We start from the raw sequence: 56,619 nt of genomic DNA, 5'->3' as shown, positions 1-56,619 counted from the left end.
GATGATCTCGGCAAGCGGGTCGAGGCCCCCCGCGTCGACCAGGACCGGAAGGTCCGTCGCCAGCAACGCCGTCAGCAGGGTACGGACCGCGGGTCCCGGCGCCAGGCCTGGGCCGATCGCCCAGGCCTGGACCCGGCCGGCGGCCAGCATCGTGTCGGCGTCACCGGCCTCGATGACGGTCACGACGGCCTCGGGATGCGCCATCCGCACGAAATCGCCGGCCCTGCTCACGACCGCGCCGACGGCCTCGCCCGCGACCTTCTCGGCGTGCCCCGCGGTCACTACCCGCAGGTACCCGGCGCCACCACGCAGCGCGCCGCCGACCGCGAGCACCGCGGCGCCCGGATAGGCGTCGCTGCCGGCGACGAGGCCGAGGACCCCGCGACTGTACTTGGACGCCGTCGGGCTGGGAACGGGCAATGCCGCGGCGACGTCGGCGTCGTCGAGAGCGCACAGGTCGGGTTCAGGCAGGTCCAGTCCGATGTCGACCAGCTCGACGGGGCCGGTGTGGGCGGCACCGGGCATGAGCCACAGGCCGCGTTTGCGGGTACCGAAGGTGACGGTACTGCTCGCCCGGACCGCCGGCCCCGCGACGGCCCCGGTGTCCGCGTCCACCCCGCTGGGGACGTCGACCGCCACCGTCCGTTCGGGGGGTGCCAGAACGGCGAGCCGGGCGTACGGCTCGCGCAGCCCGCCCCGGCCCCCGATGCCGAGCAACCCGTCCAGCACCAGATCGGCGGCGGCGAACAGGATACGCAGCCGCTCATCGTCGATCGGCTGCCCCGCACCCGCCGGACCGCCCGCGCCCACCACCGGACCCGGATGGTGCAGTCGGCCACCGGCCGCAAGCAGGGCTGCGGTGCCTTCCGGGTGGGTGCGGCCGGGTGCCACCGCATCAATCCGCGCCCCTCGGGCGGCCAGCCGCGCTCCGGCCCAGAGGGCGTCACCACCGTTGTCGCCACCGCCGGCGAGCACGACGACGCGGGCACCGTAGACCCGCCCGAGGCGTCGTGCGGCRTGCGCGACGAGCCCGTGCACCGCCCGCTGCATCAGAGCGCCGGGGGGCAGCGAGGCGAGCAGCGGCGCCTCGGCACCTCGAACCTGTTCGACCGTATGGGCATTGCGCATGCCGACATGCTGCCCCGCTCCGATCCGCGGGCGCCCGACAGGCCGGCACGGACCCACCGGACCCACCGGACCCGACCGTGCTCAGGTCTCGGCGACGACCATCRCCACGGCCACGCCGCCGTCGTGGGTGAGCGAGAGGTGCCAGGACGCGATGCCGAGCCGGGCCGCCGCGGCGGCCACCGTGCCGATGATCCGTAACGACGGTCGCCCCCCGGTACCGAGAACAACCTCGGTGTCGTGCCACTCGAGACCGGGGGGTGCGCCGAGAACCTTGGCGACCGCCTCCTTCGCCGCAAACCGGGCAGCCAACCGCTCAGGCCGGGCGAGGCCGCGTTCGGTCGCGGTGAACAGCCTCATCGCGATGCCCGGCGTGCGCGCCAGCGTCGCGGCGAACCGGTCGACATCCACCACGTCCACTCCGACGCCCACCACCGCCACCCGGAAAGGTTCCCACAAACGCGGTGTTGCGCCGCCGTCGGCACCGGGGTGGCCGGTGAGGTCCCCGCCAGCCGGTTCACGCCCATCTCGCCGAGGGCGCCCGCGCCCCGCTGATCAACGCTTCGTCGATCAGTGCGTCGCAGCCCGCCCTGGGGCCGATCCGCCGTTGCCGTCGTCCTTAGCTGTCGCCATCGGGAGCGGTGCGGCCCTTGTCCGCGCCGGTGCCCGTGGCGGCACCCTCCGGTCTCATCGGGGGCTCGACGTCGTCCCCGGCGAGGATCCGGTAGAGACCACGGCGGGTCTCGGCGAGCAGGGACCGCGCCGCGGCGATCTGCGCTTCGTCTCCGGCCTGGGCCACCTGGACGATGGCCGCACCGACGGCGAACGCCAGCGTTCGCAAACTGGTGAGATCGTCATCGACCGCCGCCGCAGCAGTCTCCCACGGCTTGCGCTCCCCTGCGCGTGCCTCGACGTGCGCCCGCCCGGCGTCGGTGAGATGGAAGACTCGCTTGCCCTCCGCCTCCTCCGCGCGCACGAGACCCTCGTCGGCCAGCAGTGACAGGACCGGGTAGACCGACCCCGGGCTCGGCCGCCAGATGCCACCGCTGCGCTCCGCAAGCTCGCGGATCATCTGGTAGCCGTGCATGGGCTCCTCGGCCAGCAGCGCGAGCAGCGCCTCCCGGACGTCGCCCCGCCCCACCTTCGGCCCACGGCCGCCGAAGCTGCCGGGGCCACCGAAGCCGGGGCCGCCGAAGCCCRGACCGAACCCCGGACCGGGAAAGCCGCCGAACGGCCAGCCCGGTCCGCCCCGGCGGCCTCTCGGCCCGCCTCCCGCGTGCCCACCGTGCTCACGATGCCCACCGTGCTCACGATGCCCACCGTGCTCACGATGCCCACCGTGGCCGCCACGGCCGACGCGACCGGCCCGACCGCTCTCGGGGTGGTCCTGCTCGCCGGCCACCGCCTCCGACCGGCCACCACACTGCCCCCAAGCGCTCATCGCCTCGAAGAAGTCCCGCAGCCGGGACGGSCCGAACCCGGCCTCGCATCCCCAGTGGCCCCATGGGCCCGGCATCACCTGTGAAACCATGATCATTCCCTTCGAATCGGCGCGACCGGAGCAATCCGCTCACGCTCCATCACGTAGGCTCACGATATATCGCGATGCAATCGATGACAAGACCTACTCGKCTAGGCATCCCCGAACCGCGCGAATTCCGTAGGATTGAGCAGTGATCATTTCGGGGTCCGGGGAGAACGGGCACGGCGGAGACGCCGTCACCCCGCTCGAGGCAGCCTTCGAGGAACGCGCCTGCGCACAGCACGCCGGCACCGACGTCTTCATGGAAGGGGTGAATCTGGCTCTTCTCGGTCGAGTCGAACAACTCCGTATCCGCCCCACCAACGCATCCGGCACGGTGGACGACGACGGTTCGTACGAGGTCCGCCTGGAGGCGGCCGACGACGGGCCACGGACGGGCTGTACCTGCACCGAGGGATCCACCGGCTCGTTCTGCCGGCACGCGGTCGCGGTCGCCCTCGTGGCCACCGGCTCGGCGGGGCTCGCCGAGGACGACGAGGGGGAGGACGGCACGATCCTCGGCGAGGAGACCCTCTTCACCGACGACCCGGTCCACGCCGCGATGCGCGTCTTCCTCAGCCGCGCCCCTCGCGCCGAACTTGTCGAGACCCTGCTCGACGCCGCCGACGACAACGACGCCGTCGCCGATGCGCTGTGGGAGGCGACGGTCGCCTGGCACGGCCGTCAGCACGGAGCGACGCCGTCCACCTGACCGGCAGGCCCCTGACCCGCAGGCCCGAGCCCCCGCAGCCCGATGCCAGGGGCCCCACACTGCGCCGAAGGCGCCGTCGACTACCCCAGGAAGCTCGCCGAAGGCGAGCTGACAGAAACCCCGAACGGCGCCCGATGCCAGGGGCCCCCACACTGCGCCGAAGGCGCCGTGTGGGGAAGGCGCCGTGTGGGGAAGGCGCCGTGTGGGGAAGGGCTTACTCGACTGTCACCGACTTCGCCAGGTTACGCGGCTGATCGACATCGAGGCCGCGCGCAAGCGCCAGCTCGCACGCGAAGACCTGCAGCGGTAGCGTCGTGACCAGGGGCGCGAACAGCGACGCGGTCGCGGGCACGCGGATGAGATGATCGGCGAACGGTTCGACGGCGGTGTCGCTCTCTTCCGCGATCACGATCGTGCGGGCGCCACGCGCCCGGACCTCCTGGATGTTGGAAACGATCTTTCMGTGCAGGTTGGCACGACCCCGCGGGGACGGCACAACGACGAACACCGGCAGGCCGGGCTCGATGAGCGCGATCGGCCCGTGCTTGAGCTCCCCCGCCGGGAACCCCTCGGCGTGCATGTAGGCGAGTTCCTTGAGCTTGAGGGCCCCTTCCRGGGCCACCGGGTACCCCACATGACGACCGAGGAATAGCACCGCCTTCGCGTCGGCCAGGGCGCGGGCGAGCTCCCGCACCGGCTCGACCGTTCCCAGCGTCCGTTCGATCAGCTCGGGCATGCGCTGGAGCCGCTCGACGTACGCGGCGACCTCGTCGCCGTAGAGCACGCCGCGCACCTGGGCCAAGAACAGGCCGACGAGAAGGCACGCGGCGACCTGCCCGAGGAAGGTCTTGGTGGACGCGACCCCCACCTCCGGGCCGCAGCGGGTGTACAGCACCGCATCGGACTCCCGAGGGATCGTAGAACCGTTGGTGTTGCAGATGGCCAGCACCCGCGCCTTCTGCTCGCGCGCGTGTTTGACCGCCATCAGCGTGTCCAGCGTCTCGCCGCTCTGGCTGATCGCGATGACGAGGGTGGACCGGTCGAGCACCGGGTCGCGGTAGCGAAACTCCGAAGCCATCTCGACCTCGCAGGGCAGCCTGGTCCAGTGCTCGATTGCGTACTTCGCGATGAGGCCGGCGTGGTAGGCGGTGCCGCAGGCGACGATGAAGACCTTGTCCACGTCCCGGAAATCCTGGCCAGACAGCCGCTCCTCGTCGAGCACGATCGCACCGTCGGCGGAAAGCCGACCGCGCAGCGTGTCTGCCAGGGCGGTCGGCTGCTCGCTGATCTCCTTGAGCATGAAGTACGGGTAGCCGCCCTTCTCGGCGGCGCTGGCATCCCAGTCGACGTGGTAGCGCCGACCCTCGATGATCTGGCCGCCGAAGTCGGTCACCGTCGCACCGTCCCGGCGGGCCTCGACCACCTGATCCTGCCCGATCTCCAGCGCCTCCCGGGTGTGGGCGATGAAGGCCGAGACGTCGCTGGCGAGGAAGGTCTCCCCCTGACCGAGCCCCACGACCAGCGGGCTGTTACGCCGGGCCCCGACAACCACCTCCGGGAAGTCGCGGTGCAGCACGACCAGGGTGAACGCGCCTTCCAGCCGCCGGCAGACCCGTCGCAGCGCGACGGTCAGCGGATGCGCGCCCCCGTCGTACCCGCGGTCGGCACCAGCACCAGCACCAGCACCGGTGCCGGTGCCGGTGCCGGTGCCGGCAAGCTCGACTTCGAGGAGATGGGCGACGACCTCCGTGTCGGTCCCACTGGCGAGCTCGTGGCCGACCGTCTCCAGCTCGACCCGCAACGCGGCGAAGTTCTCGATGATCCCGTTGTGGATGACGGCGATGGCGCCGGTGCAGTCGGTGTGCGGATGGGCATTCGCGTCGGTTGGTCCACCATGCGTGGCCCACCGGGTATGCCCCATGCCTGTGGTGCCGGGCATCGGCCTGGAATCCGGATTCTCGGCGAGCAGCTTCTCGAGGTTGGACAGCTTGCCGGCACGACGCGCCGTCCGCAGTGCCCCGGCGCCGACCACGGCGACACCCGACGAGTCGTAACCGCGGTACTCCAACCGCCGCAGACCGTTCAACGCGACATCCAGGGCCGCCTGGTCGCCGACGTAACCGATGATCCCGCACATGCGGCTCAGCGTACGCAGGTTCCCGGGGGTGAGAGCGTACCGGGGGAGGCTCGGGGCAAGGTGTCCGCTTGTGGCCGCGGCGGGACCGGTCAGCGGCGGGATCGGTCAGCGGCGGGATCGGTCAGCGGCGGGATCGGTCAGCGCGCCGGCGGCAACGCGGTGCGCACGACGGCGGCGAGCCGCTGTGCGACCGCCCGCGCGGCGGCGTCGGTGCCCGCCTCGACCATCACCCGCACGAGGGGTTCGGTGCCGGACGACCGCAGCAGCACCCGACCCTCGTCACCGAGTTCCGCCTTGGCCAGGGCGACGGCCCGCAGCAGTTCCTCATTGGTGTCCACCTGTGTCCGGTCGACGCCACGCACGTTCACCAACACCTGGGGCAGCCGGGTCATCGCCTTGGTGAGCTCGCCGAGCGGTTGTCCGGTCTCGGCGACCCGGCCCAGGATCCGCAACGCCGTCAACAACCCATCGCCGGTCGTCGCGTGGTCCAGGAACACCACGTGCCCGCTCTGCTCACCGCCGAGCACGTAGCCTCCGGCGCGCATCGTCTCCAGCACGTACCGATCTCCGACGGGTGTAGTGACGACGGTGATACCGGCCTCCCGCATCGCGTGGTGAAAGCCCAGATTCGACATCACGGTGACCACCACCGTGTCGTCGACCAGCTCACCCCGCTCGGCCAGCGCCAGAGCACACATCGCCAGGATCTGGTCGCCGTCGACGACCTCACCGGTCGCGTCCACGGCGAGGCAACGGTCCGCGTCGCCGTCATGGGCGATGCCGACGTCGGCGCCGTGCGCCACGACCGCGGCACGCAGGCTGTCGAGATGGGTGGCACCGCTGCCGTCGTTGATCGCTATCCCGTCGCCGTCGGCGTGCAGCGCGACGACGTCGGCTCCGGCCGCCCGCAGCACCCGAGGGGCCAAGGTGGAGGCGGCGCCCTGGGCACAGTCGACGACGACCCGCAGGCCGTCGAGCGGCACCGGCAGCGTGGCCAGCAGATGCGCCGCATACCGGTCGAGGAGAACCGGTTCGTCGCGGACCCGACCGACGTCGGCGCCGACGGGACGGCGGCTGGGAGGTAGGGCCATCCGCCGCTCGATGGCATCCTCGACCTCGTCGGGCAGTTTGAGGCCGCCGGCGGCGAACAGCTTGATGCCGTTGTCCGGCATCGGGTTATGGCTGGCGGAGAGCATGACGCCGAACATCGCGCCGCTGGCCGCGACGGCGTGAGCCACCGCGGGCGTGGGTGCCACCCCGATCCGGGCCACGTCGGCACCGGAGGCCGCGAGCCCGGCGACCACCGCGGCCTCCAGGAACTCCCCGGAGGGCCGCGTGTCCCGGCCGACGACCACTACCGGCTTACCGCGGCCGGAGGGCCCGCTGGTCCGGTTCGGCCCAGCGAGGACCTCGACCGCCGCGGAAGCCAGCGACAACGCCTGCTCCGCGGTCAGATCGATGTTGGCGACACCTCGGACGCCGTCGGTGCCAAAGAGCCTCACCATTGAGGTCTCCCTCGTCGAAGATCGTGGCGGAGACCGAGGGGGGCACCGGTGGCACCGATCCCCTCCGGGAGCACGCCTCCGGGGGCACGCCCGCGAAGGGGATCCAAGGTCAGCGCTTGCTGTACTGCGGAGCCTTGCGGGCCTTCTTGAGCCCGTACTTCTTACGCTCCTTGACCCGAGCGTCACGGGTCAGGAAGCCGGCCTTCTTCAGGGTAGGCCGGGACTCCTCCTCCGCCAGCGTCAACGCGCGGGCGAGGGCGAGCCGCAGCGCACCGGCCTGCCCGGAGACGCCGCCGCCGTGCAGCCGGGCGACGATGTCGTACGACTCCATCCGATCCAGTGCCTTGAGCGGCTCGTTGACGAGCTGCTGGTGCACCTTGTTCGGGAAATACTGCTCAAGCGTGCGCCCGTTGAGCGTCCACTGCCCGGTCCCCGGGAGCAGACGCACCCGGACGACCGCCTCCTTGCGCCGCCCGGTGGCGCGGGGATTGCCCTGTACGTCGGTCACGACAGCCACGTCGCGTTCCTTCCTCGGTTGATGCGTGGTTCCCGGGGCCGATACCGCCGGGCGGGAAGAGCCCGCCCGGCGACCGGCTCAGGAGGTCCGCGGCTACTGCGCGACCTGGATGATCTCGAACGGGGTGGGCTGCTGCGCCTGGTGCGGGTGAGTCGGACCCGCATAGACCTTCAGCTTGGTCCCCTGGGCTCGGCCGAGCTTGTTCTTCGGCAGCATGCCCTTGATCGCCTTCTCGACGATGATCTGCGGACGGGTGTCGAGCAGCTCCCCGTAGGAGGTGCTGCGCAGACCGCCCGGGAAGCCGGAGTGCCGGTGGTACTGGGCCTGCTCCCGCTTGTTSCCGCTCAGGGCGACCTTACCCGCGTTGATCACGACGACGAAGTCGCCGGTGTCGATATGCGGAGCGAAGTACGGCTTGTGCTTTCCACGCAGGAGCGTGGCGGCCTGGGTCGCCAGCCGACCGAGCACCACGTCGGTGGCATCGATGACGTGCCACACACGCTGGACATCCGCGGGCTTGGGCTGGTACGTGCGCACAGGTCTGCCTTCTCGTTCGGACGATCCCGCCAGGAGACTCCCAAGGGGCCTCTCGCGGATCTCGTCAAGAATGTGGAGCGCGCAGACGGGACGTGTCACGCGCAGCAGTCTTTGAGGTTACCAGGCGATCGGAGCGGTCCACCGGGGGGGCACGGAAGGCTGGAGTATCGGGAGTACGGGAGTACGGGAGAGCACCGGGAGTACGGACATGCAGTCGGTCCGGCCACCGACCATGGACACCTGACCGCGCTGAATCCCGCCGACAACCTGGCTATTCTCACCAGGATGACGGAGATGGGCAGCGGGCGATCTGACGGGCGCGAGGGGCCCGGGGCCCCCGGGCACGAGGGGCCGACCCCGCTGTCCGGAGGCGCCTGCCATGATCGGGCGTCTCCCGCGCCTGCCGAGGGCCGTCGGTCGGCCGGCGCGTCGAAGGGCGCGTCGGAGGGCGGCGGTCCGGCCTGCCGGGGAGGCACCACGKGCCCGACAGCGGCGACGATTCCCCGCCCGGGTGGCGCGCACCCCGACCTCGACGGCTGGACTCCCCCGGCCGACGATCCCCTGTTCGGGGGGTCCCGGACGTACTCGTTCTCGCCGAAGCCGACCTCCCTGCGGATCACGCCGCCCGACACCACGCCGCCCGACGTAACACCGTCCCCGACCACCACGAGCTTGAGCACGGGGCCAGCCGGGACCGGCGCCGCATCCGTGCCGCCGTCCGGTCCGACCCGCTATGAGCGCCCGGCATCCCGTCCACGGGACTCGGACACGCCGGCCTATCCGGGTGTCTCCCCACGCCCGGGTGTCTTCCCCGACACGGATGCCGTTACCGGCGGTCCCACCCTCATCGGTGAAACCGGCGAATCCCACCCACCCCCCGCGGCTGACAGCGGATTCGGCGACGGCGATCCGGTCGACGGCGATCCGATCAACGGGTCGGCACCGTCCGCCACCGCCGCATCGAGCGCCCGTGGCGCGTACCCGCCGAGGTGGGGGCGGAGCACTCAGGACCAGGCCGGGGACCGTGGGGTCCGCAGCGCTCGGCGGCTGCTGGCCGGCGTCGCCGGGGCCGTCCTCGTCCTCATCGCGGCGGTCGCGGTCGTGGCGGTGCGCAGCGGGGACAACGGGCGCAGCGGGGACAACGGGAACAAGACGCCCACCACCCGGCAGACGCTCCCACCGATCCCGGCAGGCTTCCTCGACAGCGCGACCCTCGACTCCGATCCGGTGACCGCCAACGAGTTCTTCTCCGACGAGCAGGTCGAGGCCGAAGGACGGAACTACCGACGGCTCGCCCGCAAACTGGACAACAGCTGCCCGGATCTCACTGGTGATCTGGTCACACAGCTCAAGGACCGGCGCTGCCGGCAGGTGGTGCGGACGCTGTTCCTCAGCACCCCGAGGGACGGCGAACGCCAGGTGTTGGCCGGCGTCACCGTCTTCGTCCTCGACAAGCTCGCCACCGCCAYCGCCACCGCGGACATCCTCAACCAGGGACGCGGTGGCATCGTGCCCCTCCCCGTCCCGGCCAACTCGATTCCGAACGCGCGGATCACCGGCCCGGGTGGGAACAACTCGTGGCGGGGCGCGATCACCCGCGGGCACTACCTCATCTACACGCAGGTCGCCTACACCGACGGCACCCAGGGTGCGGGGATCGATCCCGCGCTGCGGAACGCCCAGACCGATCTGAGCACGCTCGCGACCGAGCCCATCGGAGACCGAGCAGTACTCGGCCACGGTCCGCGCCACTGACTCACCGGCGACCACTGACTCACCGGCGACCACTGACTCACCGGCGACCGGGGCCCCCTCAACCGGACGGCGTGGGGGGAATCCGGACGGCCCGGGTGACCTCGGCCCGGGCGGCCAGCTCAGGATCGGGCGGGTAACGCACGTCCACCAGCGTCAGGCCGTGTGCCGGCGCCACGGTGACGGCGGGGTCCCGGACACCTCGGTGCAGCACCGCCGCGGGCCATTGGGGCGGCTTGCGGCCCTCCCCGACGGCGAGCAGGGCGCCGACCAGCGCCCGGACCATGGAGTGGCAGAAGGCGTCGGCCTCGACGTCGGCCACGACGACCCCCTCAGGCCGGCGGAGCACATCGAGGCGCAGCAGCGTACGGACGGTCGTCGCGCCTTCCCGGCGCCGGCAGAACGCGGCGAAGTCATGCTCGCCGACCAGGAACAGCGCCGCCGCCGCCATCGCGGGCACGTCGAGCGGACGAGGCCAGGCCAGGGTGTCGAAGCGCCGCAGGGGTTCGGCTCCATACGGAGCGTCGGTGATCCGATAGACGTAGCGGCGGGAGAGCGCGGAGAATCTGGCGTCGAAGCCGGGCGGTGCCGGGGCGAGCCCGATGATCCGCACGGCCCGGTCCAGGACACCGTTCAGCCGCCGCGCGAGGCCGCCGAGCGGCACGTCGTCCGGGAGATCAACGTGCGCTACCTGACCGACGGCGTGGACACCCGAATCGGTCCGTCCGGCGACGGTGAGCCGTACCGCCGGCAACCGCGCCACCCGCATGAGGGCGTCCTCCACATCGCCCTGCACGGTGCGTTGGCCGGGCTGGCGGGCCCATCCCGCGAACGGCGTCCCGTCATAAGAGAGGTCCAGCCGCAGCCGAACCAGCCCGTCGGTCATCATCATCACCGGCGGGCAGCCGCCTCGCGACCCGCGGGACGACGTCCCGCGGAAACTCCCGGATCGGACATCTGCCTCTCCCCCGTGCAAGCGACGACGCGGCGGTGCGGCGGCACTAAAACGAAAGCCCGCCGCCCATGATGGGCGGCGGGCCTGCGCGGATCTACTCCAGGACGCGAGATTCGGCCAAAGATTTCGGCCTTCGGCCCGGATCTCAGTTTGCGGAGTTCTGCTCCCCGGCGCCGGAGTCGTCCCCGATGCCGGAGTCGTCCGTCTGCGCGGTCGTCGGCTTGCCGGCGGCCCCTTCGGCGGGGGTCTCCGCCGGCTCCGCGGCCTCGACTGCCACAGCAGCCGCGGTTGGCGACTCCTGGGCCAGCTCCTCCGCAGCCTCCACGGTGGCACCGGTGGGCTTGCGACGAGCCTCGAAACGGGTGCCCCGCGCCCGCTCGGCCTCACTGACGGCCTGCTGGCCGACGGTCAGCGCCTCGACCAGCTCGATCCGGGCCAGCGGGGCGTTGTCACCCTTCCGGTTGCCGATCTTGACGATCCGGGTGTAGCCACCGTTCCGGTTCGCGTAGCGCGGACCGATCTCGGTGAACAGGGTGTGCACGACCGAGTTGTCGCGTACCTGGCGCATGACACGCCGGCGGGCGTGCAGGTCCCCCCGCTTGGCGAAGGTCACCAAACGCTCGGCGTACGGACGCAGCCGCTTGGCCTTCGCCTCGGTGGTGGTGATGCCGCCGTGCTCGAACAGCGCGGTGGCGAGGTTGGCCAGCAGCAGCCGCTCATGTGCGGGGCTGYCGCCGAGCCGGGCGCCCTTGGTTGGCGTGGGCATGATGAGTGCTCCTCGTTCCTTTCACTGTCCTGCTGGTCACCGGCCTAGCCAGGCTGCCCGCCCGAAGGACGCGGCTCTCGCCACCGGAGGGTCGCCGAGGGCCCCCGCCGGAAGCGGAGGCCCTCGTGGAGATCAGTACTGCTCGGTCTCGATGAACTCCGCGCCGTCGTCGGACGGGTCGGAGAACGACGGGCTGTACGCGTCGGTGCCGTAGGTGTCCACCGCCTGGCGCGGGTCGAACCCGGGCGGGGAGTCCTTGAGCTGCAGGCCCATCGCGCCCAGCTTCGTCTTGACCTCATCGATCGACTTCTGCCCGAAGTTACGGATGTCGAGCAGGTCGGCCTCGCTACGGGAGACCAGCTCGCCGATCGTGTGGATGCCCTCGCGCTTGAGGCAGTTGTAGGAGCGGACGGTCAGGTCCATCTCCTCGATGGGCAGCGCAAGGTCGGCCRCCAGCGCCGCGTCCGCGGCGGACGGGCCGATGTCGACGCCCTCCGCCTCGGCGTTGAGCTCCTGAGCCAGCCCGAACAGGCCGACCAGGGTCTTGCCGGCGCTGGCCATCGCGTCTCGCGGGGAGATCGACGGCTTGGTCTCGACGTCAACGATGAGCCGGTCGAAGTCGGTCCGCTGCTCGACGCGGGTCGCCTCGACCTTGTAGGTCACCTTCAGCACCGGCGAGTAGATCGAGTCGATCGGGATCCGCCCGATCTCCTGGCCGGCCTGCTTGTTCTGGGCCGCGCTGACATACCCGCGCCCCCGCTCGACGGTCAGCTCGATCTCAAGCTTGCCCTTGTCGTTCAGAGTGGCGAGYCGCAACTCGGGGTTGTGCACCTCGACGCCCGCCGGCGGGGCGATGTCCGCCGCCGTGACCTCGCCGGGGCCCTGCTTGCGCAGGTACATCACGGTCGGCTCGTCGTTGTCGGAGCTGACGACCAGTTCCTTGAGGTTCAGGATCAGGTCGGTCACGTCCTCCTTGACGCCGGGCACGGTGGAGAACTCGTGCAGCACGCCGTCGATGCGGATGCTGGTGACCGAGGCACCTGGGATGGAGGACAGCAGGGTCCGGCGCAACGAGTTACCGAGGGTGTAGCCGAAGCCCGGCTCCAGCGGCTCGATCACGAAGCGTGAACGGAACTCGGAGATCGGGTCTTCGATGAGGGTGGGACGCTGAGCGATCAGCATGAGAACGTCCTTCCGACCACGGCGACCGCCATATGACGCCGTGTGGTGCGGGCCCCCTGACGGGAGCCGGTGGGCGGAACATCGGTCCATTCCACCCACGGGTGGTGTCCGGGCGGAGGCCCGCCCGGACTCCAGTGTGCTCCGCCCCTGGCTGCGGGGACGACGCCGGTAGATTTTACTTGGAGTAAAGCTCGACGATCAGCTGTTCCTGCACCTGGGTATCGATCACCTGYCGCGCCGGCAGCGAGTGCACCAGGATCCGCAGCTGGCTCGGGATCACCTCCAGCCAGGCTGGAACGGCCCGACCCTGACCCGCGGTCTCCCGGGCCACGATGAACGGGGTGAGCTCCCGGGCCTTCGGCGCGATCTCGACGATGTCGTTCTCGCTGATCCGATAGCTGGGGATGTCGACCTTGCGGCCGTTCACCTGGACGTGGCCGTGCCGGACAGCCTGACGGGCGGCGTCCCGCGAGGGTGCGAAGCCACCCCGGTACACGACGTTGTCGAGCCGCGACTCAAGGATCTTCAGCAGCTCGTCACCGGTCTTGCCGGCCCGGCGATTCGCCTCGTCGTAGTAGCCCCGGAACTGCTTCTCCAGCACGCCGTAGATCCGGGCGCACTTCTGCTTCTCGCGCTTCTGCAGCAGGTACTCGGAGTCCTTGGTGCGGCCACGGCCGTGCTCGCCCGGCGGGTAGGGCCGGATCTCGATCGGGCACTTCGGGGTGTCGCACTTGCTGCCCTTGAGGAACAGCTTGGTCTTCTCGCGGCGGCAACGCTTGCAGTCCGCGCCGGTGTAACGGGCCATCTAATCCTTCTCTCTCGTTTCCTGGCGCGAACTCGAACACGACGCCACGACACCGGCCGGCGTGGAGCCCCGGCCACGGCCGCCTCGCCGCATGGTCACACCCTGCGCCGCTTGGGCGGGCGGCAACCGTTGTGYGGGGTCGGGGTGACGTCCTGGATCGCACCGACCTCGAGCCCCGCGGCCTGCAGGGAACGGATCGCGGTCTCCCGGCCGGAACCCGGGCCCTTCACGAAGACATCGACCTTGCGCATCCCGTGCTCCTGCGCCTTGCGGGCCGCGTTCTCGGCCGCCATCTGGGCGGCGAAGGGCGTGGACTTGCGGGAGCCCTTGAAGCCGACATGACCCGCCGAAGCCCAGGAGATCACGTTCCCGGACGGGTCGGTGATGGAGACGATCGTGTTGTTGAACGTGCTCTTGATGTGAGCGTGTCCGTGGGCGACGTTCTTCTTTTCCTTGCGCCGGACCTTCTTGGCGCCGGCTGCGMGCGTCTTGGGAGGCATATTCGCGTGTGGTCTCCGTGTACGAGGTCGTCGATCAGTGGTCGGCGGCAGACCCGAACGGTCCGCCGGGGACCCTGACTACTTCTTGCCAGCCTTCTTCTTGCCGGCGATGGCGCGGCGCGGGCCCTTGCGGGTGCGCGCGTTGGTGTGCGTGCGCTGGCCGTGGACGGGCAGGTTACGCCGGTGACGGAGCCCCTGGTAGCACCCGATCTCCATCTTGCGGCGGATGTCCTGCTTGATCTCCCGGTTGAGGTCACCCTCGACCCGGTAGTTCGCGTCGATCCAGTCGCGCAGCCTGACGATCTCTTCCTCGCTCAGATCACGAACACGCGTGTCCGGGTTGACCGCGGTGGCGGCGAGGGTGTCTCGGGAGCGGCTGCGGCCGATTCCGAAGATGTAGGTCAGAGCGATCTCAACCCGCTTCTCGCGGGGAAGGTCGACGCCGGAGAGGCGTGCCATGAACGGATGTTTCCTTCCTGCGGCCGGAGGTCTCGGGCGATGCCGTCCCGGCCGGCGCCGGGCCGGGCGGGCCCCGGCCTCCGACCGGGGGTGGGTCGTCCCGAAGAGGACGCCTGGCATCGCTTGGATGCGGTGGGCCGCATCTCGGCGGGCGGCACGTGCTGTGCCACCCGCCGGGACGAGGCGCACCCGTCAGGACATCAGCCCTGACGCTGCTTGTGACGAAGGTTGTCGCAGATGACCATGACTCGCCCGTGGCGACGGATCACCTTGCACTTGTCGCAGATCTTCTTGACGCTGGGCTTGACCTTCACGGCTGTTGCGGACCTCCTGCGCAGCCGCGGGCCGCGCGTGGCGATTGAGTGGAGCTACGGGCGAGTGAGAAAAGATCGACTACTTGTAGCGGTAGACGATGCGGCCGCGGGACAGGTCGTAGGGCGAGAGCTCGACCACGACGCGGTCCTCCGGCAGGATCCGGATGTAGTGCTGGCGCATCTTCCCGCTGATGTGGGCGAGAACACGATGACCGTTCTGGAGCTCCACCCGGAACATCGCGTTCGGGAGCGGCTCCACCACACGGCCTTCGATCTCGATGGCCCCGTCCTTCTTCGGCATGTCCTCCGCTGTCCTGACGTCGACTATGGGACGGCGGCTCGGCCGCGACCGGTCGGCCCCCCGAAATGTCCGGAAAAGCCCAGGTCAGAGGCTTGAACTACCCCGAGAGGAGCCCGAACCCACCAACCACACTGCCACCGACCGCAACTGCCATGGACAGGACTGCTATCGACACGGTGGAGCACACCGGCGTGAGAAGACCGCCAGCTAAAGAGTGTACGCTGCGACCCCCGTCAAGGGTCAACACGACCCCCGTCAAGGGCCGACGCGACCGACGCGACCTCAGCCGGTTCAGCCGGTTCAGGACGGGGCGTCAGCCGGCTGCCCGCAGACGACCCCGAGCTMGGCGAGTTTCGCCGCTCCGCCGTCCGGCGCCGTTAGCACCCACGGCCCACGGGGAGTGATTGCCACCGAGTGCTCGGTGTGGGCGGCGAGGCTGCCGTCGCGGGTCACGACGGTCCAGTCGTCGGGGAGCACGGCCGTGTCCGGCGACCCCATAGTGATCATAGGCTCGATGGCCAGCGCAAGGCCCTCGATCAGCCGGATGCCACGGCCAGGCCGGCCGTGGTTGAGCACGTGGGGGGGCTGGTGCATCTCGCTGCCGATGCCGTGGCCGCCGTAGTGGTCGACGATCCCGTAGCCATGTGGACGGACATGCCGCTCGACGGCGGCGCTGATGTCGGTGAGCTTTCCGCCGAGCTGGGCTGCGKCGAGGCCCGCCCACAGCGCGCCCTCGCACGTGTCGATCATCGCGAGAACCTCCGGGGCGACCTCACCGACCGGCACGGTGATCGCGGCGTCCCCGTGCCAGCCGTCCACGATCGCCCCGCAGTCRATCGAGATGATATCGCCCTCGCGCAGCACCCGCTTGCGGGTGGGGATGGCGTGCACTACCTCGTTGTTGACCGAGCTGCAGATCGAGGCCGGATACGGCGGCTGGGCATAGCCCTTGAAGGACGGGATACCGCCGTCGTCCCGGATCGTCTTCTCGGCAAGGGCGTCCAGCTCGGCCGTGGTGACCCCGGGGACGACCGCGYCACGCAGCCGCGCCAGCGTCTTCGCGACGAGCAGGCCAGCAACCCGCATCTTGGCAATCTCTGCCGCCGTCTTGATCTGGACGTGCTCTCGTCGCGCCACGCTCGTCGCCCCGGTCCGTGTTCGTGTTGTGTCCGTTTCCGATGCTAGCCGCCGACCCCGCAGGACGTGCTCCAACGATCTTCCGCGAAAAGCACGGGAGTCACGTTCGGCCTGGTCCGCGCCCGGACCAGGCCGACGGGTTCAGTCGCCGTAGTGCCGCAGGGCGTCGAGCGCGCGGTCGGTGACGTTATCCACCGGTCCGGTGGCGTCGATACCGATCAGGATGCCCTTTTCGGCGTAGTAGGCCACCAGCGGCGCCGTCTGGTCCGCGTAGACCTCGAGCCGATGGCGGACCGTCTCCGACCGATCGTCGTCGCGCTGGAACAGCTCGCCACCACACCGGTCACAGACGCCTTCGACCGACGGCGGGTCGAAGTCGATGTGCCAGATGTGACCGCAGTTCCGACAGGTGCGCCGACCGGACAGCCGGCGCACCACCTCGTCGTCGTCGACGACGAGCTCGAGCACCACGTCCAGACGGGTCCCCATGCCATCGAGCATCTGCCCGAGCACCTCGGCCTGCGGGACGTTACGAGGAAAACCATCGAGCAGGAATCCCTTGACCGCGTCGTCCTCGGCCAAGCGGTTGCGGACCATACCGATGGTGATCTCGTCCGGTACGAGATCACCGGCATCCATGAAGGTCTTGGCCTTGACGCCCAGTTCGGTTCCCTGTCGCACGTTCGCCCGGAAGATGTCCCCGGTGGAGATCTTAGGGATCGACCGCGCCTGGGCAATGAACGCGGCCTGGGTGCCCTTTCCGGCACCGGGCGGCCCGACCAGTACGAGGCGCACTACCGGAGGAAWCCTTCGTAATTGCGGAGCATGAGCTGGCTTTCGATCTGCTTCACGGTTTCCAGCCCAACCCCCACCATGATCAGGACCGACGTGCCCGCGAAGGGGAACGGCTGGTCCTTGGTCAGGTTCAACAGTGCCAACGGAAGGACCRTGATCACGCCAAGGAACAGCGATCCCGGGAGCGTGATCCGGTCGAGTACATGTTTGAGGTACTCCGCCGTCGGGTTCCCCGGCCTGATCCCGGGGATGAACCCACCATACTTCTTCATGTTGTCCGCGACCTCCGTTGGGTTGAAGGTGATCGCAACATAAAAATAGGTGAAGAAGATGATGAGTGCGAAGTATGTCACCAGATAGAGTGGATGGTCTCCCCTGGAGAGATATCTTTGCTCGAAGTCCTGGAAGCTCCGGTTGCTCCATACCTGCCCGGCGAGTTGAGGGAGCTGCAGCAGCGAGGACGCGAAGATGACGGGGATGATCCCGGCCTGGTTGACCTTGATCGGCAGGTAGGTCGACGTCCCGCCGTACATCCGCCGCCCGATCAGGCGTTTGGYGTACTGGACCGGGATGCGACGCTGAGACTGCTCGACGAACACGACGAACACGACGATCGCGAGACCGAGCAGGAGCACCAGGCTAAACACCACACCGCCGGCGACCTGGAGGATGCGTCCGCCCTCGGAGGGAAGCCTTGCCGCGATCGAGGTGAAGATCAGCAGCGACATGCCGTTACCGACCCCCCGGGTGGTGATCAACTCACCCATCCACATGATGACCGAGGTACCCGCCGTCATCGTGATGACAATCGTCGCGATCCGGAACAGGCTCGTGTCCGGGATGATGGCGGCCGAACAGCTGGGGAACAGCCGGCCGCTGCGGGCCAGCGCCACGATGCCGGTGGCCTGCAGAAGACCGAGGGCGATCGTCAGGTACCGGGTGTACTGCGTAAGCTTCTGCTCGCCCGAGCTGCCCTCCTTCTTCAGCTGCTCCAGCCGAGGGATCACCACAACGAGCAACTGAATGATGATACTCGATGTGATGTACGGCATGATGCCAAGCGCGAAGATGGACAGCTGCAGCAGAGCCCCACCACTGAACAGGTTGATCAGCGAGTAGACGTTGCTGCTGTCGGCACTCGCCGAGTCCAGGCAGGTGTTCACTGCGGACGTCGAGACACCCGGCGACGGCATGACGCTGCCGAACCGGAACAGCATCACGATACCGACGGTGAACAGCAGCTTCTTGCGCAGGTCAGGCGTGCGGAATGCCCGCGTGAAGGCGGTGAGCACGGCTCCTCCTGCTGGGATTGCGGACCGACGGGAAGTGGACATCCTGCCCGGTGCGGATCGCCTCCCCCGGCCGGTCGCCGAGGTCGGTTAGGCGACTGTAACAGGACACCCGGCCCACTCGTCCCGACATCACCATGGGTAAGCGATGGTGGACGGCAAGAGACGGCTGACGCCGAGGCGCACGGCCGTCTGGCGAGGGGTCCGGACGGGCGGGGCCGGGGTGGGAGCGGGGTGACATGGCCCACACCCCCACCCATGCTCTCAGCTCTGTGTGACGCTCCCGCCGGCAGCGGCGATCTTCTCCTTCGCGGAGGCCGAAAACGCGTCCGCGCTCACGTGCAGCGCGACGTTGATGTCACCGTTGCCCAGCACCTTCACCGGCGACTTGCCMCGCACCGCGCCCCTGGCCGCGAGGTCGGCCTTGGTGACCTCACCACCCTGCGGGAACAGTTCCGCGAGGGTGGYGACGTTCACGACCTGGTACTCGACGCGGAACCGGTTGCGGAAGCCCTTCAGCTTGGGCAGGCGCATGTGCAGGGGCATCTGGCCACCCTCGAACCGGGCGGGCACCTGCTTGCGGRCCTTCGAGCCCTTGGTGCCCCGTCCGGCGGTCTTGCCCTTGGAACCCTCACCGCGACCGACGCGGATCTTGGACTTATGGGCGCCGGGGGCTGGCCGGAGGTGGTGCACCTTCAGACCGCGGCCACGGACGACCGGCGCCGAGCCGGCCTCGGTGCCCACGCCGGTGGCGCCGGTGTCGTCACCGGCGTCGGTCTTCGTCAGTTCGGCCATGGCTAGGAGTCCACCTCCTCGACCCGGACAAGATGGGTCACAGTTCTAATCATCCCGCGAATCTCGGGACGATCATCACGGACGGTCGTCGCGTTGATCTTCCGCAGACCAAGGGTACGCAGCGTGGCCCGCTGGTTCGAGGTACCACCGATCCCCGACCGGATCTGCGTGATGCGCAGCTTGGCCATCAGACGCTGGCTCCCGCCGCACGGGCGCGCAGCATGGCCGGCGGAGCGACATCCTCCAGCGGCAGGCCGCGACGGGCGGCAATCTCCTCGGGACGCATCAGGCCACGCAGAGCGGCGACCGTCGCGTGCACGATGTTGATCGGATTCGATGAGCCGAGCGACTTCGAGAGCACGTCGTGCACACCGGCGCACTCCAGCACGGCACGGACCGGACCACCGGCGATGACCCCGGTACCGGGCGAGGCGGGCTTGAGCAGCACGACGCCGGCCGCCTCCTCGCCCTGCACCGGGTGCGGAATCGTCGAACCGATCCGGGGCACCTTGAAGAAGTGCTTCTTGGCTTCTTCGACGCCCTTGGCGATGGCGGCCGGAACCTCCTTGGCCTTGCCATAGCCGACGCCCACGGTCCCGTCCGCGTCACCGACCACAACGAGCGCCGTGAAGCTGAACCGGCGTCCGCCCTTGACAACCTTCGCCACGCGGTTGATCGCGACAACCCGCTCGACGTAGGCGTTCTTCTCCTGCGCCGGGCCGCTGCCCGACCGGTCCCGGCGTTCCCGACGGTCCGAGCCGCCGGAGCCGCCGCCGCGGCGCTGCTGGCCTGGCATCTACAACATCTCCCTGTTCTGGCTGTACTGGCGGTAAAGGCTGGACTGACTGTAAAGGCTGGGGGCAGTCATCAGAAGTCCAGCCCGTTCCCCCGCGCCGCGTCCGCGAGCGCGGCGATGCGGCCGGAGTAGGTCCGCCCGCCGCGGTCAAACACGACCGCGGCGATCCCGGCCGCCTTCGCGCGCTCGGCGACCAGGGCGCCGACCTTGCGGGCCTGCTCGGTCTTGTCCCCCTCGCCGCCGCGCAGCGACACGTCCAGGGTGGACGCCGACGCCAGCGTGTGGCCGGCGACGTCGTCGATGACCTGGGCGTAGATGTGCCGCGAGGACCGGGTGACGACGAGCCGTGGGCGAGACGGGGTGCCCGCCACCTTCTTGCGCACCCGGACGTGCCGACGGAGCTTCGCGGTCCGTCGACGCGAGCTGGCGCCGAGGCTCACTGCCATGATCTATCTCCTACTTCCCGGTCTTCCCGACCTTGCGGCGGACGACCTCGCCCTGGTAGCGCACGCCCTTGCCCTTGTACGGGTCAGGCTTGCGCAGCCCGCGGATCTTCGCGGAGACCTCACCGACCAGCTGCTTGTCGATCCCGTGGACCACGAAGCGGGTCGGGGTCTGCACCTCGAAGCGGATGCCCTCCGGGGCCTTGRCCGGCACCGGGTGGCTGTACCCGAGGGCGAACTCCAGGTCGGAGYCCTTGGCCTGGACACGGTAACCGACGCCGACGATCTCCAGGGTCTTCGAGTATCCGGCGGTGACGCCGGTGACCATGTTGGAGACCAGGGTGCGAGTCAGGCCGTGCAGCGACCGGGAGCGACGCTCATCGTCGGGCCGGGTCACGAGGAGCCGACCGTCCTCCGTGTTCACCACGATCGGCTCGGCCACGACGTGGCTCAGGGTCCCTTTGGGCCCCTTGACGGTGATGGTGGCTCCCTCGACGGTGATATCGACACCGCTGGGGACGGGAATGGGCAGGCGCCCGATCCGTGACATCGCTCGCCCTCCTTACCAGATGTAGGCGAGGACTTCCCCGCCCACGCCCCGCTTGCCCRCCTGCTTGTCGGTCAGCAAACCCGACGAGGTGGAGATGATGGCGACGCCCAGGCCCCCGAGGACCTTCGGGAGGTTCGTCGCCTTGGCATAGACCCGCAGACCCGGCTTGCTGATGCGCTTGATCCCGGCGATCGAGCGTTCCCGGTTGGGGCCGTACTTCAGATCGATGACCAGGGTGTGGCCGACGCCGCCAGCCGAGGTCGCGTCCTCGACGTGCCAGCCGGAGATGTATCCCTCCTGCTGGAGGATCTCGGCGATGTGCGTCTTGATCTTGCTGTGGGGCATCACCACGCGGTCGTGGTACGCCCGGCTGGCGTTACGGACACGCGTGAGCATGTCCGCAATCGGATCGGTCATCGTCATGGCTTGACGCCTTTCTCACGGCGGTTCCCGCCAGTGCCGAGGTCGTCCTCGGCCGCCGGGCCTACCGCGATCGGGTGGAGGTGCGGTGGTGGTGCGGTGGAACCGTGCTGCCGGTGCCGCCGTTCCGGCCCCGGTCCGGGGCGCGGTACCGGCCTACCAGGAGCTCTTGGTGACGCCGGGCAGCTCGCCGCGGTGCGCCATCTGCCGCAGGCATACCCGGCAGAGCCCGAAGCCCCGGTACACCGAGCGGGAGCGGCCGCAGCGCTGGCATCGGGTGTAACCCCGGACCGCGTACTTCGGCTTACGGTTCGACTTCTCGATCAGTGCTTTCTTGGCCATCTCTCTAGTTCTCCCGGAAGGGGAAGCCCAGCGCCCGCAGGAGCGCCCGGCCCTCGTCGTCGGTGGTCGCGGTGGTGACGACCGTGATGTCCATGCCCCGAACCCGATCGATCCGGTCGATGTCGATCTCGTGGAAGATCGACTGCTCGGTCACCCCGAAGGTGTAGTTGCCGGCACCGTCGAACTGCTTCGGCGACAGCCCGCGGAAGTCACGGATACGCGGCAGCGCGATGGTGACGAGGCGGTCGAGGAACTCCCACATCCGGTCACCACGCAACGTCACCTTGGCGCCGATCGGCATCCCTTCGCGCAGCTTGAACTGGGCGATGGACTTCTTCGCGCGCCGGACCGCGGGCTTCTGGCCGGTGATGGYCGCAAGATCCCGCACAGCGCCATCGATCAGCTTCGCGTCCCGGGCGGCGTCTCCGACCCCCATGTTGACGACGACCTTGACGACGCCGGGGATCTGCATGACGTTGCGGTAGGAGAACTGCTCCCGCAGCGCCGGGGCGATCTCGTCGCGGTACCGCTGCTTGAGCCGTGGGACCGGGCGAGCGCCAATAGGCCGGCCTTCGATGGTCCGGCCCTCGGTGGTCACAGTCATGGTCTAATCTCGTTTCCCAACTGCTCGACTGCTCGCTCGGCCTACAGCTCGGTACCGGTGCGCCGCGAGACACGCACCTTGGTRCCGTCGTCGTTGATGCGGTAACCGATCCGGGTCGGCTTCCCGTCAGACGGGTCGACGATCATCACGTTGCTCACGTGGATCGGCGCCTCCTGGGTGATGATGCCCCCGGACTGCGAGCCGCGTGTGCCCTGCTGGACGCGGGTGTGCCGGGTGATCCGGTTCGCGCCCTCGACGAGGACCTTGTTCTGCTCCGGATAGGCGCGGATGACCTTACCCTTGAGCCCACGGTCCTTGCCGGTGATGATCTGGACCGTGTCGCCTTTCTTGATCTTCAAAGTGGCCACGGTCACAGCACCTCCRGCGCCAGCGAGATGATCTTCATGAACTTCTTGTCACGCAGCTCCCGGCCGACCGGCCCGAAGATGCGGGTGCCCCGAGGGTCACCACCGTCCYGGATGAGCACCGCCGCGTTCTCGTCGAAGCGGATGTAGGAGCCGTCCGGCCGCCGGCGCTCCTTGGTGGTACGCACCACGACCGCCTTGACCACGTCGCCGCGCTTCACGCCGGCGCCGGGCAGGGCGTCCTTCACCGTGCCGACGATGATGTCGCCGATCCCCGCGTAACGACGCCCAGAGCCGCCGAGCACCCGGATGCAGAGAATCTCCCGCGCTCCGGTGTTGTCGGCGACCCGAAGTCGCGACTCCTGCTGAATCACTTTCCGCTCCTGATCACCCGGTACTACTGATCACCCGGTCCTGCCCGGCCCCGGCGTCCGGGCCAGAACTACTTCACTACTTCGCCTTCTCCAAGACCTGAACGATCCGCCACCGCTTGGTCGCCGACAACGGCCGCGTTTCCATCAGCAGGACGCGGTCGCCGACACCGGTGGTGCCGCTCTCGTCGTGCGCCTTGACCTTCTTGGTACGACGGATCGTCTTGCCGTACAGCGGGTGCTGCACCCGGTCCTCGACCGCGACCACGACGGTCTTGGTCATCTTGTCGCTGACCACGAGGCCCTCGCGGACCTTGYGGAATCCGCGGGCGGGAGCCGCCGCGTCCGTGCTCTGCGAAGCCTCCTGGGAGGCCGTCTCGTCTGTCACTGTCCYCACGCCCGTTCCGACTGCGTCGCGTCATCGTCCGCCGCGCCGGCCGCCACCGCCGGATCGTCGGTGATACCCAGCTCCCGTTCGCGCATGACGGTGTAGATCCGGGCGATGTCGCGCCGCACGGCCTGCAGCCGGCGGTTGTTCGACAGCTGCCCGGTCGCCGCCTGGAACCGGAGGTTGAACAGCTCCTCCTTGGCCTCCCGAAGCTTGTCGACGAGCTCCTCGCCCGACAGGCTCCGCAGCTCGTCCGCGGTAGCGATAGCCATTACGCACCACCTTCACGGACCACGAAACGGCACTTCATCGGCAGCTTGTGGATAGCCCGCCGCATCGCCTCGCGGGCCACCGGCTCCGCGACCCCGGACAGCTCGAACAGGACCCGGCCCGGCTTGACGTTCGCGACCCACCACTCGGGCGAGCCCTTACCAGAACCCATCCGGGTCTCGGCCGGCTTCTTGGTCAGCGGACGGTCCGGGTAGATGTTGATCCAGACCTTTCCACCACGACGGATGTGCCGGGTCATCGCGATACGGGCCGACTCGATCTGCCGGTTCGTCACGTAGKCCGACTMCAAGGCCTGGATCCCGTACTCACCGAACGTGACCCGGGTTCCGCCCTTGGCGGCACCGGTCCGCCCGGGGTGGTGCTGCTTGCGGTGCGCGACCTTCCGGGGAATCAGCATGTCTATTCCTCCGCCTTCTCCGGAGTGTTCGCCACGGCCGCCTCGGCCGGCGCACTCGCCGCCTCGGCCGGCGCACTCGCCGCCGCGGTGGCGGGCTCCGCGACGGGTGCCGTCGGCTCGGTCGCCGCGGCCTCGCCCGCCGGAGTCTCAGCCGGGGCGTTCCCGCCGCCACCACCACGGCCCCGGCGCTCGCCGCGGGCCGCCGCCCGGCCCGCTTCGGTCCCGCCCTGGGTCGTGCCGGACGAGCCGGAACGCGGCCCGCGGCGCGGGCGCTCCCGGCGGGTCTGGCGCTGCAGCGCCTCCTGCGCCTCACGCTCGGCCCGGCTCTGGACGATGTCGCCCTTGTAGATCCAGACCTTCACGCCGATGCGGCCGAAGTTCGTCCGAGCCTCATAGAAGCCGTAGTCGATGTCCGCGCGAAGGGTGTGCAACGGCACCCGACCCTCGCGGTAGAACTCCGACCGGCTCATCTCGGCGCCGCCGAGACGACCCGAGCACTGCACCCGGATCCCCTTCGCGCCGCCCTTCATCGCGGTCTGCATGGCCTTGCGCATCGCCCGGCGGAAGCTGACCCGGCTGGAGAGCTGCTCGGCCACCCCTTGGGCGACGAGTTGGGCGTCGACCTCGGGGTTCTTCACCTCGAGGATGTTGAGCTGCACCTGCTTGCCGGTGAGCTTTTCCAGGTCGCCACGGATGYGGTCGGCCTCGGCGCCACGGCGACCGATGACGATGCCCGGGCGCGCGGTGTGGATGTCCACCCGCAGCCGCCCCTGGGTCCGCTCGATGTCGACCCGGCTGATGCCGGCCCGCTCCATGCCCCGCGACATCATCTTACGGATCTTCACGTCCTCGCCGACGTACGCCTTGTACTGCTTGTCGGCGTACCAACGGGAGGTGAACTCCGAGGTGATGCCAAGCCGGAACCCGTGCGGGTTGACCTTCTGCCCCACTACCGGGCCCTCCTTGTCGTCTTCGCGCCCCGGCCGGCCGCGGAGACCGGCTCCCGGCTCTCCACCACGACGGTGATGTGGCTGGTGCGCTTGCGGATCCGGTAGGCCCGGCCCTGAGCTCGGGGCCGGATGCGCTTGAGCGTCGGCCCCTCGTCCACGTAGACCTCGCCGACCCACAGGGTGGCCGGATCGAGGCTGTGGTTGTTCTCGGCGTTCGCCGCAGCGCTGGCGACAACCTTGTACACGTCCTCGCTGGCCRCCTGCGGAGCGAACCGGAGGATGTCCAGCGCCTCGCCGACCGAGCGCCCGCGCACCAGGTCGACGACCCGGCGGGCCTTCGTCGGCGAGACCCGGACATAGCGGGCCGAGGCCTTCGCCCCGGGAAGACCGGCCCGGGTCAGGCCGTCAACGAGATCGTCAGCCACGGCGTGACCTCCGGTCCTCCTTGACGTGGCCACGGAAGGTCCGGGTCGGGGCGAACTCGCCGAGCTTGTGCCCGACCATGCCCTCGGTGATGAAGACCGGGACGTGCTTGCGGCCGTCGTGCACGGCGATCGTGTGCCCCAGCATGTCGGGGATCACGGTCGACCGGCGCGACCAGGTCTTGATGACGTGCTTGGTGCCCTTGGAGTTCTGCAGATCCACCTTCTTGAGCAGGTGGTCGTCGACGAACGGGCCCTTTTTCAGACTGCGTGGCATGGCTGTGTCTCCTCCTTCCTGCTCAGATCCGATGGGTACGGCTGGTCGGCGGCGCGCTGGTGGCCGACGCGGCCCGGGGCCTGGAGATCACCATTACCGCCGCCTGTTCTGCTTGCGACGACGCACAATGAGCGCGTCGGACGACTTGCGGGTCGCCCGGGTCCGCCCCTCCGGACGGCCCTTGGGATTGACGGGGTGACGACCGCCGGAGGTCTTACCCTCACCACCACCGTGCGGGTGGTCGACCGGGTTCATCGCGACACCGCGCACGGTGGGTCTGCGACCCTTCCAGCGCATCCGGCCGGCCTTACCCCAGTTGATGTTGCTCTGCTCCGCGTTGYCGACCTCGCCGACCGTCGCGCGGCAGCGCACATCCACGTTGCGGATCTCACCGGAGGGYATCCGCAGCTGAGCGTAGGGGCCGTCCTTCGCGACGAGCTGCACACTCGTGCCGGCGCTACGGGCGATCTTCGCACCACCGCCGGGACGCAGCTCGATGGCGTGCACCACCGTGCCGGTCGGGATGTTGCGCAGCGGCAGCGCGTTGCCGGGCTTGATGTCGGCGCCCACGCCGGAACTGACCGTGTCGCCCTGCCTGAGCTTGACCGGCGCGAGGATGTAGCGCTTCTCGCCGTCGAGGTAGTGCAGCAGCGCGATCCGGGCGGTGCGGTTGGGGTCGTACTCGATGTGCGCGACCTTGGCCGGCACCCCGTCCTTGTCCCGCCGGAAGTCGATGACCCGGTACGCCCGCTTGTGCCCGCCGCCCTGGTGCCRGGTGGTGATCCGGCCGTGGACGTTGCGCCCGCCCTTGGAGTGCAGCGGGCGGACCAGCGACTTCTCCGGGTGGTCACGAGTGATCTCGACGAAGTCGGCCACGCTCGCACCACGACGCCCCGGCGTCGTCGGCTTGTACCTACGAATACCCATGGCTTCCTACCGTCCTGGACCCACCGCCGCCGCGGAGCGCACGCGCTCAGGCACCGGGGCCTCCGAAGATCTCGATCGTGTCACCGGGAGCCAGRCTCACCAGGGCCCGCTTGGAGGCGGACCGGTGTCCCCAGCCGTGCTTGGTCCGCTTGCGCTTGCCCTGCCGGTTGATGGTGTTCACCCGCAGGACCCGCACATTGAAGATCTGCTGGACCGCGAGCTTGATCTGGGTCTTGTTCGCGTCCGGACGCACGATGAAGGTGTAGACGTTCTCGTCGAGCAGGCCGTAGCTCTTCTCGGAGACGACCGGCCGCAGGATCACGTCACGCGGGTCGGGAATCACTTGTTCTCCTCCGCCCCGGCCACACCTTCGGTGCCCGCGGCAGCCTCGGTCCCGGCGGTGGAGGTTGCCGGACGGGTGTCACGAGCAAGGAACGCGGCCAGCGCATCCTCGATGAAGACCACGTCGTCGCTCACCAGCACGTCATAGGTATTGAGCTGGCCCGGGTCGAGCAGGTGCACCGCCGCGACGTTGCGCAGGCTCTTCCAGGTCAGCTCGTCCGAACGGCTCGCCACCACCAGCACCCGGCGGGTGTCGGCGATCGTCCGCAGCGCGGTGACCGCGCTCTTCGTCGACGGCGTCTCGCCGGAGACCAGCGAGGACACCACGTGCACCCGGTTGTTGCGGGCCCGGTCGGACAGCGCGCCGCGCAGCGCGGCGGCCTTCATCTTCTTCGGGGTCCGCTGGTCGTATCTGCGCGGTGTGGGGCCGTGCACGGTGCCACCGCCGGTGAACTGCGGAGCCCGCAGCGATCCCTGCCGGGCCCGGCCGGTGCCCTTCTGCCGATACGGCTTGCGGCCACCGCCGCGGACCTCGCCGCGGGTCTTCGTGTCGTGCGTGCCCTGGCGGGCCGCCGCGAGCTGCGCCACCACGACCTGGTGGATCAGCGGGATGTTGAGCGGCACGTCGAACACGCCACCGGGCAGCTCGACGCTGCCGCCTTCGCCCCCGTTCGGCGCGTGCACCGCGACGGTGCGCGCGGTGACGCTCGGGTCGGATGTGGCCACCCGGCTCATGCCGAGACCTCCTCACCGGTACCGGCCAGCTCGGCCGCCGGGGCGATGGCCTCGGGCGCCGGGCGCTTGGCCGCGCTGCGCACGAGGACCAGACCACCATCCGGGCCGGGCACCGCACCCCTGACCAGCAGATAGCCACGCTCGGTGTCGACGGCGTGGATCGTCAGCCCCGAGGTCGTGGTGCGCACGTGACCCATCCGGCCGGCCATGCGCAGGCCCTTGAACACGCGACCGGGCGTGGCGCAGCCGCCGACCGACCCCGGCGAGCGGTGCTTGCGCTCGACGCCGTGCCCCGCGCCCAGACCCTTGAACCCGTGACGCTTCATGACACCGGCGAACCCCTTGCCCTTCGAGGTGCCGGTGACGTCAACGACGGTCCCGGCGGAGAACACCTCGCCGGTCAGCTCCTGGCCGGGCCGGTAGTTGCCGGCATCGGCGGTCCGCAGCTCGACGAGGTGGCGCCGGGGCGTCACCCCGCTGGTGGCGAAGTGGCCGCGGGCGGGTTTGTTGATCTTACGCGGGTCGACCTCGCCGTAACCGAGCTGAACGGCCGAGTAGCCGTCCGAGTCAGGCGTCTTGACCTGCGTGACGACGTTGGGTCCGGCCTTGATGACGGTGACCGGCACGACGCGGTTGTTCGCGTCCCATACCTGGGTCATCCCGAGCTTGGTGCCCAGGAGCCCTCTGTAGTTGCGGATGAGCATGACTGCGCCGGCCCCTCTTACAGCTTGATCTCGATATCGACGCCGGCGGGCAGGTCGAGGCGCATAAGCGAGTCGACCGTCTTGGGCGTCGGGTCAAGAATGTCGATCAGCCGCTTGTGCGTCCGCATCTCGAAGTGCTCGCGGCTGTCCTTGTACTTGTGCGGCGACCGGATGACGCAGTAGATGTTCTTCTCCGTCGGCAGCGGCACCGGTCCCGCGACCTGCGCGCCCGTCCGCGTCACCGTCTCGACGATCTTCCGCGCCGAGCTGTCGATGACCTCGTGGTCATAGGCCTTGAGCCGGATGCGGATCTTCTGTGCCGCCATGGTGGGCTTCGCCTGTCCTGTCTGTCTCGTCCGGCCGGTATCGCTACCGGGTCACCGCCCGTAGATCCTCACCGCCGGCCGCGCGGCGAGCCTGGCGCCCCGCCGCCGGCGGAARGAACCTGCCGGTTGTACCGCTGTCTCGTGCCGGTCCCGCTCGACGTGTCGACCGGGACCGGGCTGCGTCCCTTGCCGGCGGCCGGTTGTCCTCGGCAGCCGAGTCTCGCGAGAGCCCTGCCTGGTCAGGCAGCGCAGTGGGCGGTGGGTCCGTACACACGCCCGGACCCACCGCCCACGGCTACTACTTGAGAACCTTCGTAACCTGGCCCGCGCCGACGGTCCGGCCACCCTCGCGGATGGCGAAGCGCAGACCCTCCTCCATGGCGATCGGCTGGATCAGCTCGACCGTCATCTCGGTGTTGTCCCCCGGCATGACCATCKCCGTGCCCTCGGGGAGGGTCACGACGCCGGTCACGTCGGTGGTGCGGAAGTAAAACTGCGGGCGGTAGTTCTTGAAGAACGGCGTGTGCCGTCCGCCCTCATCCTTGTTGAGGATGTAGACGCGAGCCTCGAACACCGTGTGCGGGGTGATCGACTTCGGCTTGACGATGACCTGGCCGCGCTCGACGTCCTCCCGCTTGATACCGCGCAGGAGCAGACCGACGTTGTCGCCGGCACGCCCCTCGTCGAGCAGCTTGCGGAACATCTCGACACCGGTCACGGTGGTGGAGGTGGTCTCCGGCTTGATACCGACGATCTCCACGGTCTCGTTGACCTTGACGATTCCGCGCTCGACGCGACCGGTGACCACGGTGCCACGACCGGTGATCGTGAAGACGTCCTCGATCGGCATGAGGAACGGCCGGTCGATGTCACGCTGCGGCTCGGGGATCGACTCGTCGACCGCCGCCATGAGCTCGAGGAGCTTGGCGCCCCACTCCTTGTCGCCCTCCAGCGCCTTGAGCGCGGAGACCCGGACGACCGGAACGTCGTCGCCCGGGAACTCGTACGAGCTCAGCAGCTCCCGGACCTCCAGCTCGACGAGCTCGAGGATCTCCTCGTCGTCGACCATGTCGGCCTTGTTCAGGGCGACGACAATGTAGGGCACGCCGACCTGGCGGGCGAGGAGCACGTGCTCCTTCGTCTGCGGCATCGGGCCGTCGGTGGCGGACACGACCAGGATCGCGCCGTCCATCTGAGCGGCACCGGTGATCATGTTCTTGATGTAGTCAGCGTGTCCCGGGCAGTCGACGTGCGCATAGTGCCGGGTGTCGGTCTGGTACTCGACGTGGGCGATCGAGATCGTGATGCCGCGGGCCTTCTCCTCCGGCGCCTTGTCGATCTGGTCGAACGGCGTGAAGGGGTTGAGGTCTGGGTAGGCGTCGTGCAGGACCTTGGTGATCGCCGCGGTCAGGGTCGTCTTGCCGTGGTCGATGTGACCAATGGTGCCGATATTGACGTGCGGCTTCGTCCGCTCGAACTTCTGCTTCGCCACGGGTGTCCCTCCAAGGACGGGTGGTGTCGTGCTGTGTAGTCAGGTAGGGGTATTGCTCACGCCGTGAGGGCGCTCACTCTCCCCGGGCCTTGGCGATGATCTCCTTGGCGACGTTCGCGGGAACCTCGGCGTAGGAGTCGAACTGCATGGAGTAGCTCGCCCGGCCGGAGGTCTTCGAGCGAAGATCACCAACGTAGCCGAACATCTCCGACAGTGGCACCAGCGCCCGTACGATCCGGGAGCCCCCCCGCTCCTCCATCGCCTGGATCTGCCCACGGCGGGAGTTCAGGTCGCCGATCACGTCACCCATGTGGTCCTCGGGGGTGGTGACCTCGACGGCCATCAGGGGCTCGAGCAGCACCGGGTCGGCCTTGCGGGCCGCGTCCTTGAACGCCATCGAACCGGCGATCTTGAATGCGAGTTCGGACGAGTCGACGTCATGGAACTGGCCGTCGAGCAGGGTGACCTTGACGTCCACCAGCGGATAGCCGGCGAGCACGCCGAACTCCATGGCCTCCTGGCAGCCCGCATCCACCGAGGGGATGTACTCCCGGGGGATGCGACCACCCGTGACCTTGTTCTCGAACTCGTAGCCACCGCCGTCGCCGCCGGAGGGCTCCAGGTTGATGATCACCCGGGCGTACTGGCCGGATCCACCCGTCTGCTTCTTGTGGGTGTAGTCGACCTTCTCCACCTTGCGGCGGATCGTCTCCCGGTAGGCCACCTGCGGCTTGCCGACGTTCGCCTCGACACCGAACTCGCGGCGCATCCGGTCGACCAGCACATCCAAGTGCAGCTCGCCCATGCCGGCGATGATCGTCTGACCGGTCTCCTCGTCGGTGCGGACCTGGAAGGTCGGGTCCTCCTCGGCGAGCCGCTGGATGGCGGTGCCCAGCTTCTGCTGGTCGGCCTTGGTCTTCGGCTCGATCGCGACGTGGATGACCGGCGCCGGGAACGTCATCGACTCCAGGATCACCGGGGCGTTCGGGTCGCAGAGCGTGTCACCCGTGGTGGTGTTCTTCAGCCCCACCACGGCCACGATCTGTCCCGCGCCGACGCCCTCCCGGTCCTCCCGGTGGTTGGCGTGCATCTGCAGGATGCGGCCGACACGCTCCTTGCGGTCCTTCGTCGAGTTCAGCACCGGCGAACCACCAGTCAGCTTGCCGGAGTACACCCGGATGTAGGTCAGCTTACCCACGTACGGGTCACTCATGATCTTGAAGGCGAGCGCGGAAAACGGCTCGTCCTCGCTCGGCTCCCGGCGGACCTCGGTCTCCTCGTCACCGACCGCATGGCCGACGGTGGCGCCGATGTCCAGCGGGTTCGGCAGGAAGTCGACGACGGCGTCGAGCATGGGCTGGACGCCCTTGTTCTTGAACGCCGAACCGCACAGCACCGGGTTGACCTTGCTCGCCAGGGTCGCGCGGCGCAGGGCTGCGACGAGCTGCTCCGTGGAGGGCTCCTCACCCTCGAGGTAGAGCTCCATGAGCTCGTCGTCGTTCTCAGCGACGGTCTCGAGGAGCTTGTCGCGCCACTCCTGCGCGGCCTCAAGGTGATCCCGCGGGATGTCGACGGTCTCGTAAGAGGCGCCCTTGTCCTCGGTCTTCCAGAGGAGGCCCTTCATGCGGACCAGGTCGATGACACCGCGGAAGTCGGCCTCCACGCCCCACGGGAGCTGGATCACGGCCGGCGTCGCGTCGAGCCGGTCGATCATCATCTCCACGCAGCGGTGGAACTCGGCACCGACCCGGTCCATCTTGTTGACGAAGGCGATACGCGGGACGTTGTAACGGTCGGCCTGCTTCCAGACCGTCTCGCTCTGCGGCTCGACTCCGGCGACCGCGTCGAAGACCGCGACCGCACCGTCAAGGACCCGCAGCGAGCGCTCCACCTCGACGGTGAAGTCGACATGGCCGGGGGTATCGATGATGTTGATGGTGTGGTCGCGCCAGAGACAGGTGGTGRCCGCGGAGGTGATGGTGATCCCCCGCTCCTGCTCCTGCTCCATCCAGTCCATCGTGGCGCCGCCCTCGTGGACCTYACCGATCTTGTAGTTCACACCGGTGTAGAAGAGGATGCGCTCGGTGGTGGTGGTCTTGCCCGCGTCGATGTGGGCCATGATCCCGATGTTGCGGGTCCCGGCCAGCAAGGAACGTACGTCAGATGGCATGTCGGATCACCAGCGGTAGTGGGCGAAGGCCTTGTTGGACTCCGCCATCTTGTGGGTGTCCTCCYGGCGCTTCACGCTGGCGCCGAGGCCGTTGCTTGCGTCGATGAGCTCGTTCATCAGCCGCTCGGTCATCGTCTTCTCGCGACGAGCCCGGGAGTAGCCGACGATCCAGCGCAGCGCGAGGGTAGTGCTCYGGCCGGCGCGAACCTCGACCGGAACCTGGTAGGTGGCACCACCCACCCGGCGGCTGCGCACCTCCAGCGTCGGCTTGACGTTGTCCAGCGCGCGCTTGAGCGTGACGACCGGGTCGTTGCCGGYCTTGTTCTTCGCACCCTCGAGTGCGCCGTACACGATGCGCTCCGCGACCGACTTCTTACCGCTCAACAGCACCTTGTTCACCAGCGCGGTCACCAGCGGCGACCCGTACACCGGGTCGACCACCACGGTGTGCTTGGGCGCAGGCCCCTTGCGCGGCATCAGCCCTTCTCCTTCTTCGCGCCGTAGCGGCTACGAGCCTGCTTACGGTTACGGACGCCCTGCGTGTCGAGAGCGCCTCGGACGATCTTGTACCGGACACCCGGAAGATCCTTCACTCGGCCACCGCGAACCAGGACGATCGAGTGCTCCTGCAGGTTGTGGCCGACCCCGGGGATGTAGGCGGTGACTTCGATCCCGCTGTTCAACCGGACCCGGGCCACCTTGCGCAGGGCCGAGTTCGGCTTCTTCGGGGTGGTCGTGTAGACGCGGGTGCACACACCACGACGCTGAGGGCTTCCCTTGAGTGCCGGGGTCTTGGTCTTCTCGACCTTGTCCTRCCGGCCCTTGYGGACCAGCTRCTGGATCGTGGGCAACGCCGCTCCCGTTCCTGTCACGCCTCGTCGTACTGCCTTGGGCAACCAGACCGGTACGCCGGCCTACCTGCTGCTGTGGTCCGCACCCGATCCACCGGAGTGTCCTCGAGCGGCTTCTCCGACCCACGCGGTCGGGCGTGTCGCGCCATTCGACCGAAACCTCGATGCGATGATCCAGTTCCGGTGAGGAGCACGCCAGCCCGCCCGTCCGCTTTGCGGAACCGAGCTCGACAGTCGCCGACGGATACCCGAACAGTGACTTTACGTCAACCTAGCGAGCACCACGGCGCCACATCGAAGTGCAGGACGCACGCCGGAGCCACGTGGACTCCGACCACAGGGCTCAACAGTACTCCACGCCCGCGCCAGATGTCGAACGGGGGTGTCYGGCGAAATCCCACGCAGACCCCACGCGCACTATGCACTCGACGGGCGTACGCACTCGACGGGCGGCACAGGCGGGCACCARCACGGCCCCCCGTACTGGCACGCTGTACCTACTGGCACGCTGTACGGGACAGCACGATACCGGCATCGGAGGGCCCGCGAGGACATGTCTGACGCAGCCGGCGCACGATTCGCGGCCGCCCCCACCCGACGCCGGCCGAGCCGGGACGCGCTGCTCGCGGCCTACGGGACCACCGTCCCGGACCTGGTCGCCCCGGCCACCGTCGTGCTGCTCTGYGGGATCAACCCGTCCCTCGAGTCCGGGGCCACCGGCTTTCACTTCGGCACGCCGAGCAACCGGCTGTGGCCGGTGCTGCACCTCGCCGGCTTCACCCCACGCCGGTTGCATCCCAGCGAGACCGACGAACTGGTCCGCCGGGGCATCAGCATCACCAATCTCGTCCACCGCTCCACCGCGCGCGCCGACGAGATCAGCGATGACGAGGTCCGCGCCGGCGTGCCCCGGCTCACCGAACTCGTCGAACGGGTCGCACCCCGGTGGGTGGCCTTCCTCGGCTTGGCCGCCTACCGGATCGGGTTCGGACGCCGCGGCGCGAAGGTCGGCCGCCAGGCGGAGACCCTGGGATCCGCCGGCGTCTGGCTCCTGCCCAATCCGAGCGGCCTGAACGCGCACTACCAGCTGCCCGACCTGGTCCGGGTCTACGGCGAGCTACGCGAAACCGCCTATTCCTGACCCACCCGCCACGTTTCCGAGGAGGGTCGCCGCCAGGCCGGCCGGCAGATGCGTGCRTACCGGGGCCCAGAAGTCGGCTCCGGGGGGCGCCTCGACCTCGATGCGGGAGCCGCCGGCCCAAGCCGCATCGAAGGCGAGCCGCCACGAGTGCAGCAGGGTGCGGGCGGTGGCATCGCGGCCGAACAGCGGATCGCCCTCGATCGGGTGCCCGATCCAGGCCAGATGCACCCGGATCTGGTGGCGCCGCCCGCTGACCGGCGTGACCGCGAGCAGGGTGTACTCACCGCCCTCCCACACCCGGATGAAGGTCGTGACGGACGGGTATGTCCGGACGTGGGGAAACACCGCGGCGGGCGGAACCGTCCAGCGTCCGACGCCGGCGCCGGCGCCGGTCGGGCCAACCTCTGCCCGGGCCGCCTCCGCCAAGGGGGCCGCCTCCCCCAGGTCGGCCACCTCCGCCAAGGGGGCCGCCTCCCCCAGGTCGGCCACCTCCGCCAAGGGGGCCACCTCCGCCAAGGGGGCCACCTCCCCCAGGTCGGCCACCTCCGCCAAGGGGGCCACCTCCGCCAGGTCGGCCATGATGTCGGCCCGGTTCGCCGCCACCCGGACCCGACTCTTGCGCCCCACACTCAGCGGCAGGTCGACGGTCCCCGAGGCGGGCAGTCCGCGGGTGCGGGTCAGGACGAGGTAGCGCTTGTCCACCGTGCGGCGCTGGAACTGCCGGGTGAGATCACCGTGGAACCGCAACTGCCGGGCGAAGAGCACCAGGCCCGAGGTGACCTTGTCGATGCGGTGCACCGGGAACAGCTCCTCGCCGTCATCCCCGGCGAGGGTGACGAGATCGGTGTCGTGCCGCYCTCCCATGACCGAGATGCCGACGGGTTTGTCGAGCACGAGAATGGCCTCATCCTCGTAGATCATTCGTTCCCGGCGAATCTCGGTCCACTCGCGGTCAGCCCCGGTCACGTCCACTGCMGGGGAGCGCTTCGATGACCACTGTCCGATAAGGCGCCGGCYAACCGACTCAGGTCGTCGTGGTCGCCGGTCAGAATCACGCCGCCGCCACCTTCCACCGCCACCGCATGTACCTGCCCCTGTCCTGCCGATTTTCGCCTCTGCGCGCTGTCCCACCAGCGGGCTTCGGACCTGGACGCGCAACCGGCCCGGCACCCTGGTGAGGGCGCCGGGCCGGTCCTGATCGATCGGGCTTCGGTCGGGCTCTGGTCAGCTCCGCTCGGTCAGCCTCGCGACCTGCTTACGCGCGACCTGCTCAGCGGAAGTCTCCCGAGCTGCGGTAGTCGAACTCGTCCAGCGGGACCGCCTGGCCGGAGCCCGTGCCGAACGCACCGTACTCGACGCTGCCGTCCTCGTAGGCACCGACGGAGTACATCGCCGCACGTGCCTCCTCGGTCGGCTCGACCCGGATGTTGCGGTACCGGGAGATCCCGGTGCCGGCCGGGATGAGCTTTCCGATGATGACGTTCTCCTTCAGGCCGACGAGCGAGTCCGACCGGGCGTTGATCGCCGCGTCGGTGAGCACCCGAGTCGTCTCCTGGAAGGAGGCCGCCGACAGCCACGACTCGGTCGCCAGCGACGCCTTGGTGATCCCCATGAGGACCGGGCGGGCCGAGGCCGGCTGGCCACCGGTTTCCACCACCCGACGGTTCTCCGCCTCGAACCGGGYCCGCTCGCAGAGCTCACCGGGCAGCAGGGTGGTGTCGCCCGACTCGAGAACGTTCACCCGCTTGAGCATCTGGCGGATGATGATTTCGATGTKCTTGTCGTGGATCGACACACCCTGCGACCGGTAGACCTCCTGGACCTGGTCCACCAGGTGGAGCTGGACCTGGCGCGGYCCGAGGATGCGCAACACCTCGTGCGGGTCGACGGCACCGTCGACAATCTGGCTGCCGACCTCGATGTGGTCGCCCTCGCGGACCCGCAGGCGCGAACGCCGCGAGACCGGGTAGGCGATCTCGTCGCTGCCGTCGTCCGGCACCACCACGACCTTGAAGGTCTTCTCGGTCTCCTCGATCTTCACCCGGCCGGAGACCTCGGTGATGGGGGCCTTGCCCTTCGGGCTGCGCGCCTCGAACAGCTCGACGACACGCGGCAGACCCTGGGTGATGTCGTCGCCGGCGACGCCACCGCTGTGGAAGGTACGCATCGTCAGCTGGGTGCCGGGCTCACCGATGGACTGCGCGGCGACGATGCCGACGGCCTCACCGACGTCAACCAGCTTGCCGGTGGCGAGCGAGCGCCCGTAGCACTGGGCGCACACCCCCATCCGGGACTCGCAGGTCAGCGCCGAGCGGACCCGCACCTGCTCGATGCCGGCCTCGATGATCTGGCTGATCGCGACGTCCCCGGCGTCGGTGCCGGCGGGCACGATGACCTCGCCGTTCGCGTCGATCGCGTCGGAGGCCAGCGTCCGCGCGTACGCCGAGGTCTCGGCATACCGGTCCCGGACCAGCACCCCGTCGGCGCCCTTGCGGGCGATCCGAGTGAGGATGCCGCGCTCGGTGCCGCAGTCCTCCTCGCGGACGATGACATCCTGGCTGACGTCGACGAGCCGCCGGGTCAGGTACCCCGAGTCCGCGGTGCGCAGGGCGGTGTCGGCGAGTCCCTTACGGGCACCGTGGGTGGAGATGAAGTACTCCAGCACGGTCAGGCCCTCGCGGAAGTTCGCCTTGATCGGCCGCGGGATGATCTCACCTTTCGGGTTGGAGACCAGACCACGCATGCCGGCGAGCTGCCGGATCTGCATCATGTTTCCAGCGGCTCCGGAGTTGACCAGCACGTAGACCGGGTTGGTCTCCGGGAAGTTCTCCTCCATCGCCTCGGYGATCTTGTTGGTCGCCTCGGTCCAGATCTGGACCAGCTCGCTGYGGCGCTCCTCGTCGGACAGGAAGCCGCGGTCGAACTGCTTCTGGACCCGGTCGGCRCGCTGCTCGTAGTCGTCGAGGATCTCGGCCTTGTTCGGCGGCGCGACGACGTCCTCGATCGCGACGGTGACCCCGGACCGGGTGGCCCAGTAGAAACCGGCGCTCTTCAGGGCGTCCAGGGTCGCCGCTACCTGGATCTTCGGGTACCGCTCGGCCAGGTCGTTGACGATCGCGGCCTGGGCCTTCTTGTTCAGCTGGGCGTTGATGAAGGGGTAGCCCTCCGGCAGCGCCTCGTTGAGCAGGCAACGACCGAACGTGGTCTCCAGGGTGAACACGTCCCCGGTGACCCAGTCGGCGGGCGGGACCCAGTCCGACGGCGGGGTGGTGTCCCGCAACCGCACCCTGATCTTCGCCTGAAGGGCGACCTCCCGGGCGTCGAAGGCCATCTGCGCCTCGGCGACGCTGGAGAACGACCGCCCCTCGCCGAGCGCCCCCTCGGCCAGGCGGGACAGGTGGAACACCCCGGTCACCATGTCGAGGCTCGGCATCGCCAGCGGCCGGCCCGATGCGGGCGAGAGAATGTTGTTGCTCGACAGCATCAGGATCCGCGCCTCGGCCTGCGCCTCGGCGGACAGCGGCAGGTGCACCGCCATCTGGTCACCGTCGAAGTCGGCGTTGAACGCCGTGCAGACCAGCGGGTGGATCTGGATGGCCTTGCCCTCGACGAGCTGCGGTTCGAAGGCCTGGATGCCGAGGCGGTGCAGGGTCGGCGCCCGGTTGAGCAGCACGGGGTGCTCGGTGATGACCTCCTCGAGCACGTCCCACACGACCGGGCGGGCCCGCTCGACCATCCGCTTCGCCGACTTGATGTTCTGCGCGTGGTTGAGGTCCACCAGGCGCTTCATCACGAACGGCTTGAACAGCTCCAGCGCCATCTGCTTGGGCAGACCGCACTGGTGCAGCTTGAGCTGCGGACCGACGACGATGACCGAACGGCCGGAGTAGTCGACCCGCTTGCCCAGCAGGTTCTGGCGGAACCGGCCCTGCTTGCCCTTGAGCATGTCGGACAGCGACTTCAGCGGGCGGTTACCCGGGCCGGTGACCGGCCGGCCGCGGCGGCCGTTGTCGAACAGCGCGTCGACGGCCTCCTGCAGCATCCGCTTCTCGTTGTTGACGATGATCTCGGGCGCGCCGAGGTCGAGCAGCCGCTTCAACCGGTTGTTCCGGTTGATCACCCGGCGGTACAGGTCGTTGAGGTCCGAGGTGGCGAACCGGCCACCATCGAGCTGCACCATCGGGCGCAGATCGGGTGGGATCACCGGGACGCAGTCGAGCACCATCCCCATCGGGGAGTTGCGGGTGTTCAGGAACGCGGAGACGACCTTGAGCCGCTTGAGCGCGCGGGCCTTCTTCTGGCCCTTGCCGCTGCGGATGGTCTCGCGCAGCGACTCGGCCTCGGCGGCCAGGTCGAAGTCGGCCAGCCGCCGCTGCAGCGCCTCGGCGCCCATACCGCCGTCGAAGTACGCACCGAAGCGGTCGCGCAGCTCGCGATAAAGCAGCTCGTCCGGCTCCAGGTCCTGGACCTTCATGTTCTTGAACCGGTCGAAGACGCGGTCGAGATCGTCGATCTTACGCTGCACCCGGTCCCGGAGCTGGCGCATCTCGCGCTCGGCCGACTCGCGGACCTTGCGTCGCGCGTCACCCTTGGCGCCCTCGGCCTCGAGCTGTGCGAGGTCGGCCTCGAGCCGCTTCTGCCGGACTTCCACGTCGGCGTTCTTCTTGTCCTCGAGCTGCTGCTTCTCGACGCCGATGCGGGCCTCGAGGGTCGGCAGATCGCGGTGGCGGGCGTCCGTGTCCACCTTTGTGATCATGTACGCGGCGAAGTAGATGACCTTCTCGAGGTCCTTCGGCGCGAGGTCCAGCAGGTAGCCGAGGCGGCTCGGGACACCCTTGAAGTACCAGATGTGGGTGACCGGCGCAGCCAGCTCGATGTGGCCCATGCGCTCACGGCGGACCTTGGCCCGGGTCACCTCGACGCCGCAGCGCTCACAGATGATGCCCTTGAACCGGACCCGCTTGTACTTGCCGCAGTAGCACTCCCAGTCCCGGGTCGGACCGAAGATCTTCTCGCAGAAGAGCCCGTCCTTCTCCGGCTTCAGGGTGCGGTAGTTGATCGTCTCGGGCTTCTTGACCTCACCGTGCGACCACTGGCGGATGTCATCCGCGGTGGCGAGACCGATGCGCAGTTCGTCGAAGAAGTTGACGTCCAGCAAGACTGTCGCCTGCTCTCTCTTTCTCGGTCGGGACGCTGGAGTCGGATGGAGCCGCCGGGGGCCTCGCCGCCCATCAGGGCGGGTGCGTCGGACCCCCGGCGTCCGTCAGACCTCCTCGACGCTGCTCGGCTCACGCCGGGACAGGTCGATCCYGAGTTCCTCCGCCGCACGGAAGACGTCCTCGTCGGTGTCACGCATCTCGATCTGCACGCCATCGCTGGAGAGCACCTCGACGTTGAGGCACAGCGACTGCATCTCCTTGATGAGCACCTTGAACGACTCCGGGATACCGGGCTCCGGAATGTTCTCGCCCTTGACGATCGCCTCGTAGACCTTGACCCGGCCCACGACGTCGTCGGACTTGATGGTCAGTAGTTCCTGCAGGGCGTAGGCGGCGCCGTAGGCCTCCAGCGCCCACACCTCCATCTCRCCGAACCGCTGGCCACCGAACTGCGCCTTACCACCCAGGGGCTGCTGGGTGATCATTGAGTAGGGACCGGTCGACCGAGCGTGGATCTTGTCGTCGACCAGGTGCAGCAACTTGAGGATGTAGATGTAGCCGACCGCCACCGGGTAGGGGTACGGCTCACCGGTCCGGCCGTCGAACAGCTTGGCCTTGCCGGAGGAGCCGATCAGCTGGATGCCGTCGCGGTTGGGCAGGGTGGAGTCGAGCAGACCGGTGATCTCCTCCTCGCGGGCACCGTCGAAGACGGGGGTCGCCACATTGGTGCCGGCCGAGGCGGCGTCCGCGCCGATGCCACGCAGCCGCTCCTTCCAGTCCTCGGTGCCGGAGTCGACCTGCCAGCCGGTCTTGGCCACCCACCCGAGGTGGGTCTCCAGGATCTGGCCGATGTTCATCCGCCGAGGCACACCATGCGGGTTGAGCACGACGTCGACCGGGGTCCCGTCCTCGAGGAAGGGCATGTCCTCGGCCGGGAGGATCTTYGCGATGACACCCTTGTTGCCGTGCCGSCCGGCAAGCTTGTCCCCGTCGGTGATCTTTCGCTTCTGGGCGACGTAGACCCGGACCAGCTCGTTGACCCCGGGCGGGAGCTCGTCGCCGTCCTCGCGGGAGAACACCCGCACGCCGATGACCTTGCCGGACTCACCGTGCGGCACCTTCAGCGAGGTGTCACGGACCTCCCGGGCCTTCTCCCCGAAGATCGCGCGCAACAGGCGCTCCTCGGGGGTCAGCTCGGTCTCGCCCTTGGGCGTGACCTTGCCGACCAGGACGTCGCCGGGCGAGACCTCGGCGCCGATCCGGATGATCCCCCGCTCGTCGAGGTCGGCGAGAACCTCCTCGGCGACGTTCGGGATGTCCCGGGTGATCTCCTCCGGGCCGAGCTTGGTGTCGCGGGCGTCGACCTCGTGCTCCTCGATGTGGATCGAGGACAGCACGTCGTCCTGGACGAGACGCTGGGACAGGATGATCGCATCCTCGTAGTTGTGCCCCTCCCACGGCATGAAGGCGACCAGCAGGTTCTTGCCGAGCGCCATCTCACCGTTGTCGGTGCACGGGCCGTCCGCGATGACCTGGCCGGCCCCGACCCGGTCGCCCTCGTTCACGATCGGCTTCTGGTTGATGCAGGTGCCCTGGTTCGACCGGCGAAACTTCGCCAGCCGGTAGGTGCGCCGGGTGCCGTCGTCGTGCATGACGGTGATGTAGTCGGCCGAGAGATCCTCGACCACCCCCGCCTGGGCGCAGACGACCACGTCGCCGGCATCCTTGGCCGCGCGGGCCTCCATCCCGGTGCCGACCAGCGGCGCCTCGGAGCGCAGCAGCGGCACCGACTGGCGCTGCATGTTGGAGCCCATCAGCGCGCGGTTGGCGTCGTCATGCTCGAGGAACGGGATCATCGCGGTCGCCACGGACACCATCTGCCGCGGCGAGACGTCCATGTAGTCGACCTCGTCCGGCGGGATGAACTCGACCTCACCGCCCTTGCGGCGGACCAGGACACGGTCCTCCGCGAACGAGCCGTCGGGCCGCAGCGGGGTGTTCGCCTGCGCCTTGACGTGCCGGTCCTCCTCGTCCGCGGTCAGCCAGTCGATCTGGCCGGTGACCCGGCCGTTCTCCACCTTGCGGTACGGGGTCTCGATGAAGCCGAACGGGTTGACCCGCGCGAACGTCGACAGYGAGCCGATCAGGCCGATGTTCGGGCCTTCCGGCGTCTCGATCGGGCACATCCGGCCGTAGTGGCTGGGGTGCACGTCACGGACCTCGAAGCCGGCCCGCTCCCGGGACAGACCACCGGGGCCGAGCGCGTTCAGGCGGCGCTTGTGGGTCAGACCGGCGAGCGGGTTGGTCTGGTCCATGAACTGCGAGAGCTGGCTGGTGCCGAAGAACTCCTTGATGGAGGCGACGACCGGCCGGATGTTGATCAGGGTCTGCGGGGTGATCGCCTCGACGTCCTGGGTCGTCATCCGCTCGCGGACGACACGCTCCATCCGGGCCAGGCCGAGGCGGACCTGGTTCTGGATAAGCTCGCCGACGGTGCGTATGCGCCGGTTGCCGAAGTGGTCGATGTCGTCGACCTCGTACTCGGCCGGGTCGGCACCCGCGTGCAGCTTGACGACGTACTCGATCGTGCGCACGATGTCGTTCTCGGTGAGGACACCGACGTCGTGGGCAACACCCAGGGAAAGCTTCTTGTTGACCTTGTAGCGACCGACCTTGGCGAGGTCGTAACGCTTCGGGTTGAAGAAGAKGTTCTCCAGCAGGGTCTGCGCCGACTCCCGTGTCGGCGGCTCACCCGGGCGCAGCTTGCGGTAGATGTCGAGCAGCGCATCGTCCTGGCCGGCGGTGTGGTCCTTCTCCAGGGTGATCCGCATCGACGGGAAGTCACCGAACCGCTCGAGGATGYGGGCCTCGTCCCAGCCGAGCGCCTTGAGCAGCACCGTGACGGACTGACGGCGCTTGCGGTCGATCCGCACGCCCACGGTGTCGCGCTTGTCGATCTCGAACTCCAGCCAGGCTCCCCGGGAGGGGATCACCTTGCAGGAGTACAGGTCCTTGTCGGAAGCCTTGTCGAGGCTGCGCTCGAAGTAGACCCCCGGAGAGCGCACGAGCTGACTGACCACCACGCGCTCAGTGCCGTTGATGACGAAGGTGCCCTTCGGGGTCATGAGCGGGAAGTCACCCATGAACACCGTCTGGCTCTTGATCTCGCCGGTGTTGTTGTTGGTGAACTCGGCCGTGACGAACAGCGGGGCCGAGAAGGTCATGTCCTTGTCCTTGCACTCCTCCACGGAGTACTTGGGCGGTTCGAACCGGTGGTCCCGAAAGGACAGTGACATCGAGCCGGAGAAGTCCTCGATCGGGGAGATCTCCTTGAAGACCTCCTCGAGACCCGAGGTGATCGGAACGTCGTCACGGCCGGAATCGATGGCCTCCWGCACCCGCTCCGCCCAGGCGTCACTACCGATCAGCCAATCGAAGGACTGCGTCTGAAGAGCAAGGAGATCCGGGACCTCGAGGGGCTCGATGATCTTAGCGAACGAGATGCGGGAGGAAGAGCGCGAGGCGGCCAAGGTGGTCCTTCCGGTGGCCTGATCGTCGRGCTGGCGTCGCGGACGTCAAGTATCCGTCGGGGAATGGTCAGGTGATCAGTGTCTCGCTACGGTTGTCAGGAACGGCGGCGGGGGGTGCCCCACCGGTGAGATGATGGCCGCGGGACGTGGAGGCCGACCCCCGGGCGTCCTGCGTAGCGGATGTGCGGCCGACAAGCCGACAACGGGCACGCGGAAGCCTCGCCACGGCATGTGCGCGCGGCGACACGAGTGTCCGCTGAGAACAACGGATCGGTGTATGGGCAAGGGTCTCGCTCAGGGTCCTCGGTGTGGCAGCCRTACAGCCGTGCCACACTCCGGCACGACCAGCGCGCCCCCACATCGTCCCGGACTGACCGCGAGTACCGCTCCGGACCACGTAACCGGRACCGCCTCGCGGTGCATACCAGCCCCCGAACAGGGCCGACCATCACCAACGGCACGACGTCGACGAGGCCGATACAACGAGAAGGGCAGCGCAAACTAGCAGTGTAGCCGAAGGGCACACCGCTGGCAAGGACCTGCGTGATGGGACCACGCAGGGAGGACGTAGCGCACCGCATCCGCTCCCGACGAGGGTTCGCAAACTTGATGGAACTCCGATCCACAGAGGCCGTCAACCCCCTTCGGAAAACGTCACGAACGGACCCGACCTGCCCATCTGTGCATCGGGCCGCCTGCGGTGGACCTTTCGGGCCTTCCAGACAGCACGTGCCGGGGCACCGCAGAGGGGTGCCCCGGCACGGGGGTGTCCGCCACGGCCACGCCGGGTGGCCGCAAGGGACGCCCCGTCCGGCGACGGGCATCGCCGGACGGGGCGTCCAGGGCAGCGGGGTGCTGCCAGTACTGCTCGGACTGCCGGTACTTACTTGACGGTGACCGTGGCGCCGGCGCCCTCGAGGGCCGCCTTCGCCTTGTCCGCCGCCTCCTTGGCGACCTTCTCCAGGACTGGCTTCGGAGCCCCGTCGACGAGGTCCTTGGCCTCCTTCAGCCCGAGGCTGGTCAGCGCGCGGACCTCCTTGATGACCTGGATCTTCTTGTCACCGACGGATTCAAGGATGACGTCGAACTCGTCCTGCTCCTCGGCGGCCGGCGCCTCGCCGCCCGCACCACCGGCGGCCGGAGCGGCGGCCACGGCGACCGGAGCCGCGGCGGTGACACCGAAGGTCTCCTCGAACTGCTTCACGAACTCCGAGAGCTCCAGCAGGGTCAGTTCCTTGAAGGCGTCCAGCAGCTCTTCGGTCGACAGCTTCGCCATGGTGGCGGTTCCTTCCTCGTCATGCCTGATTCGGGGTGGCCTGCTCGTGACTGCGAGCGACCTGATTGTGATCTCGGAGCGGCACCATGGTGGCGCCGCTCGGCTATTCGGCGGCAGCCTCGGCGGCCGGCTGCTCGGCGACGCCGGCGGACTGGCCTTCGCGCTGCTCGCGCAGCGCCTCGGCGAGCCGGGCCACCTGGGACAGCGGAGCGGCGAAGAGCCCGACGGCCCCGGCCAGCGTGCCCTTCATCGCCCCGGCCAGCTTCGCCAGCAGGACCTCGCGGGACTCAAGATCCGCAAGCTTGCGAATCTCGTCGGCGGTCATCGGCTTGCCCTCGACGAAGCCGCCCTTGAGCACCAGTGCCGGGTTCGCCCGAGCGAAGTCGCGCAGGCCCTTGGCCGCCTCGACCGGGTCGCCGCTGACGAAGGCGACGGCGGTCGGCCCGACGAACAGGTCGTCGAGTCCGGTGACCCCGGCCTGCTCCGCCGCAATCTTGGTCAGGGTGTTCTTGACCACGGAGTAGCGCGTGCCCTCGCCGAGGGCACGCCGCAGCTCGGTGAGCTGGCTCACCGTCAAACCGCGGTACTCCGTGAGCACCGCAGCGGTCGAGCCACGGAACTCCTCGACGATCTCCGCCACCGCGGCGGTCTTCTCAGCTTTCGCCATGGGGCTCCTTCGGGGTGTCGGCTGGTCATACGGAAACGCCCCTGGAACATGACGAACGCCCCGGCGCAGGCGCACGGGGCGTGAAGGGCGGCGGTGGCGCTACCGGGTGTGTCACCCGGCTGCGTGCATCCGTCACGGAACTTCCCGTCCGTCACCTGCGCGGGCCGCCCGGGGAACCCGGGGCCTTCGGCCGTCGGTCGAACCGGACGAGGAGTGGCCCTCGACGGGAACGGAGACGGCAACCAGCGGTCTTCGGTGTGGAACTGGATATCAGTGTACGCGACTGTTCGTCGCTGTTCTCGCCCCTGTTCGCTCGCCCGGCGGCCGCACGCATGGCTTCGTGCGGCGATGCCTCCGGACGAGCGAGAGCCGCCGGACGGCTCGGATCAGGCGGCGGCACCCTCGTCGAGAAGGTTGCGGGTGCGGTTCGGGTCGACCGGGATACCCGGGCCCATGGTGGTCGTGAAGGTGATCTTCTTCAGATACCGGCCCTTGGCCGCGGACGGCTTCACCCGGACGATCTCATCCAGGGCAACCGTGTAGTTCTCGATCAGCTGGGTGTCGGTGAAGTTCGTCTTCCCGATGACGATGTGCAGGTTACCCTGCTTGTCCACCCGAAAGTTGATCTTTCCGCCCTTGATGTCGGAGACGGCCTTGCCGATGTCCAGCGTCACGGTGCCGGTCTTAGGGTTCGGCATCAGGCCGCGGGGGCCCAGGACCCGAGCGATCCGACCAACCTTCGCCATCTGATCGGGCGTCGCGACGGTCGCGTCGAACTCCAGGAAGCCCTCCTGGATCCGGGCGACCAGGTCATCGCTACCGACGATGTCGGCCCCGGCCGCGCTCGCCTCAGCGGCCTTCTCCCCGGCTGCGAAGACAGCGACGCGGGGGGACTTCCCGGTGCCGTGCGGCAGGTTGACCGTGCCACGGACCATCTGGTCGGCCTTGCGAGGGTCGACCCCGAGCCGGACCGCAACCTCGACCGTCGCGTCGTACTTCGTCGTCGAGGTCTGCTGCGCGAGGCGGACCGCCTCCAGCGGGCTGTAGAAGTTCTCCGGGTTGATCTTCTCGGCCGCGGCACGGTAGGCCTTGCTGCGCTTCATACTGTCTGTCTCCTCGTGGTGATGGCGGACGGCCGTCGAAGGGACGCGGCGACGTGGACACATCCTGTCCACCCGGCACCTGCGCCCGGCCGCCCTCCCACTGGTCGGTCCGGTGGTGGGGGGAACGCGAGGGCGTACTACTCGCCGACCGTGATACCCATGGATCGAGYGGTGCCGGCGATGATCTTCTCGGCGGCCTCGATCGAGGTGGCGTTGAGGTCCGGGAGCTTGGTCTGGGCGATCTCGCGGATCTGCGCCGTGGTGAGCTTGGCAACCTTGTCCCGGTGCGGGGTGYCACTGCCCTTCTCCACGCCCGCGGCCTTGAGGATGAGCCGCGCGGCCGGCGGGGTCTTCGTGACGAAGGTGAAGGACCGGTCGTCGTAGACGGTGATCTCGACCGGCACGACGTTGCCGGCCTGCGACTCGGTCGCCGCGTTGTACTGCTTGCAGAACTCCATGATGTTCACGCCATGCTGACCCAGCGCGGGGCCGACCGGCGGCGCCGGGGTGGCCTTGCCGGCGTTGATCTGGAGCTTGATGATCGCAGTGATCTTCTTCTTCTTGGGAGGCATGTGCTCGTCTTCCTACCGGGGTTCTACGGAGCGGATCAGATCTTCGCGACCTGATTGAACTGCAGCTCGACGGGCGTCTCCCGACCGAAGATCGAGACCAGCACCTTCAGTCGCTGGGCGTCGAGGTTGATCTCGCTGATGGTCGCCGGGAGCGTGGCGAAGGGGCCGTCCATGACGGTGACGGACTCGCCGACCTCGAACTCCTGCACCCGGACGGTCTCGACCTTCTTCTCCTTCGRCACAACCGGGGCGAGGATCGAGAGGACCTCCTCCCGGCGCAGCGGGGAGGGCCGGTTGGTGAGCCCGACGAACCCGGTCACACCCGGGGTGTTACGGACCGCCGACCACGACTGATCGGTCAGATCCATCCGGACGTAGATKTAACCCGGGTACTTCTTCTGCTGGACAAGCTGCCGCTTGCCGTTCTTGACCACCGGGACCTCCTCGGTGGGCACCTCGATCTGGAAGATGTAGTCCTCCATGTTGAGGCTGGAGATCCGGGTCTCGAGATTGGTCTTGACCTTGTTCTCGTACCCCGCATAGGAGTGCACGACGTACCACTCGCCAGGCGCGTCCTCGATCGCCCGCCGCAGGTCGGCATCGTCGTCGTCGGCATCGTCGTCGGTCAGGGCCGGCGGCACCGTCCCGACCGCCGGGGAGACCGGGAAAGCACCCTCGGGGGTGGGATCGGCCTCGGGGGTGGGATCGGCCTCGGCGGTGGGATCGGCCTCGGCGGTGGCGTAGACGTCGCCGAGCTCGGCGCCGGCGTCCGTGCTCGCCACCTCGTCGTGCTCGAACGCCGCGAGGGGATCGAGACGGGCGAGGGCCTCCCCCTGCTCGGAGGAGGCGTGCTCGGGCGACTGGGACACGCGGACGATCCTTACTCTCGTGAACACTTMTGCTGCTGTGGACCCGCGAAGCGGCGCTGCGCGGGCGTGGGGCCGGACGGGCAGCCAGCTCGCCGATGGGCAGCTCCAGCGACCACCGCCTGCTTCGGCCCCGGYCTGTCCGGCGGTGGGACCCGTCAGCCGAAGATCGCGAGGACCGCCTTCGTGAGGCCGAAGTCGAGGGTAGCCACGAACGCCGTCATCACGCTGACGAAGACAAGCACGACCAGCACATAGGTGATCAGCTCACTCCGCCCGGGGTAGACGACCTTCCGCAACTCCGCCATGACCTCGCGGATGAACACAAGTGGCCGATACCGACGTCGACCCGCGGYACGCGTAGCCCGCTTGGGGCGCGGTGCCGCGTCACGGGTATCGGTCGCCACTCAACTCCACCCACTCCGTCATCGAACCAGCGTCATCGAACCAGCCAACTGTCGAACAGCGCAGGGGCGACAGGACTCGAACCTGCAACCGCCGGTTTTGGAGACCGGTGCTCTACCAATTGAGCCACGCCCCTAGACACACACCCGGATCCTTGCGACCGCTACGCCACCATACCCCGGCTATGCGCTACGTAGCGCATAGCCCAGCCGCACGGCGATGTACCGGAATGGGTACCCGAGCGGATCKAGCATACCCCTTTGCCGCCTGGACTCCGCGTACGGCGATCGCGTCGAGGGGGTAGCGGGGGGCGAGGGGGCTGGCAGCCTGTCACGGAGGTTCGAATGGATGCGGCCGGACGGGCCGGAGGACCGTTGCCGGAGGGTCCGGACGGATCCCACGGTAYGTCCGACGTGCATCCGACACGCGTGTGACAGCCGTGGCAGCATGGCGGCCATGAGCAGGATCTCGCACCGCATCGGGGRAATCGCCCCCTCCGCAACGCTCGCCGTCGACGCCACCGCCAAGGCGATGCGCGCCGCGGGCCGCGACGTGATCGGGTTCGGCGCCGGGGAGCCGGACTTCCCAACCCCGGACCACATCGTCGCCGCCGCCGAGAAGGCATGCCGTGAGCCCCGCATGCACCGCTACAGCCCGGCCGCGGGCCTGCCGGAGCTGAAGCAGGCCATCGCCGAGAAGACCGCCCGAGACTCGGGGGTGATCGTCTCGCCGAGCCAGGTCCTGGTGACCAACGGCGGCAAGCAGGCTGTCTACGCGGCGTTCGCGACGCTGCTCGACCCGGGGGACGAGGTGCTCCTGCCCGCCCCGTACTGGACGACCTACCCGGAGTCGATCCGGCTGGCCGGGGGTGTCCCGGTCGACGTCGTCACCGGTCCGGAAGCCGGGTACCGGGTGACGGTGGAACAACTGGAGGCGGCACGCACCCCGCGGACCAAGGTTCTGCTGTTCAACTCCCCGTCGAACCCGACCGGCGCCGTCCACACCCCCGAGGAGGTCCGCGCGATCGGACGGTGGGCCGAGCAGGCCGGGATCTGGGTCATCAGCGACGAGATCTACGAGCATCTGGTCTACGGCGAGACAAGGTTCGCCTCCGTTCTCGCCGAGGTACCTGAGCTCGCCGAACGCTGCATCATCGTCAACGGGGTCGCGAAGACCTACGCGATGACGGGATGGCGGGTCGGTTGGCTGGTCGGGCCGGCGGACGCCGTAGCCGCCGCGACCAACCTCCAGTCCCACGCGACGTCGAACGTCTCGAACGTCGYCCAGGCCGCCGCGCTTGCCGCGGTCGCCGGCCCGCTGGATGCGGTCGCCACGATGCGCACCGCCTTCGACCGCCGCCGGCAGACGATGCACCGCCTGCTGTCGCAGACGCCCGGGATCCGCTGCCCACTGCCCGACGGGGCGTTCTACTGCTATCCGTCGGTGCGGGACGTGCTCGGGCGCACCCTGCGCGGCCGTATCCCCACCACGTCCGCGGATCTGTGCCAGCTGATCCTCGAGGAGGCTGGGGTCGCGATCGTGCCGGGTGAGGCCTTCGGCACTCCCGGCTTCGCCCGGCTGTCCTACGCGCTGAGCGACGACGATCTCGTCAAGGGAGTCAGCCGCCTCTCCGCCCTGCTCGCCGAGGCGGCCTGAGGCCGCCGGGCGGCTCAGCGGCCGGACCTGCCGCGCGGCAGGCCTCAGCGCAGCCGGACGGTCGCCCGGGCCGCCATCAAGACCTTTTTTCCGTCGCATCGGGTGGTGAGATTCACCACCACCAGGTTGTCGTCGAGCTTCTTCTCGACCATGCCACGCACGGACACCGTCGCGCCGGCGCCGTCGTCGGGCACGATCACCGGGGAGGAGAACTTCACCCCGAACTCGACCACGGCGCCCGGGTCCCCGAGCCAGTCCGTGACCAACCGCGCGGCCGTCGCCATGGTCAGCATGCCGTGCGCCAGCACTCCCGGTAGGCCGGCCTCGGCGGCCGCCCGATCGCTCCAGTGAATGGGGTTGAAGTCGCCGGACGCACCGGCATACCGGACAAGATCATCCCGACGCAACGGGAAAAGTCGCTCCGGCAGCTCGGTGCCGACCTCGACGTCGTCGTAGCTCACCGTGGCGGTCATCGTTCTCCAGATCGTGAGGACGCCCGGGGTCGCCCGGAACGTGCGCAACGCGCGGTCGCCGGAGCCGAGCGGGGCCGGTGGGACTCCGACAACCCTGTCGGCAAAGGTGTCATTGGCGCCTCGGCGGAGCCGTCCCGCGCGAGACCAGCCCACACACGCCGGTGGCGACCTGCTCTCCGTAGATCGTGGCGAACTGGTAGTTGACGACKAGCACCTCGTTGGTCCCCACGGACCGGATGCCGGTCAGGGTCGAGGTGCAGATCAGCTCGTCGCCGGCCACCACCGGCCGAAGCAACACGAAACGTTCCTCGCCGTGGACGACCAGAGAGAAGTCGAGGCCGAGCTCCGGATCGTCGGTGGGCACCCCGAGGGTTCCGGGGATCACTGTGATGAGGAACGTGGGTGGAGCCACGAGATCGGGATAACCAGCGGCCTTCGCGGCCTCCAGATCGTGGTACAGCGGGTTGTCGTCCCCGATCGCTTCGGCGAACCTCCGGATGTGCTCGCGCCCGACCTGGAACGGGGCGGGGGAAACCGAGCTTCGTCCCACGAAGTCCTGATTGAGCGGCATCGCAACTCCGATCGCGCCATCAGYGGGATGACCAGGGTGTCTCTACGTGGTTACCACATCGCCCGCCATCGGTCGATAATCTTGGCTGGCATGCCAGGAAGCCGGCCAAGGACTTCCCTGACCGGCTACCGGTGCGGAACGTAGATACGTGCACGGAGGATTCAGCGACCCCGCCCGTCCAGGTGGGGACGGGCGCCCGGACGCGCCGATGGGCAGCCGCCGGAGCAACGTCAGCGCGTCTCGCGGTGCTCCGTGTGCTTGCCGCAGTTCGGGCAGAACTTCTTCAGTTCGAGGCGGTCCGGGTCGTTGCGACGGTTCTTGCGCGTGATGTAGTTCCGGTGCTTACACACCTGACACGCCATCRTGATCTTCGGGCGTACGTCAGTGGCGGCCACGGCGTGATGCCTCTTCCTAAGTCGGTTGCTGAACAGGTCAGGCGGCGCGGCGAACCGCGATCCCGCACGGGCTCCGCGGTAGGCCGCACACTGCTGGTAGCGGTGGCCGGACTTGAACCGGCGACACAGCGATTATGAGCCGCTTGCTCTGCCAGACTGAGCTACACCGCTAGGATGGTCCACCTGCTTGCGGCGGCCCGACCAACATCTTACCCCGCGGGAGGACCGGCGGACATCCCCCCGGACACGAACCCACCCGAAGGCGGAACGTGGAGCCCCTTTACGGAATCGAACCGTAGACCTTCTCCTTACCATGGAGACGCTCTGCCGACTGAGCTAAAGGGGCGAGGCCGCGGAGCTCAGGTTACACGACGACAGGCGGGGTTGGGTGACCCCCTCACCCACTTCGTCCCCGAACCCGCCGGTCCTCCCGGCGACCGGTCCTCCCGGCGACCGGCGTGAGGGCCCCCGCTGGCCCCGTCGGCGCTACGCCGGCCGGAAACGACCCCCCTGCCCTGACCGCCAGGTCCGCCCCATGACACGCCAGTACGCCCGACCCTCACTCCGTTCCATCGAAACATGCGGAGATTGCCGACGGGAACAACTATCCGTAGCGACCTACCTGGACGCCACTCACACTGATAGCTGTAAGTAATCTCTTCGATGCTTAGCGTGTGGAGCACCCGTTGGTGCGCCGCTGCCGGCGTGGCCAACCGCCTGGCGAGCCTCCCCAGCATCGCCTCCCGAGCATCGAGGGTTGCCCATGCGTCCTATGCACCGTTCCAGCCGGTATCCGACGACACGCGAGGTCCGGCCCGGTCCCACCGCCGGCGACACCGTGCCTACGACCACCACCCTGCCGACCACCACCCCCACGTCTGGCCACCCGGATGAAGAAGGCCACGGCCCTCCTCCGGGGTCGACGCGGCGGCGGGTCGACACCCGCCCGTCCCTGCTGCCAATCCCCCTCCCCCGGCGGGTGACGAGCATCGCGGCGCTGGCCATCACCGCGGGGGCGTTGACCGCGACCACCGGAGTCGCCCAGGGCGCGGTGCCGTCCCCGACCTGGCCACGGGGGATCGACGTGGCCTCCTGGCAGCATCCCGGCGGCGGCCCCATCGACTGGACCGCAGCGCGCGGCTCCGGCCTGAGCTTTGCGATCATTAAGGCCACCGAAGGACCGAACTACACCAATCCGTACTTTGCCGCGGACCGGGACGCGGCCGCCAAAGCCGGTCTGGTGGTCGGGGCCTATCACTACGCGCGGCCGGCGCGGCCGATCTCGACCGCGGTGGACCAGGCACAGCGCTTCATCACGGTGAGCGGGCTGACCCGCGCCGCCGGGCAGCTGGCCCCCGTGCTCGACCTCGAGGACGACGGAGGACTCGATCCCGCCGCGCTGGCCGCCTGGACGCGGGCGTTCCTCGAGAAGATCGAGACCGAGACCGGCCGGGCGCCCATCCTCTACACGTACCGCTCGTTCTGGACCAAGAAGCTGGCGGACAACCACAGCTTCGCCCGGTATCCGTTCTGGTTCGCCATCTACAACAACAAGGCGACCCCGGGCTGGCTGCCCGGCGGCTGGACCAAGTGGGCGCTGTGGCAGTACACCTCGAGTGGAAATGTCCCGGGGATCATGGGAAATGTCGATCTGAACGTGCTGTGCTGCACGCTGACCGCGCTCGCCGCACAGGCCGACGGCACCCGCAGCGAGATCGAGAAGTGGTACGCGACCGCCGGGCTGACCCGCCTGGCCGTTGGGACGCCCGTCGACAGCGAACTGCCCGCCGGCGGTGGCGGTCGCTGGCAGCGTTACTCCAACGGCCTGGCCTTCTGGTCCGTGGCGACCGGCGTACAGGCCCTGCACGGATCCATCGCGACGAAGTTCCTGGAGCTGGGCGGAACGAACAGCTTCCTGCGCCGGCCGGTGAGCGGTGTCGAGTACGCCACGGCCCCGGAGACGCTTCAGGCGAAGTTCCAGGGTGGCTGGATCTACTGGCACCCGGCCATCGGCGCGCACGAGGTCCACGGCCGCATCCTGCGGACCTATCTGGGCCTCGGTGGCACGACGTCGAGCCTCGGGCTTCCGATCACCGACGAGTACTCGGTCCCGGGCGGACGGGAGAGCACCTTTCAGTTCGGCAAGYTCCGYTGKAGCGCGGCGACGAACGCGGTCACGACACTGCCGGCCGRCAAGAACGGCACCGGCAAGAGTGGCGTGGGTGTGGCGGGTGGCGCCGGCACCGCTCCCTGATCGTGTCCCGGGCCGGAGAGAACCGCCTCCGGCCCGACGGACACAACGATGGGTGACGGCGGCCTACCGTGGGTATCGCACCTACGCGGCGGAGAGGTGGTCGTATGACTACCGAACAACGACGGACCGCACCATGCGGGCAGAGCGATCCGCCGCGAGTACGACCGGGGAGGATGAGATGGCAGGAACACGGGTGGCACGCCCGCTGAACGGATGGCTCACCTTCGCCGCCGTCATCATGTTCATCGTCGGCTTCCACAACCTGATCTACGGCATTGCGTCCCTGCGCGACTACACCGTCGTGGTGAACAACCTCAACGGCGGGACCAGCGTGATCTACGCCGACACCACCTTCTGGGGCTGGTTGTGGATCGTGGTCGGCGTCGTCGAGATACTGATCGCCTTCGGCATCGCGGCCCGTAACGAGGCCGCCCGCTGGGGAGGGGTCGCAATCGCGACGATCAACGCCATCGGGCAGCTGGCGTTCCTTGCGGCGTTCCCGGTCTGGTCCGTCGTCATCATCGCGATCGACGTAGTCGTCATCTACGTACTGTGCACCTACGATGCTCCTCGGGCCAGAGCCGGGTACGAGGAGCCGTATCCGAGCGACCAGGCCGGGGTCTCCGCCGGGCGTGAGGCCGGAGTCGGTSGCCTCACCGAGACCGGTGGCACCCGGGTGACCTCCGGGGGCGGCGTCCGGCGCGAAGAGGGTCCGCGGCCRCCCACCACCGGCTGAACGGCGGCTCGCGGTCAGGCGGTCAGCTCGCGGTTAGGGTGCCGGATCGGCCAGCCCCGCCCGCCAGGTGGCGCACCGCAGGGCGTAGTCGGTGAGATGACGRTCGGCGAAGACCCGGGCGTCCCAGTTCTCCGGCATCGCCTCGGCGAGATCACGCCAAAGGTAGGCCATGGCGGGTAGCCCGTCGGTCAGGAGCAGCGGACGGGTCTCGTAGGCCTCGCCTTCGAAGGCATCGAGGATCRCCCGTTCCCGTGCGGCAAGCCCCAGGAGGACGAGGCCGGCGGTGGCCCGATCCGGCCCGTCCGCCTCGGCCGTGGGCACGAGGCCCGGATAGAGCCGACCACGCAGCCGGGCGGCCCGCCAGCCGGTGACCGTGGCGGGCCCCACCTCGGGTACGCGTCCGATGAGCGCCCGCACGACCTCGGGGAACAGCAGCGTCCCGTAGACGAACAGCGGGACCGCGCGCTCCGCCTCAGCCGATGACATGAGGCAACGGTAGTGCCCCGGCCATGGCGGCCCATGGGTGACCGYCCACGGCCGGCATCCCGGCGGGGAACCGGTCCTAGAGTGAGCAGACGTGAACGACAACGCGGCGCTGGCCGCCCAGGTTCGGACTGCTTCCCAGCTGACCGGGACATTCCTGCTCCGGTCGGGCCGGACAAGCACCGAGTACTTYGACAAGTACCTCTTCGAAGCCGACCCGGCGCTGCTCGCTGCGGTGGTGGCCGGGCTCACCGAACTGGTGCCGCCCGGCGCGGAGATCCTCGCCGGACTCGAACTCGGCGGAGTGCCCCTCGTGACTCTGCTCTCCCAGCGCACCGGTCTGCCCGCCCGGTTCGTCCGGAAGAAGGCCAAAGAATACGGCACCCGACGCATCGCGGAGGGCGGCGACGTCACCGGACGCCACGTCGCCCTCGTCGAGGACGTGGTCACCTCCGGTGGTGCCGTGCTCGACGCGACCCGGGTACTGCGGGATGCCGGAGCGGTCGTGGAACACGTGCTCTGTGTGATCGACCGGCAGGAGGGCGGCCGGGAGAGACTCGCCGAGCTCGGTCTGACGTTGCATCCCGTCCTGACCCGGGCGGACCTGGAGGCCGCAGCCGCGGACACCTGACCGCCCGGCGACGAGGACCATCCGCGGCCGCACATCCACAGGCCCGGAGCGATGCTCCGGGCCTGTGGATCCGAGCCTGTGTAGAAGCATGATCCCCGGGAACTCCGGGATGGTGGCAGGTGATGGATTCGAACCATCGTAGGCTGAGCCGACGGTTTTACAGACCGCTCCCTTTGGCCGCTCGGGCAACCTGCCGTCGTAGAGGAGCATACCGGTCCCGACGGAGCATCGTGATGCCGCACCGCCCCGCTGYGGCCGCCGACGATCGATTACAACGGTGAGTAGCGGCTCACGAAACGAAGGCCGCGCACCACGATCACGCACAGCACTCGACTCCACACGATCCTCACCCACATCGAACCGACCAGGAGGTCCGCACACGTGGCAGATCCATCCTTCGACATCGTCAGCAAAGTTGACGCCCAGGAGATAGACAACGCCGTCAACCAGACGGTCAAGGAAATCCGGACCCGCTTCGACTTCCGTGACACCGGCGCATCCGCGACGCTGTCCGGCGAGTCGATTCTGCTTGTAGCGAACACGGACGAGCGGGTCAAGGCGGTGCTCGACGTACTGCAGGAGAAGTTCGTCAAACGCGGCATTTCCCTCAAGGCCCTGACCTTCGACGAGCCCAAGCCGTCGGGCAAGGAGTTCCGGTTGCCCGTCACCGTTCAGCAGGGCATCGCGGAGGACAAGGCCAAGGCCATCGCCAAGAAGATCCGGACGGATGGCCCGAAGGGGGTACAGGCCCAGATTCAGGGTGATCAGCTACGGGTGACCGGGAAGAAGCGCGATGACCTGCAGCGCGTGATCCAGATACTCAAAACCGAGGACTTCGAAGTTCCCCTCCAGTTCGTCAACTACCGCTGACGCGACGGAAAAGCTGGAGACAGGGTGCACCCCGCCCGATGGGGGGTTTCGGGCGGGGTGCTTGCGGCGGAACCTGGGGGGTTTGCTCCGCCGCGGTCCTGGTTGTGAACCGACGCCGTTTCGGCCGGCAGTTCGCGGTTAAAGCGTACTCCGAGTACTTCGGGGTGTTACCGCGACGACGCGCCGCGGACAACATCGTGGCCATCGGGCCCGGTCACCGATACGGATTCATGCGTGACATCTGTTCGAGACGCTCGATCCGCTCGTTCATGGGCGGATGGGTGGAGAACAGCTTCCCGACCCCCCCACCCCGGAACGGATTTGCAATCATGAGCGCGGCGGCGGGACCGAGCTTGGAGGTCTGCGGCAGGGRCCGCGCCGCGGTGCCGGCGTCCAGCTTGCGCAACGCGTTCGCCAGCCCGATCGGGTCACCGGTGAGCGTCGCGCCGGACTCGTCGGCCTGGTACTCCCGGGACCGACTGATCGCGAGCTGGATGATCGTCGCCGCGACGGGACCCAGGATCATCAGCAGCAGAAGCTCGAAGATGCCGGGACCGTCCTCA

General features: G+C 68.8%; 65 protein-coding genes and 4 tRNA genes (2 of these 69 only partly in view). 8 read left to right on the top strand and 61 right to left on the bottom strand.

Annotated elements, in window-relative coordinates; translation table 11 throughout:
- The 3 genes from Manayef4_RS15090 to Manayef4_RS15080 form a co-directional block, all read right to left on the bottom strand.
- A protein-coding gene (locus Manayef4_RS15090) for an NAD(P)H-hydrate dehydratase (RefSeq protein WP_011435074.1) crosses the window boundary here: on the bottom strand, positions 1-1,128 show its 5' portion. 477 nt of this gene lie to the left of the window's left edge; 1,128 of the gene's 1,605 nt are visible here — the first part of the coding sequence; its start codon is at positions 1,126-1,128; the stop codon falls past the left edge of the window.
- An 81-nt stretch (positions 1,129-1,209) separates the two neighbouring features.
- A complete protein-coding gene (locus tag Manayef4_RS15085; protein WP_070131991.1) occupies positions 1,210-1,566 on the bottom strand; it encodes a holo-ACP synthase in 357 nt (118 codons plus the stop codon).
- Positions 1,567-1,744: 178 nt separating this feature from the next.
- Entirely contained in the window at positions 1,745-2,656 is a 912-nt protein-coding gene (locus tag Manayef4_RS15080; RefSeq protein WP_349257445.1) for a PadR family transcriptional regulator, read from the bottom strand.
- A 142-nt stretch (positions 2,657-2,798) separates the two neighbouring features.
- Between Manayef4_RS15080 and Manayef4_RS15075 the strand changes: the two genes are divergently transcribed.
- The gene (locus Manayef4_RS15075; protein WP_011435071.1) at positions 2,799-3,359 is read left to right on the top strand and encodes an SWIM zinc finger family protein; all 561 of its coding nucleotides are present in this window, start codon (positions 2,799-2,801) and stop codon (positions 3,357-3,359) included.
- A gap of 214 nt (positions 3,360-3,573) precedes the next feature.
- On the opposite strand, the gene glmS is transcribed toward Manayef4_RS15075, so the two are convergent.
- From glmS to rplM, 4 genes are all read right to left on the bottom strand, one after another.
- Positions 3,574-5,496 (bottom strand): glutamine--fructose-6-phosphate transaminase (isomerizing), encoded by a 1,923-nt coding sequence (gene glmS, locus Manayef4_RS15070; RefSeq protein WP_070131989.1) that lies wholly within the window; start codon positions 5,494-5,496, stop codon positions 3,574-3,576.
- 137 nt (positions 5,497-5,633) lie between these two features.
- Entirely contained in the window at positions 5,634-7,001 is a 1,368-nt protein-coding gene (gene glmM, locus Manayef4_RS15065) for a phosphoglucosamine mutase (RefSeq protein WP_011435069.1), read from the bottom strand.
- A 109-nt stretch (positions 7,002-7,110) separates the two neighbouring features.
- The gene (gene rpsI / locus Manayef4_RS15060) at positions 7,111-7,518 is read right to left on the bottom strand and encodes a 30S ribosomal protein S9 (RefSeq protein ID WP_011435068.1); all 408 of its coding nucleotides are present in this window, start codon (positions 7,516-7,518) and stop codon (positions 7,111-7,113) included.
- Positions 7,519-7,611: 93 nt separating this feature from the next.
- Positions 7,612-8,055, bottom strand: a complete 444-nt coding sequence (gene rplM / locus Manayef4_RS15055) for a 50S ribosomal protein L13 (RefSeq protein ID WP_011435067.1) — start codon at positions 8,053-8,055, stop codon at positions 7,612-7,614.
- A 294-nt stretch (positions 8,056-8,349) separates the two neighbouring features.
- On the opposite strand from rplM, the gene Manayef4_RS15050 reads away from it, so the two are divergent.
- A complete protein-coding gene (locus Manayef4_RS15050; protein WP_254665667.1) occupies positions 8,350-9,810 on the top strand; it encodes a hypothetical protein in 1,461 nt (486 codons plus the stop codon).
- A gap of 58 nt (positions 9,811-9,868) precedes the next feature.
- Here the strand turns inward: Manayef4_RS15050 and truA are convergent, their stop codons facing one another.
- The 36 genes from truA to rpsL all read right to left on the bottom strand — a co-directional run bounded on the left by truA (position 9,869) and on the right by rpsL (position 33,268).
- On the bottom strand, positions 9,869-10,699 hold the full coding sequence (gene truA / locus Manayef4_RS15045; protein ID WP_035940875.1) for a tRNA pseudouridine(38-40) synthase TruA: 831 nt from the start codon (positions 10,697-10,699) through the stop codon (positions 9,869-9,871).
- Positions 10,700-10,907: 208 nt separating this feature from the next.
- Positions 10,908-11,528 carry a 50S ribosomal protein L17 gene (gene rplQ / locus Manayef4_RS15040; RefSeq protein WP_070131988.1) on the bottom strand — a complete coding sequence of 207 codons (621 nt, stop codon included), beginning with the start codon at positions 11,526-11,528 and terminating at the stop codon, positions 10,908-10,910.
- Positions 11,529-11,660: 132 nt separating this feature from the next.
- The gene (locus tag Manayef4_RS15035) at positions 11,661-12,710 is read right to left on the bottom strand and encodes a DNA-directed RNA polymerase subunit alpha (protein ID WP_070131987.1); all 1,050 of its coding nucleotides are present in this window, start codon (positions 12,708-12,710) and stop codon (positions 11,661-11,663) included.
- 175 nt (positions 12,711-12,885) lie between these two features.
- Complete coding sequence (gene rpsD / locus Manayef4_RS15030; RefSeq protein ID WP_011435062.1) at positions 12,886-13,515, bottom strand: 30S ribosomal protein S4; 630 nt, start codon at positions 13,513-13,515, stop codon at positions 12,886-12,888.
- Positions 13,516-13,610: 95 nt separating this feature from the next.
- Positions 13,611-14,015 (bottom strand): 30S ribosomal protein S11, encoded by a 405-nt coding sequence (gene rpsK, locus Manayef4_RS15025; protein WP_070131986.1) that lies wholly within the window; start codon positions 14,013-14,015, stop codon positions 13,611-13,613.
- Positions 14,016-14,093: 78 nt separating this feature from the next.
- Positions 14,094-14,474, bottom strand: a complete 381-nt coding sequence (rpsM, locus tag Manayef4_RS15020) for a 30S ribosomal protein S13 (protein WP_011435060.1) — start codon at positions 14,472-14,474, stop codon at positions 14,094-14,096.
- Between the two features lie 200 nt (positions 14,475-14,674).
- Positions 14,675-14,788 (bottom strand): 50S ribosomal protein L36, encoded by a 114-nt coding sequence (gene rpmJ / locus Manayef4_RS23115; protein ID WP_003956441.1) that lies wholly within the window; start codon positions 14,786-14,788, stop codon positions 14,675-14,677.
- A gap of 79 nt (positions 14,789-14,867) precedes the next feature.
- The gene (gene infA / locus Manayef4_RS15015; protein ID WP_006541558.1) at positions 14,868-15,089 is read right to left on the bottom strand and encodes a translation initiation factor IF-1; all 222 of its coding nucleotides are present in this window, start codon (positions 15,087-15,089) and stop codon (positions 14,868-14,870) included.
- A gap of 300 nt (positions 15,090-15,389) precedes the next feature.
- Positions 15,390-16,226, bottom strand: a complete 837-nt coding sequence (gene map, locus Manayef4_RS15010; RefSeq protein ID WP_070131985.1) for a type I methionyl aminopeptidase — start codon at positions 16,224-16,226, stop codon at positions 15,390-15,392.
- A gap of 141 nt (positions 16,227-16,367) precedes the next feature.
- On the bottom strand, positions 16,368-17,021 hold the full coding sequence (locus Manayef4_RS15005) for an adenylate kinase (RefSeq protein WP_011435058.1): 654 nt from the start codon (positions 17,019-17,021) through the stop codon (positions 16,368-16,370).
- Positions 17,021-18,313 (bottom strand): preprotein translocase subunit SecY, encoded by a 1,293-nt coding sequence (secY, locus tag Manayef4_RS15000; RefSeq protein ID WP_070131984.1) that lies wholly within the window; start codon positions 18,311-18,313, stop codon positions 17,021-17,023. The genes Manayef4_RS15005 and secY overlap by 1 nt, the downstream gene beginning before the upstream one ends.
- Before the next feature lie 261 nt (positions 18,314-18,574).
- Entirely contained in the window at positions 18,575-19,105 is a 531-nt protein-coding gene (rplO, locus tag Manayef4_RS14995) for a 50S ribosomal protein L15 (protein ID WP_254665666.1), read from the bottom strand.
- A gap of 2 nt (positions 19,106-19,107) precedes the next feature.
- Positions 19,108-19,293, bottom strand: coding sequence for a 50S ribosomal protein L30 (gene rpmD / locus Manayef4_RS14990; RefSeq protein WP_011435055.1), 186 nt, complete (start codon positions 19,291-19,293; stop codon positions 19,108-19,110).
- Entirely contained in the window at positions 19,293-19,901 is a 609-nt protein-coding gene (rpsE, locus tag Manayef4_RS14985; protein WP_011435054.1) for a 30S ribosomal protein S5, read from the bottom strand. Before rpsE ends, rpmD begins: the two co-directional genes overlap by 1 nt.
- A gap of 71 nt (positions 19,902-19,972) precedes the next feature.
- Positions 19,973-20,347, bottom strand: a complete 375-nt coding sequence (gene rplR / locus Manayef4_RS14980; protein WP_011435053.1) for a 50S ribosomal protein L18 — start codon at positions 20,345-20,347, stop codon at positions 19,973-19,975.
- A gap of 10 nt (positions 20,348-20,357) precedes the next feature.
- Positions 20,358-20,894, bottom strand: a complete 537-nt coding sequence (rplF, locus tag Manayef4_RS14975; protein WP_070131983.1) for a 50S ribosomal protein L6 — start codon at positions 20,892-20,894, stop codon at positions 20,358-20,360.
- Between the two features lie 12 nt (positions 20,895-20,906).
- Positions 20,907-21,317, bottom strand: a complete 411-nt coding sequence (rpsH, locus tag Manayef4_RS14970) for a 30S ribosomal protein S8 (RefSeq protein WP_070131982.1) — start codon at positions 21,315-21,317, stop codon at positions 20,907-20,909.
- Positions 21,318-21,470: 153 nt separating this feature from the next.
- The gene (locus Manayef4_RS14965) at positions 21,471-21,656 is read right to left on the bottom strand and encodes a type Z 30S ribosomal protein S14 (protein WP_011435050.1); all 186 of its coding nucleotides are present in this window, start codon (positions 21,654-21,656) and stop codon (positions 21,471-21,473) included.
- A gap of 4 nt (positions 21,657-21,660) precedes the next feature.
- On the bottom strand, positions 21,661-22,260 hold the full coding sequence (rplE, locus tag Manayef4_RS14960) for a 50S ribosomal protein L5 (protein ID WP_070131981.1): 600 nt from the start codon (positions 22,258-22,260) through the stop codon (positions 21,661-21,663).
- 41 nt (positions 22,261-22,301) lie between these two features.
- On the bottom strand, positions 22,302-22,628 hold the full coding sequence (gene rplX / locus Manayef4_RS14955; RefSeq protein ID WP_011435048.1) for a 50S ribosomal protein L24: 327 nt from the start codon (positions 22,626-22,628) through the stop codon (positions 22,302-22,304).
- 2 nt (positions 22,629-22,630) lie between these two features.
- Positions 22,631-22,999, bottom strand: a complete 369-nt coding sequence (gene rplN / locus Manayef4_RS14950; protein WP_070131980.1) for a 50S ribosomal protein L14 — start codon at positions 22,997-22,999, stop codon at positions 22,631-22,633.
- 76 nt (positions 23,000-23,075) lie between these two features.
- Positions 23,076-23,384, bottom strand: coding sequence for a 30S ribosomal protein S17 (rpsQ, locus tag Manayef4_RS14945; protein WP_083282471.1), 309 nt, complete (start codon positions 23,382-23,384; stop codon positions 23,076-23,078).
- Entirely contained in the window at positions 23,381-23,656 is a 276-nt protein-coding gene (gene rpmC, locus Manayef4_RS14940; protein WP_070131978.1) for a 50S ribosomal protein L29, read from the bottom strand. Before rpmC ends, rpsQ begins: the two co-directional genes overlap by 4 nt.
- Complete coding sequence (gene rplP / locus Manayef4_RS14935; RefSeq protein WP_070131977.1) at positions 23,656-24,072, bottom strand: 50S ribosomal protein L16; 417 nt, start codon at positions 24,070-24,072, stop codon at positions 23,656-23,658. The genes rpmC and rplP overlap by 1 nt, the downstream gene beginning before the upstream one ends.
- A 2-nt stretch (positions 24,073-24,074) precedes the next feature.
- A complete protein-coding gene (gene rpsC / locus Manayef4_RS14930) occupies positions 24,075-25,022 on the bottom strand; it encodes a 30S ribosomal protein S3 (protein WP_070131976.1) in 948 nt (315 codons plus the stop codon).
- Entirely contained in the window at positions 25,022-25,447 is a 426-nt protein-coding gene (gene rplV, locus Manayef4_RS14925; protein ID WP_070131975.1) for a 50S ribosomal protein L22, read from the bottom strand. The genes rpsC and rplV overlap by 1 nt, the downstream gene beginning before the upstream one ends.
- Positions 25,440-25,721 carry a 30S ribosomal protein S19 gene (gene rpsS / locus Manayef4_RS14920; RefSeq protein ID WP_011435043.1) on the bottom strand — a complete coding sequence of 94 codons (282 nt, stop codon included), beginning with the start codon at positions 25,719-25,721 and terminating at the stop codon, positions 25,440-25,442. Before rpsS ends, rplV begins: the two co-directional genes overlap by 8 nt.
- A gap of 93 nt (positions 25,722-25,814) precedes the next feature.
- Positions 25,815-26,648 (bottom strand): 50S ribosomal protein L2, encoded by an 834-nt coding sequence (rplB, locus tag Manayef4_RS14915; protein WP_070131974.1) that lies wholly within the window; start codon positions 26,646-26,648, stop codon positions 25,815-25,817.
- A gap of 46 nt (positions 26,649-26,694) precedes the next feature.
- Positions 26,695-26,991, bottom strand: a complete 297-nt coding sequence (rplW, locus tag Manayef4_RS14910; protein WP_011435041.1) for a 50S ribosomal protein L23 — start codon at positions 26,989-26,991, stop codon at positions 26,695-26,697.
- A complete protein-coding gene (gene rplD, locus Manayef4_RS14905) occupies positions 26,988-27,725 on the bottom strand; it encodes a 50S ribosomal protein L4 (protein ID WP_011435040.1) in 738 nt (245 codons plus the stop codon). Before rplD ends, rplW begins: the two co-directional genes overlap by 4 nt.
- Positions 27,722-28,429 (bottom strand): 50S ribosomal protein L3, encoded by a 708-nt coding sequence (gene rplC / locus Manayef4_RS14900; protein ID WP_011435039.1) that lies wholly within the window; start codon positions 28,427-28,429, stop codon positions 27,722-27,724. Before rplC ends, rplD begins: the two co-directional genes overlap by 4 nt.
- 17 nt (positions 28,430-28,446) lie before the next feature.
- Entirely contained in the window at positions 28,447-28,755 is a 309-nt protein-coding gene (gene rpsJ / locus Manayef4_RS14895; RefSeq protein ID WP_007514815.1) for a 30S ribosomal protein S10, read from the bottom strand.
- A 298-nt stretch (positions 28,756-29,053) separates the two neighbouring features.
- Positions 29,054-30,247, bottom strand: a complete 1,194-nt coding sequence (gene tuf / locus Manayef4_RS14890; protein ID WP_070131973.1) for an elongation factor Tu — start codon at positions 30,245-30,247, stop codon at positions 29,054-29,056.
- A gap of 73 nt (positions 30,248-30,320) precedes the next feature.
- On the bottom strand, positions 30,321-32,417 hold the full coding sequence (gene fusA, locus Manayef4_RS14885) for an elongation factor G (RefSeq protein ID WP_070131972.1): 2,097 nt from the start codon (positions 32,415-32,417) through the stop codon (positions 30,321-30,323).
- A gap of 6 nt (positions 32,418-32,423) precedes the next feature.
- Positions 32,424-32,894 (bottom strand): 30S ribosomal protein S7, encoded by a 471-nt coding sequence (rpsG, locus tag Manayef4_RS14880; protein ID WP_070131971.1) that lies wholly within the window; start codon positions 32,892-32,894, stop codon positions 32,424-32,426.
- Positions 32,894-33,268 (bottom strand): 30S ribosomal protein S12, encoded by a 375-nt coding sequence (gene rpsL / locus Manayef4_RS14875; RefSeq protein ID WP_070131970.1) that lies wholly within the window; start codon positions 33,266-33,268, stop codon positions 32,894-32,896. Before rpsL ends, rpsG begins: the two co-directional genes overlap by 1 nt.
- 553 nt (positions 33,269-33,821) lie before the next feature.
- On the opposite strand from rpsL, the gene mug reads away from it, so the two are divergent.
- Positions 33,822-34,409 carry a G/U mismatch-specific DNA glycosylase gene (mug, locus tag Manayef4_RS14870; RefSeq protein WP_011435035.1) on the top strand — a complete coding sequence of 196 codons (588 nt, stop codon included), beginning with the start codon at positions 33,822-33,824 and terminating at the stop codon, positions 34,407-34,409.
- On the opposite strand, the gene Manayef4_RS14865 is transcribed toward mug, so the two are convergent.
- The 10 genes from Manayef4_RS14865 to Manayef4_RS14820 form a co-directional block, all read right to left on the bottom strand.
- A complete protein-coding gene (locus tag Manayef4_RS14865; protein WP_070132032.1) occupies positions 34,386-35,330 on the bottom strand; it encodes an RNA pseudouridine synthase in 945 nt (314 codons plus the stop codon). The genes mug and Manayef4_RS14865 overlap by 24 nt on opposite strands.
- 349 nt (positions 35,331-35,679) lie before the next feature.
- Positions 35,680-39,567 (bottom strand): DNA-directed RNA polymerase subunit beta', encoded by a 3,888-nt coding sequence (locus Manayef4_RS14860; protein ID WP_070131969.1) that lies wholly within the window; start codon positions 39,565-39,567, stop codon positions 35,680-35,682.
- Positions 39,568-39,672: 105 nt separating this feature from the next.
- Positions 39,673-43,098 carry a DNA-directed RNA polymerase subunit beta gene (rpoB, locus tag Manayef4_RS14855; protein ID WP_070131968.1) on the bottom strand — a complete coding sequence of 1,142 codons (3,426 nt, stop codon included), beginning with the start codon at positions 43,096-43,098 and terminating at the stop codon, positions 39,673-39,675.
- Between the two features lie 883 nt (positions 43,099-43,981).
- A complete protein-coding gene (rplL, locus tag Manayef4_RS14850; protein ID WP_011435031.1) occupies positions 43,982-44,374 on the bottom strand; it encodes a 50S ribosomal protein L7/L12 in 393 nt (130 codons plus the stop codon).
- A 103-nt stretch (positions 44,375-44,477) separates the two neighbouring features.
- Positions 44,478-45,041, bottom strand: a complete 564-nt coding sequence (rplJ, locus tag Manayef4_RS14845; RefSeq protein ID WP_011435030.1) for a 50S ribosomal protein L10 — start codon at positions 45,039-45,041, stop codon at positions 44,478-44,480.
- A gap of 386 nt (positions 45,042-45,427) precedes the next feature.
- The gene (gene rplA / locus Manayef4_RS14840; RefSeq protein WP_070131967.1) at positions 45,428-46,144 is read right to left on the bottom strand and encodes a 50S ribosomal protein L1; all 717 of its coding nucleotides are present in this window, start codon (positions 46,142-46,144) and stop codon (positions 45,428-45,430) included.
- Between the two features lie 137 nt (positions 46,145-46,281).
- Positions 46,282-46,716 carry a 50S ribosomal protein L11 gene (rplK, locus tag Manayef4_RS14835; RefSeq protein WP_070131966.1) on the bottom strand — a complete coding sequence of 145 codons (435 nt, stop codon included), beginning with the start codon at positions 46,714-46,716 and terminating at the stop codon, positions 46,282-46,284.
- A 35-nt stretch (positions 46,717-46,751) separates the two neighbouring features.
- Positions 46,752-47,585, bottom strand: a complete 834-nt coding sequence (gene nusG, locus Manayef4_RS14830) for a transcription termination/antitermination protein NusG (protein WP_070131965.1) — start codon at positions 47,583-47,585, stop codon at positions 46,752-46,754.
- A gap of 155 nt (positions 47,586-47,740) precedes the next feature.
- The gene (secE, locus tag Manayef4_RS14825; protein WP_070131964.1) at positions 47,741-47,989 is read right to left on the bottom strand and encodes a preprotein translocase subunit SecE; all 249 of its coding nucleotides are present in this window, start codon (positions 47,987-47,989) and stop codon (positions 47,741-47,743) included.
- Positions 47,990-48,050: 61 nt separating this feature from the next.
- Positions 48,051-48,123: transfer RNA gene (locus Manayef4_RS14820), tRNA-Trp, on the bottom strand.
- Positions 48,124-48,434: 311 nt separating this feature from the next.
- Here Manayef4_RS14820 and Manayef4_RS14815 point away from each other — a divergent pair.
- Positions 48,435-49,643, top strand: a complete 1,209-nt coding sequence (locus Manayef4_RS14815) for a pyridoxal phosphate-dependent aminotransferase (RefSeq protein WP_070131963.1) — start codon at positions 48,435-48,437, stop codon at positions 49,641-49,643.
- A gap of 44 nt (positions 49,644-49,687) precedes the next feature.
- Here Manayef4_RS14815 and Manayef4_RS14810 read toward each other — a convergent pair whose 3' ends face one another.
- The 5 genes from Manayef4_RS14810 to Manayef4_RS14790 all read right to left on the bottom strand — a co-directional run bounded on the left by Manayef4_RS14810 (position 49,688) and on the right by Manayef4_RS14790 (position 51,428).
- The gene (locus Manayef4_RS14810; RefSeq protein ID WP_011435024.1) at positions 49,688-50,116 is read right to left on the bottom strand and encodes a MaoC family dehydratase; all 429 of its coding nucleotides are present in this window, start codon (positions 50,114-50,116) and stop codon (positions 49,688-49,690) included.
- Between the two features lie 109 nt (positions 50,117-50,225).
- Positions 50,226-50,687, bottom strand: a complete 462-nt coding sequence (locus Manayef4_RS14805; RefSeq protein WP_011435023.1) for a MaoC family dehydratase N-terminal domain-containing protein — start codon at positions 50,685-50,687, stop codon at positions 50,226-50,228.
- A gap of 230 nt (positions 50,688-50,917) precedes the next feature.
- Positions 50,918-51,049, bottom strand: coding sequence for a 50S ribosomal protein L33 (gene rpmG / locus Manayef4_RS14800; protein ID WP_070131962.1), 132 nt, complete (start codon positions 51,047-51,049; stop codon positions 50,918-50,920).
- 127 nt (positions 51,050-51,176) lie between these two features.
- Positions 51,177-51,253 (bottom strand) — tRNA-Met (locus Manayef4_RS14795).
- A gap of 99 nt (positions 51,254-51,352) precedes the next feature.
- Positions 51,353-51,428 (bottom strand) — tRNA-Thr (locus tag Manayef4_RS14790).
- A gap of 417 nt (positions 51,429-51,845) precedes the next feature.
- Between Manayef4_RS14790 and Manayef4_RS14785 the strand changes: the two genes are divergently transcribed.
- Positions 51,846-53,336 (top strand): GH25 family lysozyme, encoded by a 1,491-nt coding sequence (locus tag Manayef4_RS14785; RefSeq protein WP_070131961.1) that lies wholly within the window; start codon positions 51,846-51,848, stop codon positions 53,334-53,336.
- 178 nt (positions 53,337-53,514) lie between these two features.
- Positions 53,515-54,072, top strand: a complete 558-nt coding sequence (locus Manayef4_RS14780; RefSeq protein WP_070132031.1) for a hypothetical protein — start codon at positions 53,515-53,517, stop codon at positions 54,070-54,072.
- A gap of 33 nt (positions 54,073-54,105) precedes the next feature.
- Here the strand turns inward: Manayef4_RS14780 and Manayef4_RS14775 are convergent, their stop codons facing one another.
- On the bottom strand, positions 54,106-54,558 hold the full coding sequence (locus tag Manayef4_RS14775; RefSeq protein ID WP_070131960.1) for a gamma-glutamylcyclotransferase family protein: 453 nt from the start codon (positions 54,556-54,558) through the stop codon (positions 54,106-54,108).
- Between the two features lie 91 nt (positions 54,559-54,649).
- Between Manayef4_RS14775 and pyrE the strand changes: the two genes are divergently transcribed.
- Positions 54,650-55,186, top strand: coding sequence for an orotate phosphoribosyltransferase (gene pyrE, locus Manayef4_RS14770; RefSeq protein ID WP_011435019.1), 537 nt, complete (start codon positions 54,650-54,652; stop codon positions 55,184-55,186).
- 110 nt (positions 55,187-55,296) lie between these two features.
- Here the strand turns inward: pyrE and Manayef4_RS14765 are convergent.
- Positions 55,297-55,381: transfer RNA gene (locus Manayef4_RS14765), tRNA-Tyr, on the bottom strand.
- 186 nt (positions 55,382-55,567) lie between these two features.
- Here Manayef4_RS14765 and Manayef4_RS14760 point away from each other — a divergent pair.
- Positions 55,568-56,056: a YajQ family cyclic di-GMP-binding protein gene (locus Manayef4_RS14760; RefSeq protein WP_011435018.1), complete on the top strand. Its 489-nt coding sequence runs from the start codon at positions 55,568-55,570 to the stop codon at positions 56,054-56,056.
- A gap of 214 nt (positions 56,057-56,270) precedes the next feature.
- Here Manayef4_RS14760 and htpX read toward each other — a convergent pair whose 3' ends face one another.
- Positions 56,271-56,619 carry the 3' portion of a zinc metalloprotease HtpX gene (htpX, locus tag Manayef4_RS14755; RefSeq protein ID WP_070131959.1) on the bottom strand. Its footprint extends 524 nt past the window's final position, so the window shows 349 of its 873 coding nt (coding positions 525-873); its start codon lies beyond the right edge, outside the window; the stop codon is at positions 56,271-56,273.

This window comes from Frankia sp. CgMI4 (genome assembly GCF_001756285.1).
In the GTDB taxonomy this organism is placed as follows: domain Bacteria; phylum Actinomycetota; class Actinomycetes; order Frankiales; family Frankiaceae; genus Frankia; species Frankia casuarinae.
This window is presented reverse-complemented; position numbering and strand designations above follow the sequence as displayed.

Bases quoted from the DNA above. Each gene is read 5' to 3' on its own strand.
- glmM (WP_011435069.1), bottom strand. From the start codon at position 7,001: ATGGTGAGGCTCTTTGGCACCGACGGCGTCCGAGGTGTCGCCAACATC.
- truA (WP_035940875.1), bottom strand. From the start codon at position 10,699: ATGATGATGACCGACGGGCTGGTTCGGCTGCGGCTGGACCTCTCTTAT.
- rpsM (WP_011435060.1), bottom strand. From the start codon at position 14,474: ATGGCACGCCTCTCCGGCGTCGACCTTCCCCGCGAGAAGCGGGTTGAG.
- infA (WP_006541558.1), bottom strand. From the start codon at position 15,089: ATGCCGAAGAAGGACGGGGCCATCGAGATCGAAGGCCGTGTGGTGGAG.
- rpmD (WP_011435055.1), bottom strand. From the start codon at position 19,293: ATGGCCAAGCTGCGCATCACGCAGATCCGGTCGGGGATCGGTGGTACC.
- rpsE (WP_011435054.1), bottom strand. From the start codon at position 19,901: ATGCCAGGCCAGCAGCGCCGCGGCGGCGGCTCCGGCGGCTCGGACCGT.
- rplR (WP_011435053.1), bottom strand. From the start codon at position 20,347: ATGGCAGTGAGCCTCGGCGCCAGCTCGCGTCGACGGACCGCGAAGCTC.
- Manayef4_RS14965 (WP_011435050.1), bottom strand. From the start codon at position 21,656: ATGGCCAAGAAAGCACTGATCGAGAAGTCGAACCGTAAGCCGAAGTAC.
- rpsS (WP_011435043.1), bottom strand. From the start codon at position 25,721: ATGCCACGCAGTCTGAAAAAGGGCCCGTTCGTCGACGACCACCTGCTC.
- rplD (WP_011435040.1), bottom strand. From the start codon at position 27,725: ATGAGCCGGGTGGCCACATCCGACCCGAGCGTCACCGCGCGCACCGTC.
- rplC (WP_011435039.1), bottom strand. From the start codon at position 28,429: ATGCTCATCCGCAACTACAGAGGGCTCCTGGGCACCAAGCTCGGGATG.
- rpsJ (WP_007514815.1), bottom strand. From the start codon at position 28,755: ATGGCGGCACAGAAGATCCGCATCCGGCTCAAGGCCTATGACCACGAG.
- rplL (WP_011435031.1), bottom strand. From the start codon at position 44,374: ATGGCGAAGCTGTCGACCGAAGAGCTGCTGGACGCCTTCAAGGAACTG.
- rplJ (WP_011435030.1), bottom strand. From the start codon at position 45,041: ATGGCGAAAGCTGAGAAGACCGCCGCGGTGGCGGAGATCGTCGAGGAG.
- rplA (WP_070131967.1), bottom strand. From the start codon at position 46,144: ATGAAGCGCAGCAAGGCCTACCGTGCCGCGGCCGAGAAGATCAACCCG.
- Manayef4_RS14810 (WP_011435024.1), bottom strand. From the start codon at position 50,116: ATGACCGCCACGGTGAGCTACGACGACGTCGAGGTCGGCACCGAGCTG.
- rpmG (WP_070131962.1), bottom strand. From the start codon at position 51,049: ATGGCGTGTCAGGTGTGTAAGCACCGGAACTACATCACGCGCAAGAAC.